Below are 56,494 nucleotides of genomic sequence, written 5' to 3' on the forward strand. Positions count from 1 at the left end.
CTGCTGACTGCTGACTGCCATTGACGCTCATGGGCCGAACGGCACCCCCCGGCTCCGGACACAGTGCGGTTGTTTCGGGCCAAAGGGTGTCGATTGGCACTGTTCCGGAGGGTCGCGTCCGGTTGATCCTGGTGATCCGACAGCCACAGTTCCGGTTGGGGAGACCGGCGAGTACAAGGAGGCCGAAGTGGCGATGGTGTGGTCGCCGTCGTGGGCGCGGTCGCTCGTGGAGGGTGGCCCGTCCCAGCGCGGGCCGGCCGGTCCGCTCGGACTGGTGGTGCGGGTGCACCGGGGCTTCCGGCCCGTCCCGTGGCGGGCGCGGACGTGGCTGGACGCCGTCGCGGCGGTCCTCGCGCTGGCGGTCTGTCTGGCGCTCGACGAATGGTGGCCCGCGCCCATGGTGGCGGCCGTGGCGGTGGTGCTCGTGAGCGGGTACGGGCTGCTGCGGCCCGCCCCCGGGCTGCGCTCCGTCCGGGTCCATGAGGGTGGGCTGGCGCTGGTCGGGGCCGACGGCGGCGAGCAGCTGCTCCCGTGGGAGCGGATCGAGGCCACCGAGTACTCCCCCGGCGGGCGGCGCGGTGAGCCCGAGCGGGGTCGAATATGGCCCGCCGGTGCGGACGAGCCGCTGGTGCTAGCCCAGTTGCACGGGCTGGAGGGGCTGTTCCGGGAGGTGGACGAGCGTCTCTCCCCCGGTCTACGAGCCGCGCTGCACGAGGCGCTGCGCACCGAGGGGAGCGTCCGGTTCGCCCGAGGGCGGCTGACGGTGACGGCCGGCGGGCTGGTCCACCGGCCACCGCACCCACCGGGCACGACGGAGACCTACCGATGGGCGGAGGTGCATTCGGCACGGGCCTCCGGCCTCGGTGAGTTGGAGATCCGGACGTGTTCGGCCGGGCTGCCGCTCACCCTCCCGGTGCTCAACGCCCGTGCGGCGGCGGAGTTCCTGGAGGGAATCCGGTCCCGGAGCGCCCGGATCTGCCCGTAGTCGGCCCGGCTCTGGTCGACGGCGTGATCGGCGGCTGCGTCGACCAGGTCGCGGAGAGTGTGGGTGATGAACACCTCCCCTCCCGCTACGTCTGGCGCCGGCGGCCGGGTTCCCGGGTCTGTTCCGGCCATCACCGTCGACCGGCAGTGCGGCTCCTCCCAGCAGGCCGTGCACTTCGCGGCCCAGGGAGGCGATCGACTGATTCCGCTCACCCCCTAGGGGCCGAGACCGGTACCTCCCGGAAGGGACGAGTACGCCGCTGAGCCGACGTCAACTCCCCTGTCCGCGACCTACCGTCGCCCACATGAGCCGACACTCGAGCCGACTTCGCACCACCGCCGCCGCGGCAGCGCTGCTGCTCGCCCTGCCCCTGTCCGTCGCCGCCGCCGCACCGGCCCTGGCCGCGCCCGCCGCCACGCCCGCCGCCTCGGCCACCACCACGGCCGGTGCCTCCACCGGGACCGCTGCGAGCGCCCTCCACGTCGAACTCCCGCGCCCGACCGGGCCGTACGCCGTCGGGCAGGAGGTGCTGCACCTGGTCGACGGGAACCGTCCGGACCCGTGGGTCCCCTCCGCCGGACCGCGTCAGCTGATGGTCACGATGTACTACCCCGCGCACGCCGGAACCGGCAGCCCGGCTCCGTACATGACCGCCGCGGCCGCCCGGATGCTGCTGGACAGCAAGCTCCCGGGCAACACCATCCCGACCGAGTCGCTGACCAACACCCGGACCTGGTCCAGGACCGACGCCCGCCCCCAGGGCGGCCACTACCCGCTGGTGGTCCTCTCCCCCGGCTTCACCATGCAACGCAGCTCGCTCAGCAGCCTCGCCGAGGACCTGACCAGCCGCGGGTACGTGGTCGCGCTGGTCGACCACACCTACGAGAACGCCGGCACCACCTTCCCCGACGGGCAGACCCTCCCCTGCGCGGAGTGCGGACAACTCAGGACCCCCGAGGCCTGGAAGGGCCTGGACGAGAGCCGGGCGAAGGACGTCTCCTTCGTCATCGACCAGCTGACCGGCCGCCCCCACCCGGCCTGGCAGTACGCCCGCATGATCGACCGCGACCGGATCGGCATGGCCGGGCACTCCGCCGGCGGCGCGGCCAGCGTTCCGGCGCTGCTGACCGACGACCGGATCCGGGCGGGGGTCGACCTGGACGGCACCATGGACTACGAGGTGCCCGAGTCCGGCATCGGCGGCAAGCCCTACCTGATGATCGGCCACCCGCTGCCCGGCGCCGAGGACGGCAGTTGGACCGACAGCTGGCCCCGGCTCGACGGCTGGAAGCGGTGGCTGACCTTCGACGGCACCGACCACGGCAGCTTCACCGACTACCCGCTCTTCCTCAAGGGGCTCGGCGTCCCCCAGCCCCCGGCGACCACCATGACCGGCCAGCGCGCCATCGAGCTCACCCGCCAGTACGTCGCGGCGTTCTTCGACCTCCAGCTGAAGGGCATCGACCAGCCGCTGCTCGACGGGCCGACGGCCGCCAACCCGGAGGTCCGGTTCAACTCCTGACACGTCAGTCAGCGGGTTCGTCAGTGGGGCCGTCGGCGACCTGCCGGCGGCCCCGCCCTGCCGGCGGCCCCGTCGGCGTGCCCGCCCCCGGCGACGCCCGGCGGCCCTCCCGCTACGCCGCCGCGGCCGAGGCGATCGGTTCGAGCAGCAGGTGCGGGCGGACCAGGGCGCGGGAGACCGGATCCTCGCGCTGACCCTCGGCGTGGGCGGGGTTGGGGCGCATCGCGACCTCGGCCGGGGGAACGGGTCCGCCGCCGCAGGTGGGGCAGGCGCCGATGACGTCCAGATCGGTGCCGCAGACGACGTGCGCGAACAGGTGGTGCGGGCCGCCCGGGGTGGCGTGCCGCCCGCCCCAGCGGCTCAACTGGTAGAGCGGCCCCCAGAGTTCGAGGCCGATGTCGGTGAGCAGGTAGCCGTGGCGCAGCGGCGCCTGCTGGTACGGCTCCTTGCGCAGCACCCCGGCCGCGACCAGGGCGTTGAGGCGCGCGGTGAGGACGGCGCGCGGGATGCCGAGGTGGGCGAGGAAGTCGTTGAAGCGCTGCACTCCGTAGAACGCGTCGCGGAGGATCAGCAGGCTCCAGCGTTCGCCGACCACCTCCAGGGCGCGGGCGAGTGCGCAGTCCTGCAGTTCGTAGTCGGTTCCCAGCGCCATGCGGGCCAGCGTAGTCCACGCCCGCCATGGGTTCAATGAACAGACTTGCAGTGGTAGCGTGCTGCCCGAGACGAAGGTTCATTCACCAGACCCATCGGTCCGTCCTCCGGAGGCACCCCCATGTCCCCCGCACCACCCGGCTCCGCCACCCCGGTGCGTCCCCGCGCCACACTGGCCGTCACCGCGGCCGCGACCGCCCTGGTCACCGTCGCCTACACCGCCCCCACCGCCTCGCTCGCCGCCACCGCCCAGGCCGCCCACCTCGGCGCCTCGGGCCGCACCTGGATCCTCACCGGCACCCTGGTCGGCATCTCGGCCCTCCTGCTCACCGCCGGCAGCGCCGCCGACGACCACGGCCGCAAGCGGGTCTTCACCGTCGGCGTGCTGCTGTTCGCCACCGCCGAGGCCCTGGCCGCCCTCGCCCCCGGCGCCACCGTCTACCTGGCCGCCCGGGTCCTGCTCGGCGTCGCCTCCGCCGCGATCCTGGCGCCCGCGCTCGGCCTGATCAGCCACGCCCACCCGGCCGGGCCCGAACGGATCCGGGCGCTCGGGATCTGGGGCGCGGCCGTCGGCCTCGGCATCGCGGTCGGGCCGGTCTACGGCGCCCTCGTCCAGCAGTGGGCCGACTGGCGCGCGGTCGGCGGCGGACTCGCCGTCCTCTCGGCCGCCGTCGCCGCCTGCGCCGCCGTCTGCCTCACCGAATCCCGGGCCGAGCGGCCCCGCGCGCTCGACCCGTACGGCGTGCTCACCCTCGCCGCCGGAACCACCCTGCTCATCGCCGGACTCGCCGAGGGCCGCAGCGGGTGGGGGCGACCCGTGGTGGTGACGCTGCTGGTGGGCGGGGTGGTGCTGCTCGCCGCCTTCGTGGCGGTCGAGGCGACGGTCCGCGAGCCGATGCTCGACCTGGCGCTCTTCCGCAGCCCCGGCTTCATCGCCGCGACCGGCGGCGCCCTGTTCACCGGGCTCTCACTGGTCGGCTTCATGAGCTACCTGCCCACTCTGCTCCAGGGCGTGCTCGGCCTCTCCGGCCTGGCCGCGGGCGGCGTGCTCGCCCTGTGGTCCGGCCTGTCCGTGGTCGCCGCCCTCCAGGCCCGACGACTGGCCACCCACCTCTCGGCCGCCGCCCAGGTCGCCCTCGGCCTGCTGATCTGCGGCCTCGGCGAGGCCGGACTGTACGGGCTCACCCCCGGCTCCTCCTGGCTCCGACTGGCCCCAGGCCTGGCCGTGGCCGGTCTCGGCAGCGGCGTCCTCAACGCGGCCCTCGCCCGGCTCGCGGTCAGCAGCGTCCCCGCCCACCGGGCCGCCATGGGCTCGGGCGCCAACAACACCTCCCGCTACCTCGGCTCGGCCCTGGGCGTAGCCGTGACGGTCGCCGTCGCCGGCTCCGCCCACCCCGCCACCGCCGGCCCCGAGGCCGCCGCCCACGCCCTGGCGACCGGCACCGACCGCGCCGTCCTGGTCGCCGCCGTCCTCTGCCTCATCGGGGCCGCCCTGACCCTCGCCGCCCGCCGCGCCGACCCGACCCCACAGCCCACACCACCCACCCGCGAACCCGCCACCACCCGCTGACCCGGAACGGGCCCCGCGCACCGGAAGTCGAACCGGCCGACTTCCTGCGCACAGCGAACCCCCGAACCCGCACAGCCACAGCTGACCGGCCAGGCGGTGTGGACCGGCCGGCGACACCGCGCTCTCCCGCTGCACCGCCCGTGGGAAGTCGACGGGCCCGACTACCCACGCGCGGTGCAGCCCCCGCACACACAAAGCCCGAACGGCGAGCGGGAAAGCCTCCGGGGCACGGCGGAGCTGCCGCCAGGCAGGCACGGGAGGTCGGCCCTGCCGACTTCCCATGCGCGGCCGGGCCGCCGCCCGGTGGGGGCACGCGCCGGCGGGCGGTGGTCCGGTGGGGAGTGCGGTGGTTATTCGTCGGGGGTGTCCTCGGTGGGGTCGTCGGGGAGTTCCTCGCGTTGGTCGGGGTCGGGGTCGGGCTCGTCGGGGTCGGTCGAGACAGGGTCGGTGAATCCTCCACCGAAGTCGGGCATGGGGCCTCCTTGAGCGGGGTGCGGCCGTGCCGGCTTCGAGGATCGCAGCGGCCGGTGCCCGTGCGACAGCCGTCCGGGCCGACTTCCCGTACACGAAGGAGAGTTGCCGCCGGGCTGCGGCGGTGGGTGGTGCCAGGGCCACGAGGGGCGGGGCGTGGGGGCCGCGTGCGAGGATGGCAGGGCTGGTGGCAACGAGCTCCGGGCGGTTCTCTGGCCATGGTGGACGACGACGCGCAGCGCCGGGGGGAGCCTCAGCAGGACGCCCTGCTGCTGGTGCCGATCGCCACGGCGCTGATCGAGGCCGACGGGCGGATCCTGCACTGGAGCGGAGACGCGGAGGCACTGCTCGGTTACCGTGCGGACGAGGCGGTGGGGGCCAAGGCGGCCCGGCTGCTGACCTCCGACGAGCAGCGGCCCGAGGTGCTGGAGCTGTTCCGGGAGATCCTGGCGGGCCGGGAGTGGTCCGGGGTGTTCCCGGTGCGGCACCGGGACGGGCACCTGGTGAATCTGGAGTTCCGCACCCATCCGGTTCGCGGGCCCGGTGGGGTGCCGCTGGTGCTGGCGGTGGCGTCCGAGGTGACGACGCTGCGCCGGATCCAGTCGGACTTGGCCGTGCTGGACGGTTTCTTCACCCAGTCCCCGGTCGGCATGGCCGTGTTCGACGCGGAGTTGCGGTACGTCCGGCTGAACGAGGCGCTTGCCCTGTCCGACGGCCTGGCCGTCGGGGAGCATCTGGGCCGCCGGCTGACCGAGGTGCTGCCGGGGATCAACGCCGCCGATGCCGAGGCGGTGATGCGGCAGGTGCTGGCGAGCGGCCGGCCGGTGGTGGACTTCCGCTCGCACGGCCGTACGCCGGGGGATCCGCAGCGGGAGCACGCCTGGTCCGCCTCGTACTTCCGGCTGGCGGACCGGGGCGGGCGGGTGCTCGGGGTGAGCGCGACCGTCATCGACGTCACGGAGCGCTACCGCGCCGACGCGAGGGCGGCCCGGGCGCAGGAGCGACTGTCGCTGCTGGTCGACGCGACCGCCTCGATCGGCACCACGCTGGACCTGCGGCAGACCGCCCGGGAGTTGGCCGATGCGATGGTGCCCCGGGTCGCGGACCTCAGCGGGGTGTTCGCCCTGGAGGCGCTGATCGCCGGGCGCAACGTCGAGCCGCCCGTGCCGGACGCCCCGCAGTCGGTCCGCCGGCTGGCGCTGACCTCCGCCGATCCGCTGTATCCGGCGGAGGCGCTGCCGGTGGATTCGGTGTACGAGCTGCCGCCGGACTCCCCGTACGCCCGGGCGCTGATCACCGGGCGGACGGTGGTGGTGCCGTCCTGGGACCTGTCGCCGCTGGCCGACACCCTGAGCGAGAGCCGCCGCCGGGCGTTCCTGGGCGACCGGCCGCGTTCGGTGCGGATCACGCCGCTGGTGGCGCGCGGCACCACGCTGGGCATGGTGGTGTATTCGCGGCGCGGCGAGCGCGAGTCCTTCGCGGAGGCCGACATCACCCTGGGCGACGAGCTGGCCTCGCGCGCGGCCGTCGCGATCGACAACGCCCGGCTGTACCTGCGCCAGCACCAGACCGTGCTGGCCCGGCAGCAGGCGTTGCGCGAGGCAAAGGCCGCGCAGGAGCGGCTGGCACTGGTCAACGCGGCGTCCGCCCGGATCGGCACCACGCTCGATCTCGACCGCACCGCCCACGAGTTGGCCGAGGTGGCGACGCCCAGGCTGGCCGACACGGTGGTGGTGGAGGTGCTGGAGGAGCTGGTGCGCGGTGAGCGGGAGGTCCGCGCCCCGGAGGACGGTTCGGCGTTGTTGCGGCGGATGGCGTTCCACTCGGTGCGCGGCTCCACCCTGGCGCCGATCGCCCGGACGGGCGGGGTGCACCGCTTCCTGCCCGGTTCGCCGTACGCGTGGAGCCTGGCACACCGGCGGCCGGTGCTGGTGCCGCGGATGGACGAGGAGGGGATGGCCTGGTTCGCCGACGATCCGGTGCGCACCGCCGCGGTGCGGGAGCAGAACGTGCGCTCGTTCATGGTCGTGCCGCTGATCGCGCGCGGCAGCGCGGTCGGTGTGGCGGGCTTCTACCGGACCCTGGTCGAGCGCCCGTACGAGGACGAGGACCTGGCGCTGGCCGGGGAGTTGGCGGTGCGGGCGGCGGTGTCGATCGACAACGCGCTGCTGTTCACCCGGGAGCGCGACGCGGCCGCCGCCCGGCAGCGGGCGCTGGACGAGGCCTGGGCCGCCCAGCAGCGGCTGGGTCTGCTGAACGAGGCCAGCAACCGGATCGGCACCACGCTGGATCTGCACCGTACGGCACGGGAGTTGGTGGAGGTGGTGCTGCCACGCTTCGCCGACTTCGTCACGGTGGATCTGCGCGACGCGGTGCTCGGCGGCGAGGAGCCGGGGCCGGTGCCGAAGGCCGGACCGGTGCTGATGCGGGCGGTGGCGGTCGGCGAGGCGGCGGCCGACGGCACCATGACGGCGGCGGCGGACCAGGTCGGCGAGACCTCGCAGTCGGCCGAGGTGTACGCGCAGAGCCTGCGCACCCGGCGGTCGATCCTGGTCTCCGAGGTGACCGAGAAGGAGTTGCGACGGATCGTGGCCTCCCCCGACCGGGTGCAGCCGGGCCTGGCCGCCGGGCTGCACTCGTACCTGATGGTGCCGCTGGTGGCGCGCGGACTGGTGCTGGGCGGCGCGGAGTTCATCCGTACCCACAATCCGGTGCCGTTCGGCCCGGCGGACCGTTCGCTGGCCGAGGAGTTGGCCGCGCGCACCGCGCTGGCGATCGACAACGGCCGGCTCTACCGCCGGGAGCGGGACACCGCGCTGACCCTCCAACGCAGCCTGCTGCCGCAGGAGATCCACCGCACCCTCGGCCTGGAACTCGCCTACCGCTACCTGCCCAGCAGCGTGGTCAGCGAGGTCGGCGGCGACTGGTTCGACGTGGTGCCGCTGTCCTCCGGGCGGGTCGCGCTGATCGTCGGGGACGTGATGGGCCACGGCATCCGGGCCGCCGCCACCATGGGCCAACTACGGACGGTGGCCAGGACGTTGATCACCCTTGAGTTGGACCCGGTCCGGGTCCTGCACCGGCTGGACGAGGCCACCGCGGCGCTCGGCGAGGGCCAGTTCGCCACCTGTGTCTGCGTGGTCTACGACCCGGCGGACCGCGGCTGCACCGCCGCCTGCGCCGGCCACCTGCCGCCCGTGGTCGCCGACACCGAGGGCAACGCCCGGCTGGTCGAGCTGCCGCCCGGCGCACCGCTCGGCGTGGGCGGAGTCCCGTTCGAGAGCGTCGAGTTCACCCTCCCCGAGCAGGCCATCCTGACCCTCTACACCGACGGACTGGTCGAGCACCGCGGCCACGACCTGGACGAGGGCCTGGACCTGCTCCGCCGTACGGTCGCCGACCGGCGCCGCTCACTGGAACAGACCTGCGACGCCGTCCTGACCCAACTCACCGGGCGCGCCGTCGAGGACGACATCGCCGTCATCATGGCGCAGGTCCGCCCGGCGGGCGCCGACCGGATCGCCGCCCTGCCGCTCACCGGCGACCGCGCGATGGTCGCCCACTCGCGCCGCTTCACCCGTGAGACGCTCTCCGCCTGGGGCCTGACCGAACTCGCCGACTGGGCCGAGTTGCTCACCAGCGAGCTGATCACCAACGCCCTGGTGCACGCCGGATCGCCCACCCAGCTACGGCTGTTCTGCGACCAGGTGCTCACCGTGGAGGTCGCCGACCGGGAGAGCGGGACGCCCCGGATGCGCGAGGCCCGCACCGAGGACGAGGGCGGGCGCGGCATCCACCTGGTCAACGAGCTGGCGCACCGCTGGGGCAGCCGTCGGACCGCGGACGGCAAGGTGGTCTGGTTCGAGCTGGAGCTGCCACCGGACTTCCCACCTGGATGAACAACGGACGGCTGTCGGTCGGCACCCGGGGTTGTTGGCCGCCCGGACGGCCCCCGGGCTTTGCTGGTGCCACGGCGGGAGAGCCCCGACCGGACGGAGCACAGGAGCCCCCCATGCAGCAGACCGACGCCCGCACCGTCGTCACCGAGTACGTCACCCGGCTCGCCGCCGGGGAACGCGACGCCGCCATCGCCCTGTTCGCCGAGGACGCCACCTGGGCCTACCCGGGCAGCCTGGAACTCTCCCGCACCTGGCGCGGCAAGCAGGAGATCTTCGGCGACTTCCTCGGCCGGGTCGGCACCCTGTTCGCCTCCGACGGCCTGCCGACCCTCACCCTCACCCGCGTCCTCGCCGACGGCCCGCTGGCGGTGGCCGAGTGGACCGCCGTCGGGAAGGCGGCCAACGGCGCCGCGTACGAGAACCACTGCCTGGGCGTGTTCACCGTGGAGAACGGCCTGATCACCGCCGTCCGCGAGTACCTGGACACCGAGCTGGTCGCGCGGACCCTGCTGGCCTGAGCGGCGCCGCATGGCCCGTCCGGCGCTCGGTCGGCGCGCCCGCTCGGCCCGGCCTCAGTCCGGCAGCAGCAGGTTGACGTCACCGAACTCGTGCCACAGGTAGCGCCGTTGCACCGCCTCGCGGTAGCAGGACGCCAGCAGCGGGCGGCCCGCGACGGCGGCGAGCATCAGCAGGTGGGAGGCGCGCGGTTCGTGCCAGCCGGTGAGCAGGCCGTCCACCGCGCGGACCCCGCGTTCCGGGGTGATGACCAACTCCGTCCAGCCGTCCGCCTCCTGGAGGGTGCCGTCCGGCCCGACGGCCGACTCCAGGGCGCGGACGACGGTGGTGCCGACGGCGATCACCCGGCCGCCGCCGGAGCGGACATGGCCGACCAGCCGGGCGGTGGCCGCCGGGACGTGGAAGCGCTCGGTGTACGGGGCCTCATGGGCCTCCGGCGAGGCCACCCCGGTGTGCAGGGTGATCGGCGCGACCAGGACGCCCCGACCGGCCAGCCGCGCCACCGTTCCGGGCGTGAACGGACGGGCCGCGCTGGGCATTTCGCTGCTGCCGGGGACGGTTGCGAAGACCGTCTGATAGGCCTCGATCGGCCAGTCGCGGTCCACGTAGCCGTACCGGATCGCCCGCCCGTGCAGCTCCAGGTACCGCACCAGGGGTGCGGGCAGGTCGAGTTCGGCGTACCAGAGGCGGGCGGTGAAGGGCTGCACCAGCTCCGCGGCGCCACCGGCCGGCAGCGCGACGCCCAGGCCCGGGCGGGCCGGGGACTCCCCCGGCGGGTAGTAGGCCGCCGCCCGGCCCGGCTCCACTCGGCGCAACTCGACCAGGTAGGCGCCCTGTTGGTCCGGCTGGGCGGAGGACAGGTGCAGCGCGACCGGGGTGCCGTCGGGCAGCAGACCCGGCAGTGCGGCCGGGAGGGTCGCCGAGTTGTTGACCACCAGGAGGTCCCCCGGGTGCAGCACCTCGGGCAGTTCGGTGAAGCGGCGGTGTTCCACGGTGCCGGCGGCCCGACGGCCGACCAGCATCCGTACGCCGTCCCGGGCCCCACCGCGCGCCTCCGCCGGTGCGCGGGCGGAGAGTTCGGGCGGGACGGTCACCTCGGGGCCCAGCTCGTCCAGGGTGGTCATCGCCCGCCCCGGTCGGCGGCCGGCGCCGCGGCCAGCTCCTCCGCGCGGTAGCGGCCGGAGGGGGTGCGGTCGCGCAGCAGGCCCAGCAGGACGGGCGCGATCTGCTCGGGCAGCGGCTCGCCGGAGATGTCCTCGCCGGGGCTGGCCTCCTGCAGCATCCGGGTGTTCATCCCGCCCGGGTCGACCGCCCAGACGCTCAACTGCGGCTCCTCCCTGGCGAGTACGGCGGTGGCCAGGTCGAGGGCTGCCTTGCTGGCGCCGTAGCCGCCCCAGCCGAGGTAGGGCACCACGGCGGCGTCCGAGCTGATGTTGAGCACGGCACCGGAGTGAGCGCGCAGTTGGGGCAGGACGAGCTGGGTGAGCGCGATCGGGGCGAGCGCGTTGACCTCGAAGACCTCCAGCAGGTCCGGCAGCGGGAAGTCGGCCAGCCGGGGCAGCGGTTCGCCGCCGGGGGCGGCGGCGCCGTTGAGCGTACCGGCGTTGTTGACCAGGAGGCTCGCGCCGCCGAGGCGCTCGGCGGCCTCGGCCAGGTGGGCCCGGTGGTCGTCGTCGACGATGGAGCCCGGCAGGGCGACCACCTCGGTGACGGCGGCCAGGCCGGCCGCGGCCTCGGCGAGTTCGTCCGCGCCGCGGGCGGTGATCACCAGCCGCCAGCCCTCGGCGGCGAGGGCCTGGGAGAGGGCCAGCCCGAGGCCGCGGGAGGCGCCGGTGACCAGGGCGATGGGGGCGGGTGCGGTGTGCGCTGCTGCGTTCATGGCCCAACGATCGCGCCGCCGGGCGGCCGGCGGATCGGCCGTCGGAACCGGGACCAGGTCCTCCGTTCGCCCTAGATCGCCGGCCGGACCTAGGACCAGGCCGGACCAGGCCGGACCGGGTTCCCGCCCGGCCCGGCGGGAGTCGGCCGGCGGGAACTGGCCCGGCGGGAGGCGGCCCGGCGGCGAGGGGCGCGGCGGGAGGCGACGGGCGCGGCGGGAGGCGGCCCGGGACCCAGGTCAGGCCCCGGACTCCCAGCCGGCCGGGTCGCTCCAGGCGGCGAGCGCGCGGCGGCTCTCGAAGCGGCGCTCCCGGCCGGTCAGCGGGTCGGTGAACCCGATCGCCGAGGCGAGCAGTTGCAGCGGCCGGCGGAAGTCGTCCGGGGCCGGTTCGGGCAGGACCACCGGGTACACCGGGTCGCCGAGGATCGGCAGCCCGAGGCCGCTCATGTGCAGCCGCAGCTGATGGGTGCGCCCGCTGAGCGGCCGCAGCCGGTAGCGGGCGAGGCCGTCCCGGTGCTCCAGCAGGTCGATCCGGCTCTCGCTGTTCGGCGGCGCGTCCAGCTCCCGGGCGGCGATCACCCCGCGTTCCTTGACGATGTGGCTGCGCACCGTGCGCGGCAGGCTCAGCTCCGGGTCGTACGGGGCGACCGCCCGGTACTCCTTGCGGACCTGGCGGTCCCGGAACAGCGTCTGGTAGGCACCGCGCTCCTCGGGCCGGACCACGAACATGGCCAGGCCCGCGGTGAGCCGGTCGAGCCGGTGCGCGGGGCTGAGCGCGGGCAGGTCGAGGTCGTGCCGCAGCCGGGAGAGCGCCGTCTCCACGACGTGCCGGCCGCGCGGGGTGGTGGCCAGGAAGTGCGGCTTGTCGACGACCACCAGGTGCTCGTCGCGGTGCAGCACCACCAGTTCGAACGGGACCGGCACCTCCGCCGGGTGGTCCCGGTGGAACCACAGGTGCGCGCCGGGGCGAAACGGTTCGTCGAAGGCGATCGGGCCCTGCTCGCCGACGATCTCGCCGTCGCGCAGCGCCGCCTCGATCCGCGCCGCGGCCACCACGGGCAGCCGCTCGACCAGGTGGTCCCGCACCGTCGGCCAGTCGCCCTCCGGCGGCAGCCGCAGGTGCACCGGGTCCACGCCGCGGCGCTGCGGGAGGGGGGAGGTCGGGCGGTGGCTCTTGCGTCTCATCTCCCGGCCCAGCCTACGGCCTGCCTTCACACCCCCGTCGTCCGCCCGGAGAGCGGGCAGGGCGGCGTCGGGGGCGTGCATCGCCCGGCGGAGGTGGAGGCACCTCCCGGCCGGAGGCCGGGGGCGGAGTCCATGCGGTGGGGCGCCTCCCGGCCGCCGGGCCGGGGGCCGTCGGCGACCGACGACAACGCGGCGAGGTGCGTGCACTGAGGGGACCTCCCGGCCGGAGGCTGGGGGAGCGTCGCCCCGCGGCGTGAGTTCGAAGGCAGGCGCCGGTGCGCGGCCCCGGCGGGCCCGCGCCGAGGTGCTGACCCGGGGCGGGGCGGGGAAAGTGGGTCGAAGGCCTTCGGGCCCGGAGCACTTCGACCCCTGGAGGAGTTCGCGTGAGAGCCGACGGCCCGGACGGGCTTCCGCCGCTGCACCTGCCACGGCGGACCCGGCTGCTGCTGTACGGCGCTCTCGTGCTGCTGGTCGCCGCCGTGGTGTCCGCCCTGGCGATCGGCCCGGGGGCGACCCTGTCGCCGCTGCTCGCGGTGGCCCCGGTGCTCGCCGGGGCCACCACCCGCAAGGCCCGGGTGCCGCTGCTGGTCGGCGCGGCGGCGCTGCTGGCGGTCGGTGTGCTGGAGTCGACGAACACCGTGCTGCCGCTCTCGGTGCGGATCAGCGTGCCGGTCACCGTGCTGGCCGCGACCCTGGCCAGCGCGGCCAGCGTGGTGCTGGTGGCGGCCCGGGAGCGGGAGCTGTACCAGGTCCGGACGGTGGCGGAGGCGGCCCAGCGGGCCCTGCTGCGACCGCCCGCCGAGCGGATCGGGCCGCTGCGCCTGGCCGTGCGGTACGTCGCGGCGGCCGCCGAGGCGCGGATCGGCGGGGACCTGTACGCCGTGGTGGAGACCCGCTTCGGGGTGCGGATCCTGCTGGGGGACGTGCAGGGGCACGGGCTTCCGGCCGTGGAGACGGCGGCGGACGTCCTGGGGGTGTTCCGGGAGGCGGCGCGGACCGAGCCCGATCCCGGGCGGCTGGCGGAGCGGCTGGACGCGGCGCTCACGGCCCGGCCCGGCGACGGGCGCTTCGCCACCGCGCTGCTGCTGGACGTCCCGGCCGGGCGGGAGCCGGTGCGGGTGGTGAACTGCGGCCATCCGCCCCCGCTGCTGCGCCGCGCGGGTGGGGTGGGCGAGCTGGCGCCGGCCGTGCCGGCGCCGCCGCTGGGTCTGCGTGAGCTGACCGGGCAGGACTACTCGGCGAGCCGCTTCGACCCGAGCCCGGGAGACCTGCTGCTGCTCCACACCGACGGCGTGTCCGAGGCCCGGGACCCCGACGGCCGGTTCTACCCGCTGGCGGAGCGGCTGCCCGGACTGCACGGCAGCAGCCCGGCGGACCTGCTGGACGCCGTGCTGGCGGACGTCCGGGGCTGGGTCGGGGACCCGGGGCTGGCCGACGACGCGGCGCTGCTGGCGCTGCGCTGGGACCACTGAGGAGGCTGTTGAGGGGGCGCTCCAGGGGGTCGTGGAAGCGGCCGTAGAGGGGCCGCCGAGGAGACCGCTGCGGCGCGCGGTCCGCTCCTTCGGATCCGGCCGGGAGCGCGGGCGCGATTGTCACTGGCGTGTGCGAGGCTCCCCACACGGTCGATCAGACATCGGCCGGGCGTGTCGGCCGGGCGTTCGGCTCGAGCGCCGGCGGGACCGACGAGGGGAGCGTGCCATGGCGGAGGCGAGCGGGTCGTTCGTGGTGACGGCGTTCGAGCCGGTGGAGACGGAGCAGCAGGAGGGCTCCGTCCTCGGCCGGGCGCGGATCGCCAAGACCTTCACCGGCGGGCTGAGCGGGCGCGGCGAGGTGCGGATGCTGTCCGTCGGCGACGCGGCGGGCGGGCCGGCCTCCTACGTCGCGGTGGAGCACGTGACGGGCGAACTGGACGGGCGCGCGGGCTCGTTCGTGCTCCAGCACGCCGCCTGGGACACCACCGGGGTGACGATACGCGTGGTGCCGGGCACCGGGTCGGGCGAACTGGCCGGGATCACCGGCGAGTTCCGGCTGGCCGTCGACGAGTCCGGCACCCACACCTACGTGCTGGCGTACGAGCTGGGCTGACGCCCGCCGCTCCCACCGGTACGCGGGCCTGGCCCGGCGGCCGGGGTCGGAGCGAGGCCGGCCGGGTGGTAGCCGGCGACGGCCAGGCACGGTTCGGAGGCGCCGCCCTCGATGCCACCGCCGTGCGGCGCGATGACGGTAATCCGGATGCCGTACGGCCCTGCGGGCTCTGGTCGTCGATCAGGTGGCGGCGGCGGTGGCGGCGGCCGTAGGCCACGCCCTCGGTCAGGGCCGGGTCGGCGTGGAGCGCCGTGGTGGAGGGGTAGCTGTCGCGGCGCTCGCGGGGGTGCCGAGGGCCGGGGCCGCGGCGAAGGCGGCGATCAGGGTACGACGGTTGATCATGATCGGGATCATGGCAGGAGGTGCGGGAAGGTAAAGGAACGCCAGAGTCACGGCCAAGTCCGCGCCGGATGCGACGGGGTCGGCCTGATCGTGTGACACCGGCCCGACGGGCGCGCGCCGTGAGCACCGGGCAGCCCTCCACACTGCCACGATGATGCGATCAGTGCACGATCGGCATCGGAGGGTGGCGCATGCCCGGAACAGCAACTGCCCCTACGGTTGCGGCCCGTACGCCGGCGACGGTCGAGGAGGTGGTCGGCCGACTGCGGGAGATCGCGACGGCCCTTCCCCTGGCCGACGGGGTGGCGGTCTTCAACCGGCTCTACCTCACCGTCACCGAGGCGGTCCGCGACCGGCTCGCGGACGGGTACTTCGCCGACCCGTCGGCGATGGCCGAGCTGGACGCGGTGTTCGCCGGGCGGTACCTGCTGGCCGTGGACAGCGACGCCGCGGGGCAGGAGCCGCCCGCCTGCTGGCGGCCGCTGTTCGCGCTGCGCGCCCACCCGGGCGTGCACCCGTTGCAGTTCGCGCTGGCCGGGATGAACGCCCACATCCAGCACGACCTGCCGCTGGCGGTGGTGGACCTCTGCCGTCGCCGGGGCTGCGTGCCCGCCGAGGTCGAGAGGGACTACCACCGGATCAACGGGGTGCTGGCCGAGGTCGAGGCGGTCGCCCGGGAGCAGCTGCTGCCCGGGGCCGAGCTGCCGGAGTGCGCGGGGCCGCTCACTCACGCCGGGCCGCTCGCTCACGCCGGGTCACCCGCCCACGCCGGCCCGCTCACCCACCTGCTCGGCACCTGGTCGGTCGAGGCCGCCCGGGAGGGGGCCTGGTCCGCCGTCCAGGCGCTCTGGGAGCTGCGCGCGCTCCCGTCCGCCGCCCGGGCCTTCGGCGCGGCGCTGGACGGCTCGGTCGGGCTGCTCGGCCACGCCCTGCTGCTCCCGCTGGTGCCGTACGAGGGCCACCACAGCGGCTGCGGTGGGAACCACGGTGGCTGCGGCGGGACCCACGGCGCCGCCCCGCGAACCGCCCCCGTCACCGCCCCCGCCACGGCTCCCGACACGGCCGCGGCCGCCCGGCCCCCCGCGACGGGGAACCGGACGGCCGACGGCACGAGCCGGAACAGGACCTGATCAGGCCCAGCTGGAGTGCAGCGGCTTGCCCTCGGCGTAGCCGGCCGCGCTCTGGATGCCCACGATCGCCTTCTCGTGGAACTCCTCCAGGGTGTTGGCGCCCGCGTAGGTGCAGGAGCTGCGCACGCCGGCCACGATCGAGTCGATCAGGTCCTCGACGCCCGGGCGGGCCGGGTCGAGGAACATCCGGGAGTGCGAGATGCCCTCCTCGAACAGCGCCTTGCGGGCCCGGTCGTAGGAGGAGTCCTGGGCGGTGCGGTTGCTCACGGCCCGGGCCGAGGCCATGCCGAAGCTCTCCTTGTACTGGCGGCCGTCGGCAGCGGTCTGGAGGTCGCCCGGGGACTCGTAGGTGCCGGCGAACCAGGAGCCGATCATCACGTTGGAGGCGCCGGCGGCCAGCGCCATGGCGACGTCGCGCGGGTGGCGCACGCCGCCGTCGGCCCAGACGTGCTTGCCGAGCCGGCGGGCCTCGGCGGCGCACTCCAGGACGGCGGAGAACTGGGGGCGGCCGACGCCGGTCATCATCCGGGTGGTGCACATGGCGCCGGGGCCGACGCCGACCTTGAGGATGTCCGCGCCCGCCTCGACCAGGTCGCGCACGCCGGCGGCGGAGACCACGTTGCCGGCCACGATCGGGATCCGCGGGTCCAGGCCGCGCACCGCGCGCAGCGCGCTGATCATGCTCTCCTGGTGGCCGTGCGCGGTGTCGACGACGAGCACGTCGGCGCCGGCCTTGATCAGCGCCTCGGCCTTGCCCGCGACGTCGCCGTTGATGCCGACGGTGGCGGCGATCCGCAGCTTGCCGTCGGCGTCCACGGCCGGGGTGTACAGGGTGGCGCGCAGCGCGTTCTTGCGGGTGAGCAGGCCGACGAGCCTGCCCTCGCGGTCGACGACCGGGGCGAGCTTGCGGTGGGCCTCGGTGAGCTTGTCGAAGGCGGTGCGCGGGTCGGTGCCCTCGTCCAGCAGCAGCAGGTCGCGGGACATGACGTCGGCGAGGCTGGTGAAGCGGTCCACGCTCTGGCAGTCGGACTCGGTGACGACGCCGACGGGCTTGCCGTCCTCGACCACCACGAGGGCGCCGTGGGCGCGCTTGGGCAGCAGCGAGAGGGCCTCGGCGACGGTGGCGCCGGGGTCCAGGGTGATCGCGGTGTCGACCACCAGGTGGCGCTGCTTGACCCAGGAGATGACGTCGGTGATGACCTCGGTGGGGATGTCCTGGGGGATGGCGACCAGGCCGCCGCGGCGGGCGACGGTCTCGGCCATCCGGCGGCCGGCGATGGCGGTCATGTTGGCGACGACCAGCGGGATGGTGGTGCCGGTGCCGTCGTTCGAGGAGAGGTCGACACCCTGCCGGGAGCCCACGGCGGAACGGCTGGGGACCATGAAGACGTCGTCGTACGTCAGGTCGTACGAGGGCTTGAGGTCGTTCAGGAAACGCATGAATGGGCTCTCTGGCTGGGAGAAATTACACCTCGGGTGCGGTTGCGGCGATGCCGCCGGGGCGCACTCGGGCGCCCGGCACCCAGCATTCGATTCTCCGTGAGAGCCGAGGCAAATGCCAGTTCGAGCGGCTTTGCTGGGCGTGTGCACAAACCATGATCAATGCTCCGCGCGTAGACATAGACGATCCTCCAAGGGCTGCCCTCAGCTCCGGCTTTCGCTACGGCCGGGGCCACTCCCGTAGCATTCACGCGGTAACGGCGAGGCGAGTGGGAAAGCGGCAGCGGGCGTGAGCATCGAGCAGACGGACATCGGGCAGGACCAGGGCGAGGAGGAGATCGACTACGGTCCGGGTCTCGACCCCGAGCGGCTGAGGCTCTGCCTGGAGGTGCTCGCCGAGTTGGACGAGCTGCACGTCGACCACCCGGACGCGATCACCGTCCGCCAGGCCGTCGGCGGCATATTCCGGACCCTCAAGCAGCGTCGCCGCCAGGAGACCCGGGCCCGCAAGACGGCCAACGACCGCGAGGTCACCGCCCGCACGGCCACCGGCGCCCCGACCCGGATCGACGACGAGACGGCCGGCGCCTTCGGCCTGACCACCGTCACCACCACCGAGATCGCCGGGATCCTGGAGCGGCCGCGCTCCTGCTACACCTGCAAGACCCGGTACATCGAGGTCGACGCCTTCTACCACAACCTGTGCCAGAAGTGCGCCGTCCTGAACCGGTCCCGCCGGGACGCCCGGGCCGACCTCACCGGCAAGCGCGCGCTGCTGACCGGCGGCCGGGCCAAGATCGGGATGTACATCGCGCTGATGCTGCTGCGCGACGGCGCCCACACCACCATCACCACCCGCTTCCCCAACGACGCGATCCGCCGCTTCACCGCGATGCCGGACAGCGCCCAGTGGATCCACCGCCTCAAGATCATCGGCATCGACCTGCGCGACCCGGCCCAGGTGATGGCCCTCGCGGACGAGGTCGCCGCCGACGGCCCGCTGGACATCCTGATCAACAACGCCGCGCAGACCGTCCGCCGCCCGGCGGAGTCCTACCGCGAGCTGGTCAACGCCGAGTCCGCCCCGCTGCCGGCCGGCGAACTGCCCCAGGCCACCACCATCGGCCGGTTCAACAGCGGCAGCGTCGACCTGCCCGCCCTCCCCCACCAGGCGAGCGACAGCGGGCAGCGGCTCGCCGCCGAGGACGTCACCTCGCTCGCCCTGGTCACCGGCTCGGCCACCCCGGCCCGGATCGAGGCCGGCACCGCGATCGACGCCGGCGGCCTGGTGCCCGACCTCGCGCCCACCAACAGCTGGGTGCAGACCGTCAGCGAGGTCGGCCCGGTGGAGCTGCTGGAGGTCCAGCTCTGCAACTCCACCGCGCCGTTCATCCTGATCAGCCGACTGCGCCCGGCGATGGCCGCGTCCGCCTCCCGCCGCAAGTACGTGGTCAACGTCTCCGCCATGGAGGGCGTGTTCCAGCGCGGCTACAAGGGCGCCGGCCACCCGCACACCAACATGGCCAAGGCCGCGCTGAACATGCTCACCCGCACCAGCGCGCAGGAGATGTTCGAGTCCGACGGCATCCTGATGACCGCCGTCGACACCGGCTGGATCACCGACGAGCGGCCGCACCCGGACAAGATGCGGCTCGCCGACGAGGGCTTCCACGCCCCGCTCGACCTGGTCGACGGCGCGGCCCGGGTGTACGACCCGATCGTGCGCGGCGAGGCCGGCGAGGACCTCTTCGGCTGCTTCCTCAAGGACTACGAGCGCGCCAACTGGTAAGCGGCGAACAGCAGTCGGCCACGGCCACACCAGCCCGAAGGAGAACCCGAGTTGACCACCGCACCGCTGCTCGGCGCCGGGATCGTCGTGCCCACCGGGGACGGCCGGGTGCTGCTCGGCCGCCGCATCACGGCCGGCGAGCCGCCGACCTGGAGCCTGCCCGGCGGCAAGGTCGACCCGGGTGAGTCCTTCGAGCGGACCGCGGCCCGCGAACTCGCCGAGGAGACCGGGATCGTGCTGCCGGCCGAGCGGATGCGGGTGCTCGCCCTGCACCTGGACCACGAGCTCGGCCGGCCCCGGCTGACCGCCGCCGTGCTGGCACCGCCGAGCCTGGCCGAGGCGCTGGTCACCGAGCCGCACGCCTGCGCCGGCTGGGAGCGCTTCCCGGTGGACGCGCTGCCGGAGCCGATGTTCTACCCGTCCGCGCTGGTGCTCGGCAGCTGGCTGCCCGGCCTGGCCGACGTCCGGCGGGCCGGGACACACGGCTACCCCGTCGCCCGCTGATCCGCTCACCCAACGGATCAACGAGCGGCGGGGCCGTCGACTCACGTACCGCGCTCAGCCGTTGCGGGCGGCCTCCGGTCCGGTGATCCGCCGCAGCAGCGGCAGGGTGGAGGCGATGATGCCGAGCGAGGCGGCCAGCCCGAAACCGGTCAGCCCGTAGTAGGTGAGGTCGGGCGAGACCAGGTCGTAGCCCATCTGCGACGTGAGGAACATCGCCGCCGCGGCGAAGCCCGTCCCGATCGCGAGCGCCGAGACCACCAGCAGCGGCAGCGCGCTCTCCAGTCCGACCACCCGGTGCAGCAGCCGCAGCGGTGCGCCCGTCAGCCGCAGCATCGCGAACGGCCGGCGGCGGTCGGAGAGTCCGGCCACCACGCTGACGGCGAGGCTGCACCCGGCGATCGGCAGGGTGGTCAGCAGCACCACGTTCGCCAGTTGTCGCCAGCTCTGGAGCTTCCGCTGCCCCTCGGAGGCCCAGTCCTCGGCCAGCCGCGGCTCGTAGGTCGGGAACTCCTTCGTGAACAGGGTCCGCAACTGCTCCTTGGCCGCCTCGGAGCCGTCGGTGGTCGCGTAGAGCATCCGTACCGGGAGCGTGGCCACCTCCGCCGGGGAGACCGACGCGGTGGGCCACTCGTGCTGGGAGGCGTCCAGCAGGTCGAGGAACTGGTACGGGTCGACCGCCGCGACGGCGGCGCCGGGGGCGCAGTGGCCGACCACCGGGATCCGGGCGAGTTCCGCGCAGCTCACCAGGTCGGGTACCAGCCGGCGCTCGCCCACCTGGTACGCGCCGACGCCGGCCGGGTTGTCGTGCACCAGGGCGATCCCCCGGAATCCGGGGACGGCCCGGGCCCGCGCCAGCACGCCGTCGGGCACCGAGGGCAGTGCGGCGGCGGCGTCCCGGTTGCCGAACGGGGTGGCCACGATCGCCTTGCGGACCTCGGGAGCGCCGTCCAGCGTGCTCTGGTTGGCGTTGATGGTGCTCATGATGCCCAGGGTGCCGGTGGTCACGAACAGCGCCAGCACCAGTCCGGCGACCGAGCGGAAGCCCGCCCGGGGGTCGTCCGCGAGGCGGCGCATGGCGATCAGCGAGGCCGGCCGGCTGGTCCGCCGGGCCACCGCCCGGGCGGTCGCCAGGGTGAGCCAGGGACCGGCGATCACCAGACCGAGCATCACCAGCACGAAGCCGCTCAGGTACCCCGCGGACTGCCCGTCGGTGGTCTTCGGGTGGTTGCCGACGAAGTAGCCGAGCTCGGCCAGCCCGGCCACCAGCGGCGCCAGCCGCCAGGGGCTCGGCGGCTTCGGGGTGACCCGGCGGGAGACCCCGAGCGGCGAGATGGTGACCCGGCGCAGCGCGAACCGGGCGGCGAGCGCGGCCGCCACCGGCACGCCCAGCCCCACCCCGGCCACCTGCGGCAGGGTCAGGCTGAGGTCACCGGCGAAGAACCGGTCACCGGTGAACGGCACGTCGGCCACCAGCGGCTTCAGCGCGACGTACAGACCGAAGCCGACGACCGTGCCGACCACCGCGGCCACGGTGGACTCCACCGCCGACATCACCGACACCTGGCCGGGCGTGGCACCGACCAGGCGCATCGCGGCGTAGCGCTGCTCCCGGGTGGCGGCGGACAGCCGGGTCGCGGTGCCGATGAAGATCAGCACCGGGAAGATCAGCGCGGCGGCCACCACGGTGAGCACCAGGACCAGGGCGTCCCCGTGCACGCCCGCGCCGTAGCAGTCGTACTCGCAGTTGTCGGGCAGCGCGGTGGCGATGCTGGTGACGGTGTGGGCTCTCGGCAGCGCCTTGACCTCCTCGGCGGTGCGGCCCACGACCACCGCGAGGGTGTCCGGGGAGGGCAGCGCGTCCTCGCCGAGGGTGCCGACCAGCCGGCCCGGGAAGCGGTCGGCCAGTTCGACGGCGGGGGTGTCGCGCAGCAGCTTCTCCAGCGCGGGCGAGGCGTAGTACTCGCCGGGCGCGGGCAGTCGGCTCAGCCCGGGTACGACGGGCGAGGTGGGCCCGGTCGGGGCGAGGTCGGCCCGGAAGACGCTCTTCCCCCGGTAGTAGCCCATGCGGGCGCCCCACCAGAGCGGCTCCGCCGAGGTGGCGCCCGCGGTCGCGTCCACGGCGCCGGTGTTCCTCCAGAGCTGCCGCGCGTTGGCGCGGTCGATCGCGTTGACGCTGGAGAGGGTCGACAGCAGCAGGCCGACCCCGATCGCGACCGCCGCCGCGATCATCAGCAGCCGGGCCACGGCCTCCCGGCCGCCGCTGACGGCCAGTCGGAGCGAGAAGGGGATCACGGGGCCACCGATCCGGCGGGGAGGGTACGGGCCCGGCCGTCGCGGACGATCGCCTCGCGGTCGGCGTAGGCGGCGACCCTCGGCTCGTGGGTGACCAGGATGACGGTGGTGCCCTGCTCCTTGGCCGAGCTGACCATCAGCTCCATCACCTGCTCGCCGGTCAGCGAGTCCAGCGCACCGGTCGGCTCGTCGGCGAACAGCACCTGCGGACGGGCCACCAACCCGCGGGCCAGCGCCACGCGTTGCGCCTGGCCGCCGGACAACTCGCCGGAGCGGCGCTGCTCCAGGCCCTCCAGGCCGAGTCGGGCGAACCAGGGGCGGGCCTGGGCCAGCGCGGCGCCCCGGCGGACGCCGTTCAGCAGCAGCGGCAGGGCCACGTTCTCCTCGGCCGTCAACTCCGGCACCAGCTGGCCGAACTGGAAGACGAAGCCGAACTTGTCGCGGCGCAGCGCGCTGCGCTGGGACTCGCTCATCCGGTCCAGGCGCTGCCCGTCGAACAGCACCTCGCCCGCGTCGGGCACCAGGATGCCTGCCAGGCAGTGCAGTAACGTCGACTTGCCCGAGCCGCTGGGGCCCATGACGGCGAGCACCTCGCCGGCCTGGACGGACAGGTTGGCCCCGCGCAGCGCGGGCGTCTCACCGAAGGCGAGCGCGACGTCCCGGGCCTCGATCACGGCGGTCATGCGCGCACCTCCGCGGCGAGTGCGTCGAGCCGGGCGACGGTCAGGTCGATCCAGCGCAGGTCGGCCTCCAGGTGGAACAGGCCGTGGTCGGCGAGCAGGGCGTCCACCAGGGGGCCGCTGCGGCGCAGTTCGGTGAGTTCGCGCATCCGGCGCAGGTGGGCGGAGCGCTGGGTGTCCAGGTACAGCTCCGCGTCGCGGCCCAGCAGCAGGGCCAGCACCACCTTGGTGAACAGGACGGACTGCAGGGTGGGTTCGGGCGCGACCGGCTCCTGGAGCCAGGTCTCGAACTCGGTCGCCCCGGTCTCGGTGATGACGTAGCGCTTGCGCTCGGGCCCGTCGCCGGGCTCGGCCTCACCGGCCATCACCTTGCCGTCGCGGGCCAGTCGGCCGAGGGTCGCGTAGACCTGGCCGTACGGAAGGGGCTTGCCCCGGCCGAAGAAGGAGTCGTAGTCGCGCTTGAGGTCGTAGCCGTGACTCGGCTCCCGCTCCAGCAGCCCGAGAAGGGTCAAAGGAACACTCATGGGCAGGACCATACACCAGGGATATACACCGAGTGTATAGCTGGCGAGAACACGCCGCTGACCTGGTGAAACGTCAACTCGCCGACAGGGGCGGGCAGGAGACGGCCACACGACCGCCCCCTGCTCCGCACCCCGGGCCGGCACCCCCACGGTCGCCGGCTCGGGGCCGCGCCCAGGCACGGAGGGCGCGGCCGGACTCCAGCCTGCCCGGCCCGGGCTCCGCTGCCGAGGGCCGAACGTCCCGGGTGGTCAGGACCGGTCGCCAGAAACGGTCGTCAGAAGCGGTGTGCGGGACCGGTGGGCGGGACCGGCGGGCGGGACCGGTGGTCAGCGCCGGCGGCACCGCAGGTGTGACCCACTCTTGTGCGAGGGGGGCGGTCGGGTGGAAATTGGGTGACGAAACCCCGTACGCGTCCGCGTCCTTGAGGAGGCCCCCGCGTGTCCAGCACACCCCGCCCGGCCCGGCCCGCGTCGCACCCGCGGCGAACCGGCCGTCAGCTGCGGCGGGCCTTCGGTGCCCGGCACGAACCGTTGGCCCGCCCCCTCGACCGCTCCCGCGCCCGCGCCTGGCTGCTCACCGTCGTCGGCGGACTGCTGGCCGCCGCCCTCTCCGCCGGCGGCGCGCTGCTGCTCTTCCGCGCCACCGCACCGCAGGCCGACACCGACCACGCGCGGCTGCACCAGGTCGACGCCGTGGTGACCGCCGGCGCCGATCACGGCAGTTCCTCCGGCAGCCGGTTCTCCGGCGGCTACGGCAGCCGGGTCGACGTCCGGGCCACCTGGAGCTACCCCGGCGACACCCCGCACGCCGGCACCGTCGAAGCCCCGCGCTCGGCCGTCGCCGGCACCGTCGTCCCGGTCTGGGTCGACCCCGCCGGCAACGCCACCGCTCCCCCGGTCAACCGCGCCGCCCTCGCCGTCTCCGCCGCCTGCACCGGCGCCGGCGCCCTGCTCACCCTGTCCGCCCTGCTCACCCTCGCCCTGCGGCTGCGCCTCCAGGCCCTCGACCGCCGGGCCGAGGCCGACTGGACCGCCGGCTGGGCCCGTCTGGAGCCGCTCTGGAGCGGCCGCGCCGGGCACCGCCGGGAGGAGTGACGCGCACGGCGAACGCACCAGGGCCAGGGCCGCGCCGCCGTCCCCCGTCCCCGGCCTCAGCGGCGTTCCGTCCAGGCCGGGGCCGGAACGGGCTTGGCGGCGTGGTGGGTGAGGGCCGCGACGGCGGCCACCAGCGCGAGGGCCACGGCCAGCGCGACCGGGACGGCGGTGTGGAGGACCAGCACGGCACCGAGGAGGGCGCCCGCGAACATCCAGACCGCCGAGGCGAGTCGGCGGGTCCCGGTGCGGTCGGCGGCGAGCGCGGTGAGGGTCATGGTGAGCACGGTGGTGGTGAGGTCGGGGACCTTCAGCGAGCGGACCACCGCGTTCTGGCCGCCCATGGCGAGGGCGAGCAGGCCGATCAGGGTGTAGCGGGCGGGATCGGAGCTGTGGCCGGCCGCCGCCGCCAGGACGGTGCTCACCGCGAGGAGCCCCGCCTGGGCGGCGACGGCGACGGTCAGCAGCCGGCCCCGGTGGCCGGGCAGGTGCCGGGCCAGGTGGCCGCCGGCCAGGGCGCCGAGCAGGAAGGCGGCGAGGGCGGCCAGCGAGGCGGTGGCGGACAGCCCGGGCGCGCCGGCCAGGGCGAAGCCGAGGAAGACGACGTTGCCGGTCATATTGGCGACGAAGACGTGCCCGAGCTCCAGGTAGCTGACCGCGTCCACCACGCCCGTGATCAGGGTCAGCACCAGCAGCATCGGCACCAGCGGCCCGTGCTCGGGGTCGGCTTTCAGCATCGGGCGGCCTCCGGAGGGTTCGTCTGACGGTCCTTCCGTTCTACTCCCCCGGTGGGCTCAGGCGAGCGCCGGGCTGCCCGGGTCGTCCGACTCGTCGTCCAGGTGCCAGTGCAGGTCCCGTACGCCCGGCTCCAGCGAGAGCCGGGTGACGACCTGCTCCAGCGCGGTGGCCACCTGGCCGGTGACCGCCACGGTGGCCCGCAGGCTGGTGGCGTCGCCCTGTTCGGTGCGACGGGCCCGCAGGCCGGTCGGGGCGAGGCCGGAGGCGCTCAGGGCCTGCAGCAGCAGGGCCCGGATGTGGGTCTCGGACTTGCGGTCGCACTCCAGGTGGATGGTCGCCCGGATGGTGGAGTCCGGGTCGCTGCCGGACCGCGGGGAGCGGTCGAGCAGTCGGCCGGCCGGGCGCAGCACCAGGTGGACGGCGAGCACGGCGAGGGTGCCGAGGGCGGCCAGTTCCAGCTTGCCGGAGGCGGCCAGCACTCCGACGGCGGCCGAACACCACAGTGTGGCGGCGGTGTTGAGGCCGCGTACGCCGGCGCCGTCGCGCAGGATCACGCCACCGCCGAGGAAGCCGATGCCGGAGACGACGTAGGAGGCGACCCGGGTGGGGCTGCCGGTGTCTCCGACCGCCTCGCTGTACAGGACGAACAGGGTGGCGCCGGCGGCGACCAGGGCGTTGGTGCGCAGGCCCGCCATCCGGGCCCGCCACTGGCGCTCGACGCCGATCAGCGCGCCGCAGGCGACGCCGGTGGCGAGCCGGACCAGGAACTCGACGGTGGTCAGGGTGTGCACGACGGCACCTCCTCCAGAGGTTCAGGGGGGGAACGCGGGCCAAAGGAACGGACGGGTGGCGAGCCGCTGCCCGCCACCCGTCCGTACGGGCTCCGCTCGGCGGCTCAGTGGTTCAGCGCGGTCTGGACGACCTTGATGATGACCATGACCATCGCGATCAGCAGGTAGGCGCGCAGGGCCCCCATGCCGGCCTTGCGGGCGGTGGACATGACCGGTCGGCCCAGGGTCTCCAGCGGGGGCATCCGCCAGTTCTCCCGGCCGGTGCGGTCGACGGGGTCCTCCTTGGTGCCCTGGCGGCCGGCGAGGAAGAAGTATCCGGCGACCAGCACCCCCAGCACGCCGCAGCCCGCCATGATCCACAGGATCGCGCCGGAGCTGATGTCCGGCCAGACCACCGAGGCGGTCAGGATCAGCGAGAGCATCACCAGCACGCCGACCACCGTCGAGGTGAAGGCGTTGGTCCTCGGCCCGTTGGCCCAGGGGCCGAGCACGGCCTTGTCGTTGCAGAGCAGCAGCAGGAAGACGGTGGCGGAGGGCAGCAGCACCCCGGCCAGCACCTGGACGAACTGGGTGATCAGCCCCTGGGTGTAGCCGTTGGAGAGCAGGGTGATCGTCGCCGCGACCGCCACCAGGCCGGCGTAGACGGCGTAGAAGCCCTTGGCGCCCTTGACGCCCCGGTGCAGCGAGTGCTTGATGCCGAAGACGTCGCCGATCGCGTAGGCCGTGGAGAGGGAGACCGCGAAGGCGCCGATGATCGAGGCGTCCAGCAGCGCGATGGCGAACAGCACGCCCGCCAGGTGGCCGGCCTTGGCCTCGATGCCCTTGGCGACGGCGGCCGTGTCGGAGAACTGGCCGAAGCCGTCGGTGCCGGCGAAGGCCGCCGCCGTGAGGCCGATCAGCGCGGCCGCGCCGATGATCACGATCGCGATGCCGATCCACAGGTCGACCTTCTCGTACTTCATGAAACGCGGGGTGATCCGCTTGTCGATGACGTACGACTGCTGGAAGAACAGCTGCCAGGGGGCGACGGTGGTGCCGACGATCGAGATGATGACCATCATGACGGCCGCGAGCTGGCCGGCGCCGCCGGGCATGCTCGGGGTCACGAAGTCGTGGGCCATCTGCGAGGTCTTGGGGTGGACCAGGAAGTAGACCGGGACCAGCAGCAACGAGCCGACGCACAGCGTGATGGCGACCCGCTCGAAGCGCTGGAAGGAGCCGGTGAAGGCCGAGGCGATGATGATCGCCGCCGCCAGCACCACCGAGGCGACCTTGGGCAGGCCCAGGTAGCCGGCGGCCATCGTGACGCCGATGAACTCGGTGACCAGGGTGAGGGCGTTGAGCAGGAACAGGTCGATGACGCTGAACGCGCCCCAGAACCTGCCGAACCGCTCCAGGATCAGCCGGGCGTGGCCCACGCCGGTGACGGCGCCCAGGCGCAGCACCATCTCCTGGTTGACGTACAGCACCGGGACGAGCAGCAGCAGCGTCCACAGCAGCTGGGTGCCGTAGTTCTGCCCGGCCTGGCCGTAGGTGGAGAAGGCGCCGGCGTCGTTGTCGCCGACCATCACGATCAGGCCGGGGCCGACGATCGCCAGCAGGGTCTTGAGACGGGCGGAGAGCCCGTGGCGGGGGGTGGTGTCGTCGAGCCGGATGGTGCCGAGCGCGCCCTTGATGTCGCCGACGTGGGCGTCGTCCAGGACGGCGGACCGGGCGGCGGCGGGAGCGGTGGGGACCGTGGAAACCTTCGGGTCCAGCATCACGTTGGTCATGGCGGGGCCTCCCTCCCCCCTACCTTGAGGGGGTGTCAGGGGGCACGCAGCAGCGATCCTCCCTGCGGGCGCACGACATTCGCTCCGTACGGCGACGCTGAGCGGCGGCGGCCGTGCGGGCATGACGATGCGTCAGGCGGCTTGCGTCGAGGCATGGTCGAGCGCACGACGAAGTGCCGGATGAACGCGCAGGGAAGGTGGTTACCGCGTGCCGGAGGTGTTCGAGAGCATGCGGGGGTAGGGGCTACTGTGGCCCGGACTATCGCAGTCCATGTCTCTCGCCTCCTCCCGGTCGGGGGCGCACCGTCTGTGCGCCGCATCACGACACGGCAAGGAGCACACCGGCCTTCGAGGACCGGTACACCCCAACTCGTCAGAGCTTTGGCACTCCACGGCGTGTCCAGCCGGATCGGCCGGAAGCCACTTGGGGTCAACCCTTAACTCGGGAAGACCTGTCCTGAACCTGGGCGTCTCTCGACGTCGTCGGGTCAGTGGCCTGTGTCCGTGAAGACGCCTCACCGAACGAGGTGCCTTTTCAAACCTCCCAAAGCATAGACCCGGCCCGGTTGCCCGGTGTCACCTTTTCGGCCGACCTTCGACAGCTTTGTAGAACCTTGACCAAACCCGTGACGGCTTGTGCATCTCCGCTCGGCATATATAGTTCACCGACATATGCAGCTGAACAGCTCACGAGGGGGAACTGTGTCCCACACCGATCCGAGCCGGCCCGCGCCCGTCCTGCAGTTGGCCGGGGTCTCCCGGGTGCACGGGCGCGGCAACGCCGAGGTCCACGCCCTGCGCGCGATCGACCTGACCGTCCACGCGGGCGAGTTCGTCGCCGTGATGGGGCCCTCCGGCTCCGGGAAGTCGACCCTGCTCACCCTGGCCGGAGGGCTGGACCTGCCCAGCGAGGGCCAGGTACTGGTCGAGGGCGTGACCCTCGGCGGCCTCAGCCGGGGCAAGCTCGCCGACCTGCGGCGGCGCTCCGTCGGGTACGTCTTCCAGGACTACAACCTGATCCCGGCGCTCACCGCCGCCGAGAACATCGCCCTGCCGCGCGAACTCGACGGCGTCTCCGGCCGCACCGCCCGCCGGGAGGCCCTGGCCGCCCTGGAGGAACTGGGCATCGGCGAACTCGCCGACCGCTTCCCCGACGACATGTCCGGCGGCCAGCAGCAGCGCGTCGCCATCGCCCGCGCCCTGATCGGCGAACGACGGCTCGTCCTCGCCGACGAACCCACCGGGGCGCTGGACTCCGCCACCGGCGACGCCGTGCTTGCCGTCCTGCGTGCCCGCTGCGACGCCGGCGCCGCCGCCATGATGGTCACCCACGAGGCCTCCCACGCCAGTTGGGCGGACCGGGTGGTCCACCTGCGGGACGGCGCGGTCGCCTCCGAGAGCACCGGACGCCGCTCCGGCGGCTGCCAGGCGGCCATCCACCGCGAGGTGGCGCGATGAAGCTCGGAGCATGGAAGGTCGCCCTGCGGATCGCCCGGCGCGACGCCCTGCGGGCCAAGGGGCGCAGCGCCCTGATCCTGGCGATGATCGCGCTGCCCGTCCTCGGCGTCACCGGCGCCGACGTGGTCCACCGCAGCGGCCGGCTGTCCCCGGCCGAACGGGTCGAGCGGGTGGTGGGCGGCGCGGACGCGCTGGTCACCGCGCTCAACCCGGGCCAGGCCGTCGAACAGGCCCCGGTCGCCGAGGACGGCGCCTTCGCCGTCCAGCCCCGCCCGGGGCAGCAGCCGACACCCGAACAGCTGAAGGCCGCGAGCACCGATCCGGCGACCCTGGTCAGCTCACTGCTGCCGCCCGGCAGCGCGCTCACCCCGGCCCGGCCGGGCCCGGAGACCGGCGCCACCTCGCCCGAGGGCCTGGTCCGCACCCTCACCACCGAGGCCGACCTGGGCGACCCGGTCTGGCGCGGCCGGCTCGACCTGGTCAAGGGCCGCACCCCCGGCGCGCCGCACGAACTGGCCGCCACCCAGGCCTTCCTGGACAACTCCGGACTCCCGCTCGGCGGCACCACCACCATCCAGGGGCTGGAGGGGACCACCTTCACCATCACCGGTGTGGTGGAACACCCGGACGAGCTCGGCCGGGTCGAACTCGTCGCCAGGCCGGGCGAGTTGATCGACCCGCTGGCCAACGCGACGGACCCCGCGCGCCCCGGCGCCGAACGGCCGCAGAACGGGCGCAGTGCCTGGCTGGTGCACCTCCCGGGCGGGGCCACCCTCGACTGGGCCACGGTCCAGAAGTTCAACGCCCACGGCTACACCCTCACCGCGCGCTCCGTCGCGCTCGACCCGCCGCCGTACGGGTCCGTCCCCTACTACCGGGACTCCATCACCTCCCACGACCTCGCCTGCGGCAACAGCACCAAGGTCGTGATCGCCACCGTGACCGGGATGGCGCTGCTGGAGGTCGCCCTGCTCGCCGGGCCCGCCTTCGCGGTCGGCGCCCGCCGCTCCCGCCGCCAGCTCGCCCTGCTCGGCGCCGCCGGCGGCCGGCGCACCCACATCGGCGCGGTGGTGCTCGGCGGCGCCGTGGTGCTCGGCCTGGCCGGAGCGGCGGTCGGGGTGGCCGTCGGCACCGCGCTGGTCGCCTGGCTGCGGCCGGTGATCGAGGAGGTCGGCGGCACGCGCTTCGGGCACTTCGCCCTGCCCCCGCTGGACCTGCTGGCGATCGCCGGGATCGGCCTGGTCACCGCGCTGCTCGCGGCCGCGCTGCCGGCCTGGCAGGCCGCCCGGCGCAGCGTCACCGCCGGCCTCACCGGTCGGGACACCGTCCGGGCGCCCAACCGCCTGGTCACCGTGCTCGGCGTGGTGCTGATCCTCGGCGGCGGCGCGATCGCGATGTACGGTGCGGGCGCGGTGCAGCGCGGCCGGGCGGTGGTGAGCACCTACGACCTCCGCACCCTCACCGTGCTGGGCGGCTCGGTCACCGCCGAACTCGGCCTGCTCGCCTGCACCCCGGTACTGATCGCCCTGTTCGGCCGGTTCGCCGGACGCCTCCCGCTCGGCCCCCGACTGGCCCTGCGGGACTCCGCCCGCAACCGCTCCCGCACCGCACCGGCCGTCGCAGCGGTGATGGCCGCCGTCGCCGGAGCCGTCGCCATCGGGGTGTACAGCACCAGCACCGACGCCGAGAACCAGCGCGACTACCGGCCGCAGGCCCCGTACGGCGCCGTCCAGCTGATCAGCTACAGCGACGGGCCGCAGAGCGCCCAGACCCCGGCCGAGGTGGAGAAGCAGCTGACCGGGCTCGGACCGCGCGCCGACGTCGGCCAGGTGGTCTACCGCTTCTGCGACAACTGCTCCAGCACCGTCCAGCTCAAGGGCACGCCGAACTGGCGCACGCTCAGCGCCCCGCCGCACCTGGCCACCGGTGATGCCCCCCTGCTGCACAACCTCTTCGACGTGCGGGACCAGACGGCCGAACAGGCCCTGGCCGCCGGGAAGCTGCTGGTCTTCGACCCGACGCTGATCGGCGCCGACGGCAAGGCCGTGCTGCAGCTGCGCGGAGGCGGCGGCGGCCCAGTGCAGCCGGGGCAGATCCCCAAGCCCGACCTCCAGGAGATCCCGGTGGACGCGGTGCTGGTCGACAACCCGGACGCCGCCCGCTACGCCCAGGGACTGATGCCGACCACCGCGCTGGCCAAGCTCGGCCTCTCCTCGGCGTCCCAGGGTGCGGTCTGGCGCCCGGCCACCCCGCCCGACCGCAAGGCCCAGCAGCGGGCCGCGGCCGCCGCCGCCCGGCTGAACCACTACGCCCAGCTGGACGTCGAACGCGGCTACCAGCCGAAGAGCGACGCCCTCACCCTGGCGCTCACCGGCTTCGCCGGACTGGTGGTGCTCGGCGCCGCCGGGATCGCCACCGGACTCGCCGCCGCCGACTCCCGGCAGGACCAGGCCACCCTGGCCGCCGTCGGCGCCCCGCCGCGGATCCGCCGGACCATGGCGGGCCTGCAGTGCGCGCTGATCGCCCTGCTCGGGGCGCTGCTCGGGGCGGCCAACGGCTTCGTCCCGGCGGTGGGACTGCTCAAGTCCCGGGCCAGCGGCTTCGGTTCGAAGCCGATGCTGCTCGCCGCACCCTGGGCGGAACTGCTGCTGGTGGTGCTGGTGCTGCCGGTGGTGGCAGGGCTGCTCGCGGCGCTGTTCACCCGCTCCAAGGTGCCGCTGGGGCGGCGGCTGTCCTGAGCCCTCCGCTCCGGTTCGAGCACGCCGAACACTCCACGGCCACCGACTGAGCACCACCCGAACACCGCCCGGGCAGCGCCCGGACTCCGTGGGCGCCCGTCCCTTCGACCAGGGGGCGGGCGCCCGGCGCTCGCCGTACGATGGGCCGCGTTCCAGCGGGCGACGGGCGCCGGCGGTCGGTTCGGCGAGGGAGACGAGGGCGGTGCTACGGGGTTTCGGCGATCTCGAGGCCGAGATCATGGACCGGCTGTGGTCCTGGGGCCGGCCGGCCACGGTGCGCGAGGTGGTGGACGACCTCCAGCGGCAACGGCCCGTCGCCTACACCACCGTGACCACCGTCGCCGACATCCTGCACACCAAGGGCTGGCTGCGCCGCGACAAGGTCGGCCGCGCCTGGGTGTACGAGCCGACCTGCACCCGCGAGGCGTACACCGCCCAGCTGATGCACCAGGCGCTGGAGACCACCCCCGACCGGGCCGGGGCGCTGTTGCAGTTCGTCGACCGGATCAGCGGGGACGAGGCCTCCGCGCTGATCGCCGCCCTCGAACAGGTGAAGACCCGGGACTCCGAGTGACGCTCGCCCTGCTCGGCCTCCACCTGGCCGTGACCGGCGTACTGCTGCCCCGCCGCCTGGCCGGCTCACCCCGGCTGCAAGCCCGGCTCCAGGCCAGGCCGCTCCTCGGCGCGGCGCTGTGGCTGGCGCTGATGGCCTCCTTCACCGTCGCCCTGGTGCTCGCGGCGCACCACGCCCTGGAGCCCGCCGCACGCGAGCCGGCCGGGCTGATCGGCCTGCTCCCCCACCTCGGGCTGCTCCCCCACGGCACGCTGCTTCCCCCCCTCGAACCGAGCGGGCCGGTGCTGCCGCACACCCACGGCTGGTGGCTGCCGGCCGGGGCCGGGGCGGTGCTCACCGTGCTGCTGGCCGCCGTCGGCGCCCGGGCCGCACGGGCCCGGCGGCGGCACCGGGCGGTGCTGGACGTGGTCGCCGTCCGGGACCGGCGCTGGGGCGCCCTGGTGCTGGAGCACGCCCACCCGACCGTCTACTGCCTGCCCGGGCGGCGCTCCCGGGTCGTGCTGTCGCGCGGGGCGCTGCGGCTGCTGGACGAACGGCAGCTGACCGCGGCCGTCGCCCACGAGCACGGGCACATCCGCGGCCGCCACCATCTGTTCCGGCTGCCCGCCGACACCTTCGCGCTGCTGCTGGGGCCGCTGCCGCTGGCCCGGCTGGGGCGCTCGGAGGTGGCGCTGCTGCTGGAGATGGCGGCGGACGACGCGGCGCTGGCGAAGGTCTCCCGGGGTGAACTGGCCTCGGCGCTCTGCGCGTTGGCCACCTCCGGGGCGACTCCGGGCGACGCGCTCGCAGTCGCCTCCACCGGGGTGCTGGCCAGGGTCCGCCGGCTGGCCCGGCCGGACGGCGGCGGGCGGCGCCAACTGGCCTGGCGGCTCGCGGTGTTGACGCTGCCGGCACTCCCGTACCTGCTGGCCTGCGCGCCGCATCCGTAGCCCGGCCGCAGCCGGCGATGCCGCGGGCACACCGCCCCACCCGGCGGTCCGCCCTCGCGGACGCGACCGGAAACGCGACCGGACGGGTCGCCGAGGACCCGTCCGGAGGTGTGCCGCGCGACGCCGTTACGGGCGGACGGCGCCCTTGTAGGGCATCGCGGAGATCGGCAGGACCTCGACGTTCTTGCCGGTGCGCGGGGCGTGGATCATCTTGCCGTCGCCGATGTAGATGCCGACGTGGTGGATGTCGTCGTAGAAGAAGACCAGGTCGCCGGGCTGCAGGGCGTCGCGGGCGACGTGCGGGCCGTCGTTCCACTGGTCCTGGGAGATCCGGGAGAGCTTGACGTTCGCCGCGCGGTAGGCGGCGCCGGTGAGCCCGGAGCAGTCGAAGCTGTTGGGGCCGGTGGAACTCCACTGGTAGGGCTTGCCGAGCTGGGCGTAGGCGAACTGGACGATGGCGGCGGCGCGGCCGCCGGCCGGCGGGGCCGGGGCGTTCATGTCCGGGCGCGCGGCGGAGCGGGAGGCGCGGTCGGCGGCCGCGGCCTGCTGGGCCTCGGCCTTGGCCTTGTCGGCGGCCTGCTGGGCGTTGACCTTGGCACGGTCCTCGGCGCTCAGCTTGTTGAGCGTGGCCTGGGCCTCGGCGAGCTTGGTCTGGATCTGCTGCTTCTTGGCGGCCAGCTCGGTGCCGACCGAGTCGAGCTGGGCGAGCGTGGCGGTGGCCTCGGTGCGGTCCTGGTCGAGCTTGCGCTGCTCGTCCTGGGCCTGCTTGAGCAGGGCGGTCTGGGTGTCGGCGACCTGGTTCTGCGCCGAGGCGCGCTCCAGGAAGCCGGCCGGGTCGGAGTCGAGCATCAGCTGGACGGACGGGTCGATGCCTCCGGTGCGGTACTGGTCGGCGGCGACCGCGCCGAGCCGGGTGCGCAGCTCGTTCATCGACTCCTGGCCGCGGGCGACCTTCTCCTGGAGCTTGTTGGCGTCGCCCTGCAGCTTCTGCTGCTTGGCCTGGAAGCCGTTGTACTGCTCGATGGACTGCTCGGCCTCCTCGTTGAGCTTGTCCACCTGCTCCTTGACGGAGGCGAGGCTCGGGGCCGGCTCGGCGTGGGCGGTGCCGGCGGCGAGCACCGCGCCGCCGGCCATCGCCGTGGTGAGGACCGCCATGCGGGCCCGGCTCGGGGGGCTGGGCTTGCGGCGCTTTCCCATCGCGGTGGGCTCTCCTTCGGGGGACGGACACACGGTCGGGGGACGCACTGTCGGGGGGACGGACAGTCGGGAGACGTCCGTCGGGGACAGGCGGTCGGGGGCAGGCGGTCAGGGGGGACGGGCAGTCGGGAGACGTCCGCCGGGAGACGTGCCGGAGACGGCGAAGGCGGGCGGGGGCGTACGGGGGATGCCGTCCCCGCCCACCTTCTTCGAAGTAACTTAATAGATGAGTGGTGAGGTTCCGCAATCCCCTTGGTCGGGACACTTCCGGGCGAACGATCGCGCGCCACGACACGGGCGTCGCGGCGCTCTTCGATCCATGGAGCCCAGGCGGCGCCCGAAAGGTTGCCTAAATCGAGAACAAGGTCACACGCGACGCCCCTCCTTCCGGTCCGCTAACGGGCGCTAACCTGCGCACATGAAGGTCCCGCCCGAAAGGCTCCCCCTCGCCGCCGAGTTCCCGGCCGCGCACCGTGAGCAGTGGCAGCAGCTCGTCGAGGGTGTGCTGCGCAAGTCCGGTGCCCAGCCCGAGGACGGCGCCGCCGCCGAGCAGGCGCTCACCACCGCGCTCCCGGACGGGCTGCGCGCCCGCCCGCTGTACACCGCCGAGAACACCTCCGCCGAGCCCGGCTACCCCGGCTTCCCGCCGTTCGTCCGCGGCGGCCGGCCGCAGGGCTCCGCCGTCGCCGGCTGGGACGTCCGCCAGCGGCACGCCGACCCGGACCGGCGGCGCGCCAACGAGGCCGTACTCGCCGACCTGGAGCACGGCGTGACCTCGCTCTGGCTGGAACTGGGCGGCGAGGGCCTGCCGGTCACCGCCCTGCCCGAGGCGCTCGCCGGGGTGTACCTGGACCTCGCCTCCGTGGCACTCGACGCGGGACCCGAATTCACCGCCGCCGCCGAGCGGTTGTTCACGCTGTACGCGGAGCGCGCGGTCTCCCCCGACGCCGCCGCCGGCAACCTCGGCGCCGACCCGCTCGGTCTCCAGGCCCGCACCGGCTCCGCCGCCGAGACCGACGTCCTGCTCACCGAGGCCGCCGCGCTGGCCGCCCGCTGCGCCACCGCGTACCCGAACGTCCGGGCGCTCACCGTCGACGCCCTGCCGTACCACGAGGCCGGCGCCTCCCCCGCCCAGGAGCTGGGCTGCGCGCTGGCCACCGGCGTCGCCTACCTGCGCGCGCTGACCGCCGCCGGCCTGCCCGTCGACACCGCGCTCGGCCAGCTGGAGTTCCGCTTCGCCGCGGACGCCGACCAGTTCCTGACCATCGCCAAGTTCCGTGCCGCGCGCCGCCTCTGGGCCCGCGTCGCGGAGGTGTCCGGCGCCTCGGCCGAGGCCTCGGCGCAGCGTCAGCACGCCGTCACCTCCCAGGTGATGATGACCGCCCGCGACCCGTGGGTGAACATGCTGCGCACCACCGTGGCCTGCCTGGCCGCCGGGGTCGGCGGCGCCGACGCCGTCACCGTGCTGCCCTTCGACAGCGCGCTCGGCCGGCCCGACGCCTTCGCCCGCCGGATCGCCCGCAACACCCAGTCGATCCTGCTGGAGGAGTCCCACCTGGCCCGGGTGATCGACCCGGCCGGCGGCTCCTGGTACGTCGAGCAGCTGGGCGAGGAGCTGGCGCAGGCCGCCTGGGCCTGGTTCCAGGAGATCGAGCGGGCCGGCGGCCAGTTCGCCGCCCTGAGCTCCGGCCTGGTCGGCGAGCGGATCGCCGCGACCTGGGCGGAGCGGTCCGGGAAGCTCGCCAAGCGGCGCGAACCCGTCACCGGCGTCAGCGAGTTCCCGCACCTGGACGAGCAGCCGCTGGTCCGCGAGCCGGCCCCGGCGCGTCATGAGGGCGGGCTGCCGCGGGTGCGCCGCGCCGAGGCGTACGAGGCGCTGCGGGACCGCTCGGACGCCCACCTCGCCGCCACCGGCGCCCGTCCGACGCTGTTCCTGGCCTCGATCGGCACCGCCGCCGCGCACACCGGGCGCACCACCTTCGCGGCCAACCTGTTCCAGGCCGGCGGCATCGCGACGACCGCCGTCGAGGGCGTCGACCCGGCCGCCTTCGCCGACGCGTTCCGGTCCTCGGGGGCGACCGTCGCCTGCCTGTGCTCCAGCGACGCCCTGTACGGCGAGCACGCCCCGTCCGTCGCCGAGGCTCTGAAGGCGGCCGGCGCCCAGCGGGTGCTGCTGGCCGGGCGTCCGGCCGAAGCGCCCGCCGGAGTGGACGAGTTCATCTACGCGGGCGGGGACGCGATCGCCGTCCTCACCTCCCTGCTGGACCTCATTGGAGTGGCGCGATGATCCCCGACTTCACCGGAATCGGGCTGACCGGCGACGGCGCCCGCCCGGACGTCACCGACGACCAGTGGCAGGCCGCCTGGCGCCGGTCCACCGGCAAGACCGCCGACGAGCTGCTCTGGGACACCCCCGAGGGCATCGGCGTCAAGCCGCTGTACACCGCGGCCGACCTGGCCGACGTGGACTTCCTGGAGACGTACCCCGGCATCGCCCCGTACCTGCGCGGGCCGTACCCGACCATGTACGTCAACCAGCCGTGGACCGTCCGCCAGTACGCGGGCTTCTCCACCGCCGAGGAGTCCAACGCCTTCTACCGCCGCAACCTCGCCGCCGGCCAGAAGGGCCTCTCGGTCGCCTTCGACCTGCCGACCCACCGCGGCTACGACAGCGACCACCCGCGCGTCACCGGCGACGTCGGCATGGCGGGCGTCGCCATCGACTCCATCTACGACATGCGCCAGCTCTTCGACGGCATCCCGCTGGACAAGATGTCGGTGTCGATGACCATGAACGGCGCGGTGCTCCCGGTGCTCGCGCTGTACATCGTCGCGGCCGAGGAGCAGGGCGTACCGCCGGAGAAGCTCGCCGGGACCATCCAGAACGACATCCTCAAGGAGTTCATGGTCCGCAACACCTACATCTACCCGCCGCAGCCGTCGATGCGGATCATCTCGGACATCTTCGCGTACACCTCGCAGAAGATGCCCCGGTACAACTCGATCTCCATCTCCGGCTACCACATCCAGGAGGCCGGAGCCACCGCCGACCTGGAGCTGGCCTACACCCTGGCCGACGGGGTCGAGTACCTGCGCGCGGGCCTGGACGTGGGCCTGGACGTGGACGCCTTCGCGCCACGGCTGTCGTTCTTCTGGGCGATCGGCATGAACTTCTTCATGGAGGTCGCCAAGCTGCGCGCGGCCCGGCTGCTGTGGGCCAAGCTGGTCAAGCAGTTCGACCCGAAGAACGCCAAGTCCCTCTCGCTGCGCACCCATTCGCAGACCTCGGGCTGGTCGCTCACCGCCCAGGACGTGTTCAACAACGTGACGCGCACCTGCGTCGAGGCGATGGCCGCCACCCAGGGCCACACCCAGTCGCTGCACACCAACGCCCTCGACGAGGCGCTGGCCCTGCCCACCGACTTCTCCGCCCGCATCGCCCGCAACACCCAGCTGCTGCTGCAGCAGGAGTCGGGCACCTGCCGGGTGATCGACCCGTGGGGCGGCTCGGCGTACGTCGAGAAGCTCACCCACGACCTCGCCTCCCGGGCCTGGCAGCACATCCAGGAGGTCGAGGCGGCCGGCGGCATGGCCAAGGCCATCGACGCGGGCATCCCCAAGATGCGCGTGGAGGAGGCCGCCGCCCGGACCCAGGCGCGCATCGACTCCGGCCGCCAGCCGGTGATCGGCGTCAACAAGTACCGGGTGGAGAACGACGAGCAGATCGACGTGCTCAAGGTCGACAACTCGGCGGTGCGGGCCCGGCAGATCGAGAAGCTGCGGCGGCTGCGCGAGGAGCGCGACGAGGCCGCCTGCCAGGACGCGCTGAACGCGCTCACCCGCTCCGCGGAGGCCGGTGCCCAGCGCGGCGGCTCGCTGGACGGCAACCTGCTGCACCTGGCCGTCAACGCGGCCCGGGCCAAGGCCACCGTCGGCGAGATCTCGGACGCCCTGGAGAAGGTGTACGGCCGCCACTCCGGCCAGATCCGTACCATCTCCGGTGTGTACCGAGACGAAGCGGGCCCCTCCGCCCCCCTCCAGCGCACCCGTGACCTGGTCGAGCGGTTCGAGCGGGCCGAGGGCCGGCGGCCGCGCATCCTGGTCGCCAAGATGGGCCAGGACGGCCACGACCGCGGCCAGAAGGTGATCGCCACCGCCTTCGCGGACCTGGGCTTCACCGTCGACGTCGGCCCGCTGTTCCAGACCCCGGCCGAGGTCGCCCGCCAGGCCGTCGAGGCGGACGTCCACATCGTGGGCGTGTCGTCGCTCGCCGCCGGCCACCTCACCCTGGTGCCCGCGCTGCGCGCCGAACTCGCCGCGGCGGGCCGGGAGGACATCACCATCGTGGTCGGCGGAGTGATCCCGCCGCAGGACTTCGACGCGCTGTACGAGGCGGGCGCGGCAGCCGTGTTCGGCCCGGGCACGGTGATCCCGGACGCCGCCTTCGACCTGCTGACGGCACTGGCGGCCGACCTCGGCCACGAGCTGTGACCGCCTGATCGCATGCCTCCGCGGACGATCGACCTCGACAGCTACACGACGGGTGTCCTCGACGGCTCGCGCGCCTGGATCGCGCGCGCCGTCACCCTCGTCGAGTCCACCCGGCCCGACCACCGCGCGCTCGCGCAGCAGCTGCTCCAGCGGCTGCTGCCGCACGCCGGCGGGGCGGTCCGGGTGGGCATCACCGGCGTACCCGGTGTCGGCAAGTCGACCTTCATCGACTCCTTCGGGACGATGCTGACCGGGCTGGGCCACCGGGTCGCGGTCCTGGCCGTCGACCCCACCTCCAGCCGGACGGGCGGCTCCATCCTGGGCGACAAGACCCGGATGGAACGCCTGGCGGTGGATCCCGCCGCGTTCGTCCGGCCTTCGCCCACCTCCGGGACGCTGGGCGGCGTCGCCAAGGCCACCCGGGAGTCGATGGTGGTCATGGAGGCCGCCGGGTACGACGTGGTGCTGATCGAGACGGTGGGCGTCGGGCAGTCGGAGACGACGGTGGCGGGGATGGTCGACACCTTCCTGCTGCTCAGCCTGGCGCGGACCGGTGACCAGTTGCAGGGCATCAAGAAGGGCGTGCTGGAGCTCGCGGACGTCATCGCCGTCAACAAGGCGGACGGACCGCACGAGCGGGACGCGAAAGCTGCCGCGCGTGAACTCGCTGGCGCGCTGAGGCTGTTGCAGCCGCCGGACGCGGCGTGGACGCCGCCGGTGCTGACCTGTAGCGGGCTCGACGGGGCCGGGCTCGACGTGCTGTGGGAGCGGCTGCAGCAGCACCGCAAGGTGCTGGACGCGACCGGCGCGCTGGCGGCGAAGCGGCGGGAGCAGCAGGTCGAGTGGACCTGGTCGATGGTCCACGACCAGCTGTACGCGCGGCTGCACGAACACCCGGAGGTGCGGCGACTCGCCCCGGAGCTGGAGGCCCGGGTGCGGGCCGGTACGCTGCCGGCGGGGCTGGCCGCCCAGCAGATCCTGGACGGCTTCTTCGGTCACTCCTGAGCGGAGCCGGGGACCATCGCCACCATCGTCGAAGCCGTTCTGACCGGGGCCGGCGCGCAGTCCGTCCGGGCCGCCGTACGGGATGTGGGCGCCGTGCACCGGCGCCCGCATCCCGGGGTACGTCCTCGGCACCCGCATCGACGGCGACGTCCGCCGGACCAGGTCCGCCTGCGGATCAGCGGGCTCGCCCAGGTCATGCAAGGAAACCCTGGAAGCCCCCGAGCGACCCGAGTGGGGCGACGCGCCGAAGGGCGCCACCCACCGGTCGACCGGGCTGCCTGACGCCCGCCACCGGATTGCCGAATTCCGCATTTCGCATTCCGCATTCCCGGAGCCGCCCATGGAGCGGCCCGAGCCGCTGAGCACGCCTTCGAGTCGCGCTTCAGAATTATTGATATTCATACGACCCAAGGGACCGTCGGCACGTCGCCCTTCCTGCCGCACGCCCCGGACGCCCACCATGTGACCCCTGCCACAGTTGTGCGGACGGCTTCGTTCGCCGTCGACCGACTGCATGGCCGAAACGTTCCGCCATGGCCAGATATTGCATGATCATTCGTCAAACATTCATATCCGGTGGCAGTGTGTGCGTAGCCGTACCACCCTTCTGCACCAGGTTCACATGATCGTGTACACGCTGACGAATGGCTGAACTGTGCGCACCATCCCTTCGGATCGCATTGCCGCAACCACCCGACCCCGTCTCGCCGACGGAAGGCTCGACCTCCGGGAGTTCTCCCGGCTGGCCGGGGCCGTCGGGGGGTATCCCTACGTGAAGGTCGTGTTCGACCGCGAGGAGTCGGTGCTCCACTTCATCGACAGTGCCGACGGCACCCTGCACGTGCGGTACATCGCCGGTCAGATCCTCGGCCTGCCGCTCGACGAACTGGCCCGTGGGCTCGACGCGTTCAACGACGACGTCTACCGGAATCCGGAGCGCCGCTTCTACCTCGGCACGCTCGCCCGGCACGGCCGGGAGGCCGGCGGGGACTTCCTGTCCCTGGAGACGGTCGACGTCGACACCATGTCGCAGGACATGCTGCGGTTCTTCTACCACCGGGTCCGCGCGCACATAGACCCGGCCGTGCCACTGGTCCTCAAGCCGGCCAACCACCGGCAGGAGGGCTACATCGCCCGCATACCCGAGGCGGAGATCCCGCGCGTCCTGTCCCACGAGCTGTACTCCACGGCCGCGTTCGTGCCGCTGGCGGCCGGGGAGGCGCGCGGGCGGCTGCGGGTGTTCCGGTCCGAGGAGGAGTACCGGGCCGACCCCGAGCCGCTGGAGTGGCAGGACATCGTGGTGATGCCCCGGGTGCCCGAGGACATCCCCCGGGTGTCCGGCATCATCCACGCCGAGCACACCACACCGCTCTCCCACATCAACGTGATGGCCACAGGGTGGCGGATCCCCAACGCCGTCGGCATCGGGGCCCTCGACCGGATCGAGCGCGCCGGACTGGCCGGCCGGTGGGTGCGCTACCGCGTCGACGCCGACGGCGAGGACCTCGTCCTCGAAGCCGCCGAGCCGGGCACCGGCGGCCGCGAGAGCGCCCGGCCGGCCACCCCGGACGAGCGCGTCGCCGTGGAACTGCCCGACCTCGCGCCCACCCCGATCACCCCGCTGTCGGAGCTGCGCACGGGCGACGGCGCCCGGTTCGGCACCAAGGCGGCCGGTCTCGGCGAACTCACCCACCTGCTGGAGCACGGCTCGCCCCGTTGGCTCGGCTTCTACCGCGTGCCCCGGCCGCCCCGGGAGAACCTGCTGCGCTACCTGGCCCGGCAGCTCGACCTCCCCGAGGACGCGGACGAGACCGAACTGGGCTCCGCCGCACAGCGCCTGGTCAAGGAACACGTCCAGGTGCCGCGCGGGATCGTGCTGCCGTTCTCCCTCCAGCAGCGCTTCCTCGACTCCTCGCCCAGGCTCCGGGACGCCCTCGCCCGGCTCGACCGCACGCTCCGGGACGGCGCTGCGGACGGCGCTGCGGACGGCACCTCCGAGGCGGACCGGATCCGGGAACACTGCCTCGACGTCCAGCGGCTGGTCCGCACCACCCCGGTGCCCGCTCCGGTCCGCACCGAGATCGAGCGAGCGGTCGACCGGCACCTGTACGGCTCCCCCGCCCAGGTCGTCCGCAGTTCCTCCAACGCCGAGGACCTGCCCGGCTTCTCCGCCGCGGGGCTCTACGAGTCGGTGGCGGACGTCAGCGGCACCGAAGCCGTCCTGGACGCCGTCCGGGAGGTCTGGGCCTCGCTGTTCTCGCCTCGGGCGGTGCTGCTGCGGAGCCAGGCGGGCATCCCGCTGGAGCACTGCCGCATGGGGGTGATCGTCCAGGAGCAGGTCGGCGCCACCGTGGGCGGTGTCCTGGTCAGCTGCAACCCGCTGAGCCCGCAGGACTTCCGCAACGTCTACCTCAACATCTCGCCGCGCTCGGTGACCGACGTCGTCACCGGCCGGGGCGCCCCGATCCAGTACCTGTGCAACACCCTGGAGGGCGGCAGCCGCACGGTCTCGCTGGGCACCACCGGCACCGACCTGGACGCCGGGACCAAGGAACTCCTGCGCCGGCTCGCCCTGATCAGCCGCCTGGTGCAGGCGCACTTCGCGCCCGACGAGACGTACGGCGCACCGGTCGACATCGAGTGGGCGATCGCGGGCGACCGGGTCGACCTGCTCCAGGTGCGCCCCTTCCGGACCACTGGCTGAGGCCGGCGCACGGACACCTTCTCGCAGTGAACTCCTCTCGGAAGAAAACACGTTGAACAAGATCCTGTACGTCTACGTCAAGGGCGGGGCTCCGCTCGAATACGCCTTCCCGCGCATCGCCGCCTGCGGGGAACTGCACGTCCTCGCGCTGGCGCCGCTGCCGGCGACCGCGGAGGACGTGTGGCGACCCAGTTGTACCGGCATCGAGCTGGTGCCCGACGCGCCGCGCGGGGACGACCTGGTCGAGCTGATCGTCGAGCACGCGAAGGCCATCGGAGCCGACGCGATGCTGACGCTCTCGGAGTTCGCGGTGCTGGCCGTCGCGCGCGCCGCCGAGCGGCTCGGCCTGGCCGGGGCCGGCCCGGGGATCGTCCGCGCCCGGGACAAGCGGCTGATGCGGGAGGCGTGGGCCGCCGCCGGTGTGCCCGTACCCGGCTTCCGCCGGGTCGACAGCCTCGCGGACCTGGACGCCGCGCTGGCCGCGTTCACCCCGCCGCTGCTGCTCAAGCCGGCCTGGGGCGCCGGGTCCGTCGCCCAGATCGTGCTGCACGGGCCCGAGGACGCCGCCCCCGCCTGGGCTGACATCGAGGCCGGGCTGCAGGCCGGCAGCCGGGTCGGCATGAACGAGCTCTACGCGGCGGACACCGACCGGGACCGCCTGGTCGAGGAGATCGCCGAGGGCTCCACCGAAGGCTGGTACGACGAGCCCGGCTACGGCGACTACGTGAGCGTGGAGGGGATCGTCGCGGACGGCGTCCACCACGCGCTGGCCATCACCGCCAAGCTGCCGACCCTGCCGTCCTTCGTCGAGGTGGCCAGCACCTCGCCCGCCGTCCTGCCGGTGCCGTTGCAGCGCCGGATCGAGGAGGTGACGCGGCAGGCCGTCGACGCGCTCGGGCTGGAGAACTGCGGCACCCACACCGAGCTGAAGCTGATGCGGGACGGCGGGCTGGTGGTCATCGAGACGGCCGCCAGGTTCGGCGGCCTCCTGACGACCAGGCAGGTCCACGAGGTCTTCGGACTCGACCCGATCGGCATGCTGGTGCGACAACTGCTCGGCGAGCACGTCGACTACCCGGCGGCCATGCTCACCGACGGGGTCAGGGCCGCCGCGTCGGTGGCCGTCGTCCCGGCCGACGCCGCCGGGGTGCCCTGGCGGACCAGCCCGGTCTGGAACCCGGAGGCCGTCGACTGGCAGGGCCTGCTGTCCCCGGGCAGCACCATCGAGGCCGTGCCCGCCTTCGCCATGCCGACGGGCCGGCCCGTCCCGGCCTTCGACCCCGCCGCGGGGTCGCGCAACTGGCTCGGGGTCTACCTGCTGACCGCCACCGACGCCGCCACCCTGCACCGGGACTGCACCGCCGTGCTGAACGGCCTGGAGGCAGCCCTCAACCGGGCCGCCTCCTGATCGCCCTCCCGTTCGCACCGACTCCGACCACCGAGGTTCCTTCCATGCGTGTACTGTTCGCCGGCGCCCCCGGCCTCGGCCACCTCTTCCCGCTGGTCCCGCTGGCCCGGGCGATGCGCGGGCTCGGCCACGAGGTCGCGGTGGTCTCGATGGACGGCGGCGAGCCGGTCGCCGCGTCCGGGCTGCCGTACCTGCCGCTCGCCCCGGGCGTCGACTGGCGCAAGGAGATCAGGGAGGCCGGCCGCACCCGGCGGCCCGACCTGATGCACCGGGTGGTCGAGAGCAACTCGGCCGACCGCGAGGCGTTCGTCCCGCTGGCCGCCCACGTCAACAGCGGGGTGGCCGACGCGATGACCGGGCTCACGGAGCAGTGGCGGCCGGACCTGGTGGTGTACGAGTACCTGTTCCCGGTGGCACTGCTCGCGGCGGAGCGCCTCGGCGTACCCGCCGTCCAGCACGACCTGGGGTTCGTCCGCACCCCGAAGCTGCGCGCGCTGATGCTCGCCGAGATGGCGGAGACCTTCGCCCGGCACGGGATCGACCGGCTGCCCGAGCCCGCGGAGACCGTCGACCTCGCCCCGCCGAGCACCGCCGGGGGCGAGCGCTACGGCTACTCGCTGCGGCCCGTCGCCTACAACGGCGAGGGCGGCGTCCCCGACGAGCTGGCCGCGCCCGGCCGCCGCCCGCGGGTGGCGGTGACGCTGGGCACGGTGCCGCCCAAGACCGACGGCCTGACCAGGCTCGAACGGGTGATAGCCGCCGCGGCCGAGGTCGACGCGGAGTTCGTGCTGGCCACCGGCGACCTCGACCTCGACACGCTCGGCACCCTGCCGGACAACGTCCGAGCGTACGGCTGGGTGCCGTGGCGTGCGTTGCTCGACACCTGCGCGGCCGCGATCCACCACGGCGGCAGCAGCAGCGCGCTCGGCGCGCTGGACGCGGGCGTGCCGCAACTCGTCCTGCCCGACGGCTCCGACCGCTTCATCACCGCGGACGCCGTCCACGCACGCGGCGCCGGCCTCCGGGCGCGCGCCGAGGACATCGGCCCGGCACTGCTGAACCGGCTGTTCGACGACGAGGCGCTGATCCGCGCCGCCCGCGAGGTCAGCGCCGAGATCGCGACGATGCCGAGCCCGACGGCGGTGGCGGAACACCTCACCGGCCTCACCCGCACCGCCGGCTGACGCCCGGGCGCCCGGCCCGCGGGTCAGCACGGGTGCCCAGGTCATGAACGAAGACCCTGGAAGCCGTCCAACGGCCACACCCGGAGACGAACCCCGCCCCCACGGCCGCCGAGAACAGCACCCACCACACAAGGCGCGCCGTGGTCGCCACTACGCCACCTCGTAGAGCGGATCGAGGCCGCGCGCCGTGCCCCACCCATGCGTGGGGCACGGCGCTTCGCCGGTTTCCAGGCACTCGAACCAGACCGCCTTGCCCACGCCTGCCGGGCGCCACCCCCACGCGTGAGCCAGCGCCTCCACCAGCAACAACCCACGCCCACCCGTCGCTTCGGGATCCCGCTCCCGAAGCGGAAGCTCCGGACACCGATCGGCAACCTCCACCCGCACCCGGCCGCTACACCAGCGAACGGACACGACACACCGCTCCCGGGTGTGCACCAGCGCATTCGCGATCACCTCGCTCGCGCACAACTCCACGTCCTGAAGCGCGTCTTCCGTCAGCGGCACCTCCCACTCCCGCAGGATCGCCACCACCAGCCGCCGAGCCGCCGGCACGGCATCGCCGCACGGCGGCACCCCCCACTCCAGTGGAACCGGAAACCGGGCGGTATTGAGTGGACTGACAATCAGGTCCGACCCCATTGCTCCTCCTTCACCACAGATGGACGGGCAGCCGAACTCCTGCACTCAGGTCCACCCACAGGCAACGGCCGCCGATCGGCGGCAAGTGAAAGGGACTCCTGCATAGCTCTCCGCTATGCAAGCACCACCGACAGTAGTCGCAGAGATTCTGCGAGTCAAGAGATACTCCTACTCGCAGGACTTCATCGAGTCGTGCGAGACTCGACCAATCCAGGAAGGGGAGAACCATGGGATTCGGTCTGGTTGTGCGCTTCGTCGCCCGCGATGCGGCAGCGGCTCAAGCCTTCGACGCTCTGGCGGAGGAAGCACTCGAAGGCATCCGCTCCAAGGAGCCCGGCACTCTCGTCTACGTCAACCACGCCGTGCCGAACGAGCCGCACGTCCGAGTCTTCTACGAGCTGTACTCGGACCGTGAGGCGTTCGAGGAACACGAGCGCCAGCCCCACGTCCGCCAGTTCCTGGCCGAACGCGGCCAGTACCTCGAATCGTTCGACGTCACGTTCCTTGAGGAGATCTCCGGCAAGGGTGCATCCAGTGGCCAGGCCTCCCAATGAGCCCAGAGGAGCGGCAGGCGTTCGGCGCCAGGGTCGCCCAGCTCCGCAAGAGCCGCGGCATGAGGCAGGATCAACTCGCCGCAGCCATCAACCGGACTGCCAGCTGGGTATCGCAGGTCGAACGAGGCGTTCAGCCGGTGGTCCGCCTCGACGTACTCCAGTTGCTGGCGAACGGACTTGGAGTGTCCGTTCAGACCCTGCAGCCTGATGCTCCGCCGTCCGCCCACTCATCCGTGGCCACGGATCGGCCCAATGACCTTGACCTCGCGCGCCTGTCACTCTCAGGACATCCCGCTCTCGATGCGCTGCTCGGCGAACAGCGCCGAACAGGTACGCCCGATTCGGCCGAGCTGGCCGCCGCCGTCGATCGGCTCTGGCACCTGACCCACAGCGCGCAATTCACTGAGCTGAGCACAGAAATCGCCAACGCCCTGCCGCAACTGGAGCGAGCGGCACGGACCGCCCGTGAAGGGAAGCGCGCCCAGATCCAGCTGCTACTCAGCCAGGCCTATCAAGCCGTTGCGGCGGCATTCGTCCGCCAGGACGAGGCTGACGCGGCCTGGGTGGCTGCGGATCGAGCCATCCGAGCCGCCGAACAGTCCGGCGAGCCTTTGCACGTCTTTGCCGGCATCTACCGGATGGCCCATGCATTCGTACGGCTACAGCGCCTGGATCAGGCAGAACACGCAGCCGGCAGCGCTGAGACCGCCCTGCGGACGTACACGTCGTCCTCGACCAGCCCACCACCAGAGGCTCTCTCGGTTCTCGGATCGCTCCATCTGGTACTCGCGTTGGCCGCCGCCCGCGCCGGCCAACGCGAGCGGGCATGGAACCAGATCACAAGTGCCCGAGAAGTAGCAGCGCAACTTGGCGAGGACCGCAACGACTTCAATCTGGAGTTCGGCCCGACGAACGTGGAGATCCAGGCAGTCTCCACCGCCGTCGAACTCGGCGATGCGGGCGAGGCTCTGGACCTTGGCCATCGGATCGACGCCGGACTGCTTTCGGCTGAGCGGAGGTCCAGGCTCCTGATCGACCTTGGCCGAGCCCATGCTCAACGACGTCACCCCGGAGAAGCCCTCGAATGCCTCCTCCGCGCCGAGGAGGTGGCTCCGGAGAGTGTCCGGACCCACGCGGCCGCTCGGATGGCGATCCGCGAACTCATCCTCATCGCCGGTCGGAGCGCTCCATCAGAGCTGGTGAAACTCGCCAAACGCGCGAATGCGATGGAGTGATCGAGCAGCAGACGTGGTCCCGCACGCCCAACAGCGCGGTATGCCGGTCTTGGTTCTGTGACCGGAGGGGCACTCCGCTAGCGGCCCCGGGCTCCCGGGGCCGCTAGCGCACGATCAAGCCGCCCGCGCCGCCGCGACCGCATCCGTGTACAACTCGGTGGTCAAATCGTCTTCACAGATGCCGAGTCCGGCCAGCACGACACCGATCACGGCGAGAACCGAGGCCAGCTCGACCTCGGTCGCGGCCACCGTCTCGACCTCGATGAACGTGGCGTCGTCCAGCTCCGGCACGCGTACGAGTGTGGCGAGCAGCCGGTGACCATCCCGCTCGAACGTATAGTTGCGGCAGCGTTTCTCGAATGCGATACGCGGACTGAAGCCCAGGCCCCGAACGATCTCGTGCATCGCCTCGGCGTCCTCGACCCGGGTCTCCGCCTCCGGCTTCGAGCCGGAGGCCTCGTCCACCCGAGCACCCTTGTACGTGAGCACGGTGCGGGTGTCATCCGGACTGTGCACGGTCCGGATCCGCAACTCACGGTCGGTGCCCATCAGGCTGCCGTCCACCGCGTCGTAGTACGTGTCGCGGTAGACCTCGGCTCGACCGGCACCGTACTGCTGCTCCAACTGCCTGAGCACGCCTTCCGGATCACGCACGACCGCCTTGAGTTCCGCTTCGATCGCCATCCTCGTCCCTCCGTCAGATCACGCGCTCAGCGCTCTCCACCATCACGTCGAACTGCCGACGCCAGCCCCGGTACAGAGGGCCGTGTGGGGTGGGCAGCACCTTATAGGTTGCCGACTCGTGTCCTTCCCAATCCGTGTCGAAGGACCCGACGAAGAGGGTGCGGTCCGATCTGATCATCCGCCACACCGGCACCGTCCTGTACCGATAGACCTCAACCTCCCCGTACTCGGCGAGTTCCCGCAGCCGGGCCTCAGCAAGCCGGATGCCGCCTGCCAACGATTCCGTCGACTCTCCGATCTCGGCGGCGCGCCGCTCAACAGCCGGCGAGTTCGGATCGAGGAGCAATACACGCAGGTGCGGGGCAGGATCTCCATCCCGGTCCATGTGCCGGCGCAGCAATGAGTCGCGCAGAGCCAGGAGTCCGAGCCCGCGTACGGCGAGGATGTCCAGCTCTGCCGCCGACCTCGCTGCCCGTTGGATCTCGGTGGCTGCCGACGCCTGGTCACTGTAGACCCGTACGATCTCGGGAAACGCCGCCAGGTCGAAGGCCGATCCAGGCGCGCGACCGTCTCGCCTTGATGCCAGCCCGAGAAGACGCCGCGCTCCGTCGGGAAGATTGAGCCCGTCCGCGATGCGTTCGAAGACGTCGAGCTTCGTGACGAGCCGACGTCCGTTGATGATCTCGTTCACGCGCCCCTGGGTCATTCCCACCTGTACAGCGAGCCGGGCTTGGCTGGCGCCGCTGTGGTGCTGCACAAATCGGAAGACGGCAGCCATGTCGCGCTCGCTCAGCGCACGGCACACCTCCTCCTTCTGCCACGCGAGGTCGGGCAGCTTGATCGGCTCGAGTGCGGTACCCATGAGACACGGCCCCTTGTCGGTCGGTCGATCCCATCGTGATATCACCCACTGGGTATCGGCATTGACTGCGCGTCACATCATCCTGGATTCACGACCGTGGTCCGAGTCCGCTCGGCTGCCCGGTCTCCACTCGACCAGAGGACCACCTGACGGGAGTTAGATCATGGGATGGGGTACCGGCAAGGGCGGAAGCTCCGGCGGCGGTAGCGGCCCCAACGACGGGGGCCAGGGCAAGCACGCCGGCGACAAGGACTTCAACACCGGCAAGTCGACCCAGGACACCTCGTCCGGACAGAAGACCGGCAAGCACAGCAAGGGCGGAGACCAGGACAAGTGACAACCCCACAGCACTCCCCGGAGCAGACCGCCCTTCTCGGTCTGCTCCGGGCCGTCTCCGGCTTCCTCGGCCACGAGGTGGCACCCGAGTGGCGCACGGCCGCCGAAGCGGCCCCGCGCCATCGCTTCCTGCCCGAACGAATCTGGCTGAGCGGCGACGACGCCCTCGTGCACTGCGACCGGGGGCTCGAGCCTGGGCGCTGGTTCGCCGCCGCCTACTCGGACGTACCGGTGGTGACGCAGATCAACGATGGGAAGGGACAGGAGGACACGGCTGACGCCCTACCCTCCTCCTCGGCCTCGGCGCCGTCGATCGTCTTCCGGATGCTCGAACTCCTCGACCTCGCACCAGGGATGAGAGTGCTGGAGGTCGGCACTGGCACCGGATTCAACGCCGCGCTGCTTTCGCACCGGCTCGGCGACGTGAACGTGACCAGCATCGAAATCGACCCGGACCTCGCCGAGCGCGCTCGGGCCGACCTCAAGGCCACCGGCTACGCGCCTACCGTCGTCTGCGGTGATGGAAGCGTGGGTTGGGCCCCTGAGGCACCGTACGACCGGGTGATGGCCACCTGCTCGGTCCAGCGCGTTCCCTACGCCTGGGTCAGCCAGACCAGGCCTGGTGGAGCCGTGCTCATCCCCTGGGAAACCCTCTGGATCGGCGGCGGGCTGCTCCGCCTCACCGTCGGCGACGACGGAACCGCCACCGGCCGCTTCTCCGCCGACAGCGCCTTCATGCTGATGCGGACCCAGCGCCGGGACCTCCGGCTGTTCCGGGACGTGGTCATGGACGACCACGTCCCCGCCGAGTCCACCACCGCCCTCGACCCCTGGGCCGTCGCCGACTCCTCCTTCGAGACGCAGTTCGCGCTCGGCCTCCGCCTCGGCGACCTCTGGTACGCCTGGCATCACGACCCCGACGTCGACGGCGTGGAAACCCGGCTCTGGGTCGCCACGGCCGACGGCGACTCCTGGGCCGCCGTCGACTGGGACGGCACTCGCGCCCCCGGGCGCTACACCGTGTGGCAGCACGGGCCCCGCCGGCTCTGGGGCGAGGTCGAGGCCGCGCACCGGTGGTGGCTGGACAACGGCCGCCCGGGGCCCGACCGCCTCGGGCTCACCGTCACACCCGACGGCCAGTGGGTGTGGCTCGACGACCCGGTCGATGCCTGGCCCCTGGGATAGCACGGTGGCCCCCGAGCATGCCGGATTCGCCGGGCGGGCGGCTCTCTAGGACACTGAACACCGTGACTGATGTGCGAGAGATCCTGGACTACCAGACCTTCGGCCGAGCGGTGCGCGAACTGGCGCAGACGATCGCCGACGACGGCTTCGAACCCGACCTCGTCCTGAGCATCGCCCGCGGCGGCGTGTTCGTGGCGGGCGGTCTGGCGTATGCGCTGGACTGCAAGAACATCCACCTGGTGAACGTCGAGTTCTACACGGGCGTGGGCACCACTCTCGACATGCCCGTCATGCTGGCGCCCGTCCCCGCGGCGATCGACTTCACCGACAAGAAGGTCCTGATCGCCGACGACGTCGCCGACACGGGCAAGACGCTGAAGCTGGTGCACGACTTCTGCCTCAGCCATGTCGCCGAGGTCCGGTCCGCCGTCATCTACGAGAAGTCGCACTCCCTGGTGAAGTGCGAGTACGTGTGGAAGCGGACCGACGACTGGATCGAGTTCCCGTGGTCGGCGCAGGATCCGGTCGTCAAGCGCCCCGGCCAGGTGCTCGACGCCTGATCCGCTGGTCCGGTGGGGCGGCCTCAGTGGGTCGCCCCCTCCGGGACGCGGAGGTCGGCGGTGCGGGTCGCGGCGGCGGTGAGGAGGGCGCGCAGGCCGTGGGCGACGGAGGCGGCCGGCAGCGAGGGCCCGGAGCCGTCGAGGACCTGTTCGGGCAGGGCGGGTATGTGGACGAACCCGCCGCGGGCGGTGGGGCGTTCGGTGGCGAGCAGGTGCATCAGGGCGTAGAAGACGTGGTTGCAGACGAACGTCCCGGCGGTCTGCGACAGGGAGGCGGGCACGCCGGCTTCCCGGACGGCGGCCACGCAGGCCTTGACGGGCAGGGTGGCGAAGTAGGCTGCGGGGCCGCCGGGGACGACGGGCCGGTCGACCGGTCGCCGGCCCGCGTTGTCGGGGATGCGGGCGTCGTCGACGTTGACGGCGACGCGCTCGACGGTGACGTCCGGCCGGCCGGCTGCCTGGCCGAGGCAGACGACCAGGTCCGGGGCGCACGCCTCGATCGCCGTGCGCAGTTCCTCGGCCGCCTGCCCGAAGACGCAGCTCAGCCGGGTGGCGGTGACCAGGAGTCCCTCGGGCGGGTTGTCGGCTACCAGCCGGGCGACCTCCCAGGACGGGTTGACGTCGGCGCCGTCGAACGGTTCGAAGCCGGTGAGCAGGACCCTGGTCATGGGACGGCCTTTCTGGCGGAAGGGAAGAAGGCTGGTCAGAACGCGAAGAGCGACATGATGGCGATGTTGCAGACCAGCAGCGCGCCGGCGGTGGGGAGTTGGGCCTTGATCGGCCCGTACTGGTCCTTGAGTTCGAGCAGCGCCGCCGGGACGAGGTTGAAGTTGGCCGCCATCGGCGTGACCAGCGTGCCGCAGAAGCCGGCCAGCATGCCCACGGCCAGGACCACGCCCGGGCTGCCGTGCAGTTGGGTGATCAGGACCGGCCAGCCGATCGCGGCGGTCATCACCGGGAAGGCCGCGAAGGCGTTGCCCATGATGATCGTGAACAGGGCCATGCCCACGCAGTAGAGCGCCACCGCCGCGTACTTGCTGCCGTCCGGCAGGAAGTGGGTGGTGATCCTGCCGACTTGGGCGCCGACCCCGGCGCTCTGGAAGATCGAGCCCAGTACGGCGAGGAGTTGGGGCAGCAGCAGTGCCCAGCCCATGGACTCCAGCAGTCCGCGGCCGGAGTGGAGGGCGACGGCGGGGTTGCGCTCGCGGGTGAGCAGCAGCGCCAGGCCCAGGGCGACGAGTGAGCCGATGCCGAGCCCGAGGAGCGTCTCGCTGCCGGTCTGCAGCAGCAGGCCGCCGCCCAGGTGCACGCCCTTGAGGAGCGTTCCGCAGGCCAGCGCGACCAGCGGCAGCGCCAGTGCCGGGATGAACAGCCGGCTGCCGAGGCGCGCGGCGGAGGCGGCCCGGCGCTCGGGGGCGGCGGTGGTCGAGGTGCCGCGGCCGGTGAAGCCGAAGCCGGCCAGACAGATCATCGCCAGGACGGCGACGCCCAGCGGCGCGGCGGGCGCGCTCTTGTCGGCGACCCACGTGCCGTAGCAGAAGCTGGCACCGAGCAGGCCCCAGAAGGCGGCGCTGCCGTAGCGCCTGGGGTTGCCGCGGTCCACGGCCATCTGCGCTGCCATCGCGAGGAAGACGGCTCCGACCAGCCAGTACAGCCACTCGACCTTGATCACTTGCTCGTCTCCTCGATGCGGTCGGCGGTGGTCGCCCGGTCGGCTGTCGTGGGCAGGTCGCGGGCCAGGGCGCGGTCCAGGCGCAGCAGGCGGGCGCCGTGGATGAGGGTGGCGCAGACGGCGGTGGGGATGGCCCACAGCGCGAGTTGCACCGGCTCCAGGTCGGTGTGGTAGGTCGCGTCGACGAAGCCGGTGATCAGGAGGATCGAGCCGACGGCGAGGAAGCAGTCCTCGCCGAAGAACAGGCCGACGTTGTCGGCGCTCGCGGCGAAGGACCGCACGCGTTCCCGGGCCTTGTCGGTCAGGGTGCCGTGGTGGCGTTCGGCGGCGGCCTCGGCCATCGGCGCGACCATCGGGCGCACCGCCTGGGCCGGTCCGCCGAGGCTGGTGAGGCCGAAGGCGGCGGTGAGCTGGCGGACCACCAGGTAGACCGCGAGCACGCGTCCGGCACTGGCCTTGGCGAGCCTGTTCATCAGGGTGCGGGCCTGCTCCTGCAGGCCGTGGCGCTCCAGCAGGCCGATCACCGGCAGGGTGATCGCGAAGAGGGTCACCGAGCGGCTGGAGGCGAAGCCCGTGCCGAAGGCCTCCAGGACCTTCAACGGGCTCATCCCGCCCAGCAGTCCGGTGAGGACGCCGGCGGCGCCGACGACGAGGAGCGGATTTCGCCGGGTGGCGAACCCGGCCACCACGACGAGGATGCCGACAAGAACGATCATGTTCCTGGCCGCCTTTCGGACGGGCCTCCGCCGTGTGGGTGACCGTCTGGGGCGCCACGGGCGGAGGAGGTCGGAGCCTGGGTGGGCCACGACCGTGCGGGGGTTGCCGCGAGGCTAGGGGATTGTGGAACAATCCGACAAGAGTTCAGGAGGTGGAACGTGACCGGAGTTTTCGACGCGCTCGCGGCCGACCGGGGCCGGCTCGACCGCGCCAGCGCCGCCCAACGCGTGGCCGAGGTGCTGCGCGACCACATCACCGAGGGCCTGCTCGCCCCCGGCACCCGGCTGTCGGAGGAGGCCCTCGGAGAAGCGCTCACCGTCTCGCGCAACACACTCCGCGAGGCGTTCCGACTGCTGGCCGACCAGCGGCTGGTCGTACACGAGCTGAACCGGGGCGTCTTCGTCCGGATTCTCGAACCGGACGACGTCGCCGACATCTACACGCTGCGCCTCGCCCTGGAGACCGCCGGCGTACGCGCCCTGCACAGCGCCGCACCCGAGCGCCTGGCCGCGGTGCGCACCGCCCTGAACTGCGCGGAGGCCGCCGAGGCGGTCGGCGACTGGGTCACCGTCGGCACCGCCGACCTGCACTTCCACCAGGCCGTCGCGGGGATCGCCGGCAGCCGGCGGATAGACGAGTGCATGGCCCGCCTGATGGCCGAACTGCGCCTGGCCTTCGCCGCCGTCCCGTCGGCGCGCGGGCTCCACGCACCGTTCCTGCGCCGCAACCAGACGCTCACCGGACTGCTGGAGACGGGCGAGATCGACGACGCCGTGGTGGAGCTGACGAGGTACCTGGACGACGCGCGCGCCGTGATCGTCCGTGCGATGACGGACGGTCCGATGTCGGCCGGCCCGATGGCGGGCGGTGCCACGCCGGACGGTCCGATGCCGGGCGGCCCGATGACGAACGGCCCGACGGCGGGCGGTGCCACGCCGGGCGGCCCGATGACGGGCAGCGCGAGATGACCCCGCCCGGGGGCGCTCCCGTACCGGTGGTCGACCTCAACGCCGACCTCGGCGAGGGATTCGGCCGCTGGACGCTCACCGACGACGACGCCCTGCTGTCGGTGGTCACCAGCGCCAACGTCGCCTGCGGCTTCCACGCCGGGGACCCGACCACCATGCGACGGGTGTGCGAGGCGGCCGCAGAGCGGGGCGTGCGGATCGGCGCGCACGTCTCCTACCGGGACCTCACCGGGTTCGGGCGGCGGGCGATGGACGTCCCGCCGGACGAGCTGGCGGACGAAGTCGCCTACCAGATCGGGGCGTTGCAGGTGTTCGCGCGGGCAGCCGGAGCACACGTGGCGTACGTCAAACCGCACGGCGCGCTGTACAACCGGGCGGTGCACGACGAGGAGCAGGCGGAGGCGGTGGTCCGCGGCGTCCGACTGGCCATGGGGGCGCAGGAGCGGGCCCTGCCCGTCCTCGGGCTGCCCGGTTCACGGCTGCACGAGGCGGCCGGGCGGGCCGGGCTGCCGGTGGTCGCCGAGGCCTTCGCCGACCGCGCGTACACCCCGCACGGCACGCTCGTCCCCCGCCGCGAACCCGACGCCGTCGTCCACGACCCGGACGCGGTCGTCCACCGCTCGGTCGCCATCGCCCGGGACGGCGAGGTCACCGCGCGCACCGGCGACCGGATCCGGCTGCGGGCCCGTTCCCTGTGTGTGCACGGCGACACCCCGGGGGCCGCGGACCTGGCCCGACGGGTGCGAACGGCCCTGTGGACGGCCGGAGTCCGCGTCGAGGCGTTCGCGTGAGCGCCGAACGGACGGCGCGGACGGCGCAGATCGCGCGGGCCGGGACGAACAGGACCGACGGGATGAGCCTGCGCGTCCTGCGGGTCGGCCTGGACGCGCTCCTGGTCGAGCTGGACGGCGCCGACGAGACGACCGCCTTCCACGCCGAACTCCGGCGCCGACGCGCGGCCTCCGAACTCCCGGCCGTCACCGAGGTGGTACCCGCCGAACGGAGCGTGCTGCTCGACGGCGTGGCCGATCCCGACGCCCTGGCCGCCGAACTGGCCGGCTGGCGCATCCCGCCGCTACGGGCGGGCGCCGACCAGACCGTGACCATCCCGGTGCGCTACGACGGTGCCGACGTGGCGGAGGTCGCCGCACTGTGGGGTGTCGCCGAGGACGAGGTCGCGCGCATCCACTCCGGGACCGAGTTCCGCGTCGCCTTCAGCGGCTTCGCCCCCGGCTTCGGCTATCTGACCGGCCTGCCCGAGCACTACCGGGTGCCCCGCCGGGCCGTCCCCCGCCCCGCCGTCCCGGCCGGGGCGATCGCCCTCGCCGGGCCGTACACCGGCGTCTACCCGCGCTCGTCCCCGGGCGGGTGGCAGCTGATCGGGCGCACCGACGCCGTGCTGTGGGACCCGTCCCGGGAACCCGCGGCCCTGTTCAGCCCGGGGACCCGGGTCCGGTTCGTGATCGAGGAAGCCTGACCGCTGAACCCGACCGCCCAAGCCCGAACGAGGAAGCCCGACCGGGAAAACCCGACG

Annotated in this window: 48 protein-coding genes and 1 riboswitch; of the genes, 29 read left to right on the forward strand and 19 right to left on the reverse strand. The window is 73.3% G+C overall.

All coding sequences use genetic code 11. The features are described from left to right. Positions 1–187: 187 nt before the first annotated feature. Positions 188–985 (forward strand): hypothetical protein, encoded by a 798-nt coding sequence (locus ACZ3YL_RS30075; protein WP_465660461.1) that lies wholly within the window; start codon positions 188–190, stop codon positions 983–985. A gap of 304 nt (positions 986–1,289) precedes the next feature. After that, on the forward strand, positions 1,290–2,507 hold the full coding sequence (locus ACZ3YL_RS30080) for an alpha/beta hydrolase family protein (RefSeq protein ID WP_465660462.1): 1,218 nt from the start codon (positions 1,290–1,292) through the stop codon (positions 2,505–2,507). Positions 2,508–2,619: 112 nt separating this feature from the next. On the opposite strand, the gene ACZ3YL_RS30085 is transcribed toward ACZ3YL_RS30080, so the two are convergent. Beyond that, a complete protein-coding gene (locus tag ACZ3YL_RS30085; protein ID WP_188302736.1) occupies positions 2,620–3,159 on the reverse strand; it encodes a winged helix-turn-helix transcriptional regulator in 540 nt (179 codons plus the stop codon). A 120-nt stretch (positions 3,160–3,279) separates the two neighbouring features. Between ACZ3YL_RS30085 and ACZ3YL_RS30090 the strand changes: the two genes are divergently transcribed. After that, positions 3,280–4,728, forward strand: a complete 1,449-nt coding sequence (locus ACZ3YL_RS30090) for an MFS transporter (protein ID WP_188302735.1) — start codon at positions 3,280–3,282, stop codon at positions 4,726–4,728. A 350-nt stretch (positions 4,729–5,078) separates the two neighbouring features. Here the strand turns inward: ACZ3YL_RS30090 and ACZ3YL_RS30095 are convergent, their stop codons facing one another. Then, positions 5,079–5,201 carry a hypothetical protein gene (locus tag ACZ3YL_RS30095; protein ID WP_465660463.1) on the reverse strand — a complete coding sequence of 41 codons (123 nt, stop codon included), beginning with the start codon at positions 5,199–5,201 and terminating at the stop codon, positions 5,079–5,081. Between the two features lie 216 nt (positions 5,202–5,417). On the opposite strand from ACZ3YL_RS30095, the gene ACZ3YL_RS30100 reads away from it, so the two are divergent. Together ACZ3YL_RS30100 and ACZ3YL_RS30105 are read left to right on the forward strand one after the other, a co-directional pair. Continuing rightward, positions 5,418–9,098, forward strand: a complete 3,681-nt coding sequence (locus tag ACZ3YL_RS30100; protein ID WP_465660464.1) for a SpoIIE family protein phosphatase — start codon at positions 5,418–5,420, stop codon at positions 9,096–9,098. A 113-nt stretch (positions 9,099–9,211) separates the two neighbouring features. Continuing rightward, entirely contained in the window at positions 9,212–9,616 is a 405-nt protein-coding gene (locus ACZ3YL_RS30105; protein ID WP_465660465.1) for a nuclear transport factor 2 family protein, read from the forward strand. A gap of 54 nt (positions 9,617–9,670) precedes the next feature. Here ACZ3YL_RS30105 and ACZ3YL_RS30110 read toward each other — a convergent pair whose 3' ends face one another. The 3 genes from ACZ3YL_RS30110 to ACZ3YL_RS30120 form a co-directional block, all read right to left on the reverse strand. Beyond that, the gene (locus ACZ3YL_RS30110; RefSeq protein WP_188302732.1) at positions 9,671–10,738 is read right to left on the reverse strand and encodes an S-adenosylmethionine:tRNA ribosyltransferase-isomerase; all 1,068 of its coding nucleotides are present in this window, start codon (positions 10,736–10,738) and stop codon (positions 9,671–9,673) included. Next, positions 10,735–11,493 carry an SDR family oxidoreductase gene (locus ACZ3YL_RS30115; RefSeq protein ID WP_188302731.1) on the reverse strand — a complete coding sequence of 253 codons (759 nt, stop codon included), beginning with the start codon at positions 11,491–11,493 and terminating at the stop codon, positions 10,735–10,737. Before ACZ3YL_RS30115 ends, ACZ3YL_RS30110 begins: the two co-directional genes overlap by 4 nt. Before the next feature lie 237 nt (positions 11,494–11,730). After that, positions 11,731–12,678, reverse strand: a complete 948-nt coding sequence (locus tag ACZ3YL_RS30120; RefSeq protein ID WP_465660466.1) for a pseudouridine synthase — start codon at positions 12,676–12,678, stop codon at positions 11,731–11,733. Positions 12,679–13,061: 383 nt separating this feature from the next. On the opposite strand from ACZ3YL_RS30120, the gene ACZ3YL_RS30125 reads away from it, so the two are divergent. The 3 genes from ACZ3YL_RS30125 to ACZ3YL_RS30135 all read left to right on the forward strand — a co-directional run bounded on the left by ACZ3YL_RS30125 (position 13,062) and on the right by ACZ3YL_RS30135 (position 16,235). Continuing rightward, positions 13,062–14,150: a PP2C family protein-serine/threonine phosphatase gene (locus ACZ3YL_RS30125; protein ID WP_465660467.1), complete on the forward strand. Its 1,089-nt coding sequence runs from the start codon at positions 13,062–13,064 to the stop codon at positions 14,148–14,150. Positions 14,151–14,376: 226 nt separating this feature from the next. Next, on the forward strand, positions 14,377–14,763 hold the full coding sequence (locus ACZ3YL_RS30130; RefSeq protein WP_188305517.1) for a DUF3224 domain-containing protein: 387 nt from the start codon (positions 14,377–14,379) through the stop codon (positions 14,761–14,763). Positions 14,764–15,296: 533 nt separating this feature from the next. Then, positions 15,297–16,235, forward strand: coding sequence for a DUF5995 family protein (locus ACZ3YL_RS30135; RefSeq protein WP_317621121.1), 939 nt, complete (start codon positions 15,297–15,299; stop codon positions 16,233–16,235). Here the strand turns inward: ACZ3YL_RS30135 and ACZ3YL_RS30140 are convergent, their stop codons facing one another. After that, entirely contained in the window at positions 16,236–17,675 is a 1,440-nt protein-coding gene (locus tag ACZ3YL_RS30140) for a GuaB1 family IMP dehydrogenase-related protein (RefSeq protein ID WP_188305518.1), read from the reverse strand. A gap of 295 nt (positions 17,676–17,970) precedes the next feature. On the opposite strand from ACZ3YL_RS30140, the gene ACZ3YL_RS30145 reads away from it, so the two are divergent. Continuing rightward, a complete protein-coding gene (locus tag ACZ3YL_RS30145) occupies positions 17,971–19,464 on the forward strand; it encodes an SDR family NAD(P)-dependent oxidoreductase (protein ID WP_411292972.1) in 1,494 nt (497 codons plus the stop codon). 51 nt (positions 19,465–19,515) lie between these two features. Continuing rightward, on the forward strand, positions 19,516–19,968 hold the full coding sequence (locus ACZ3YL_RS30150; protein WP_465660468.1) for a nucleotide triphosphate diphosphatase NUDT15: 453 nt from the start codon (positions 19,516–19,518) through the stop codon (positions 19,966–19,968). Between the two features lie 54 nt (positions 19,969–20,022). On the opposite strand, the gene ACZ3YL_RS30155 is transcribed toward ACZ3YL_RS30150, so the two are convergent. Genes ACZ3YL_RS30155 through ACZ3YL_RS30165 form a run of 3 tightly spaced genes read right to left on the reverse strand, consistent with a single transcriptional unit; the run spans position 20,023 to position 23,464 of the window. Beyond that, the gene (locus ACZ3YL_RS30155) at positions 20,023–22,260 is read right to left on the reverse strand and encodes an FtsX-like permease family protein (RefSeq protein ID WP_465660469.1); all 2,238 of its coding nucleotides are present in this window, start codon (positions 22,258–22,260) and stop codon (positions 20,023–20,025) included. Continuing rightward, a complete protein-coding gene (locus tag ACZ3YL_RS30160) occupies positions 22,257–22,943 on the reverse strand; it encodes an ABC transporter ATP-binding protein (RefSeq protein WP_188305521.1) in 687 nt (228 codons plus the stop codon). The genes ACZ3YL_RS30155 and ACZ3YL_RS30160 overlap by 4 nt, the downstream gene beginning before the upstream one ends. After that, positions 22,940–23,464, reverse strand: a complete 525-nt coding sequence (locus tag ACZ3YL_RS30165) for a PadR family transcriptional regulator (RefSeq protein ID WP_188305522.1) — start codon at positions 23,462–23,464, stop codon at positions 22,940–22,942. The genes ACZ3YL_RS30160 and ACZ3YL_RS30165 overlap by 4 nt, the downstream gene beginning before the upstream one ends. 438 nt (positions 23,465–23,902) lie before the next feature. Between ACZ3YL_RS30165 and ACZ3YL_RS30170 the strand changes: the two genes are divergently transcribed. Further along, positions 23,903–24,559, forward strand: a complete 657-nt coding sequence (locus tag ACZ3YL_RS30170) for an Rv1733c family protein (protein ID WP_188305523.1) — start codon at positions 23,903–23,905, stop codon at positions 24,557–24,559. Between the two features lie 56 nt (positions 24,560–24,615). Here the strand turns inward: ACZ3YL_RS30170 and ACZ3YL_RS30175 are convergent, their stop codons facing one another. The 3 genes from ACZ3YL_RS30175 to ACZ3YL_RS30185 all read right to left on the reverse strand — a co-directional run bounded on the left by ACZ3YL_RS30175 (position 24,616) and on the right by ACZ3YL_RS30185 (position 27,845). Continuing rightward, positions 24,616–25,293, reverse strand: coding sequence for a YoaK family protein (locus ACZ3YL_RS30175; RefSeq protein ID WP_465660470.1), 678 nt, complete (start codon positions 25,291–25,293; stop codon positions 24,616–24,618). Positions 25,294–25,350: 57 nt separating this feature from the next. Further along, positions 25,351–26,085 carry an MgtC/SapB family protein gene (locus tag ACZ3YL_RS30180; protein WP_188305525.1) on the reverse strand — a complete coding sequence of 245 codons (735 nt, stop codon included), beginning with the start codon at positions 26,083–26,085 and terminating at the stop codon, positions 25,351–25,353. 104 nt (positions 26,086–26,189) lie between these two features. Continuing rightward, entirely contained in the window at positions 26,190–27,845 is a 1,656-nt protein-coding gene (locus ACZ3YL_RS30185; protein WP_465660500.1) for an NRAMP family divalent metal transporter, read from the reverse strand. A gap of 369 nt (positions 27,846–28,214) precedes the next feature. After that, positions 28,215–28,391: riboswitch (M-box (ykoK) riboswitch) on the reverse strand. A gap of 168 nt (positions 28,392–28,559) precedes the next feature. On the opposite strand from ACZ3YL_RS30185, the gene ACZ3YL_RS30190 reads away from it, so the two are divergent. The 4 genes from ACZ3YL_RS30190 to ACZ3YL_RS30205 all read left to right on the forward strand — a co-directional run bounded on the left by ACZ3YL_RS30190 (position 28,560) and on the right by ACZ3YL_RS30205 (position 33,556). Next, positions 28,560–29,315 (forward strand): ABC transporter ATP-binding protein, encoded by a 756-nt coding sequence (locus tag ACZ3YL_RS30190; RefSeq protein WP_317621123.1) that lies wholly within the window; start codon positions 28,560–28,562, stop codon positions 29,313–29,315. Then, positions 29,312–32,053 (forward strand): FtsX-like permease family protein, encoded by a 2,742-nt coding sequence (locus ACZ3YL_RS30195; protein ID WP_465660471.1) that lies wholly within the window; start codon positions 29,312–29,314, stop codon positions 32,051–32,053. Before ACZ3YL_RS30190 ends, ACZ3YL_RS30195 begins: the two co-directional genes overlap by 4 nt. 202 nt (positions 32,054–32,255) lie before the next feature. After that, on the forward strand, positions 32,256–32,627 hold the full coding sequence (locus ACZ3YL_RS30200; protein WP_188305529.1) for a BlaI/MecI/CopY family transcriptional regulator: 372 nt from the start codon (positions 32,256–32,258) through the stop codon (positions 32,625–32,627). Beyond that, the gene (locus ACZ3YL_RS30205; RefSeq protein ID WP_188305530.1) at positions 32,624–33,556 is read left to right on the forward strand and encodes a M56 family metallopeptidase; all 933 of its coding nucleotides are present in this window, start codon (positions 32,624–32,626) and stop codon (positions 33,554–33,556) included. The genes ACZ3YL_RS30200 and ACZ3YL_RS30205 overlap by 4 nt, the downstream gene beginning before the upstream one ends. A gap of 126 nt (positions 33,557–33,682) precedes the next feature. Here the strand turns inward: ACZ3YL_RS30205 and ACZ3YL_RS30210 are convergent, their stop codons facing one another. Next, positions 33,683–34,753, reverse strand: a complete 1,071-nt coding sequence (locus ACZ3YL_RS30210; protein WP_188305531.1) for a C40 family peptidase — start codon at positions 34,751–34,753, stop codon at positions 33,683–33,685. A gap of 418 nt (positions 34,754–35,171) precedes the next feature. Between ACZ3YL_RS30210 and ACZ3YL_RS30215 the strand changes: the two genes are divergently transcribed. From ACZ3YL_RS30215 to ACZ3YL_RS30240, 6 genes are all read left to right on the forward strand, one after another. After that, entirely contained in the window at positions 35,172–37,040 is a 1,869-nt protein-coding gene (locus ACZ3YL_RS30215; protein ID WP_465660472.1) for a methylmalonyl-CoA mutase family protein, read from the forward strand. After that, on the forward strand, positions 37,037–39,244 hold the full coding sequence (gene scpA / locus ACZ3YL_RS30220) for a methylmalonyl-CoA mutase (RefSeq protein ID WP_188305533.1): 2,208 nt from the start codon (positions 37,037–37,039) through the stop codon (positions 39,242–39,244). The genes ACZ3YL_RS30215 and scpA overlap by 4 nt, the downstream gene beginning before the upstream one ends. 12 nt (positions 39,245–39,256) lie before the next feature. After that, positions 39,257–40,249: a methylmalonyl Co-A mutase-associated GTPase MeaB gene (gene meaB / locus ACZ3YL_RS30225; protein ID WP_465660473.1), complete on the forward strand. Its 993-nt coding sequence runs from the start codon at positions 39,257–39,259 to the stop codon at positions 40,247–40,249. Between the two features lie 772 nt (positions 40,250–41,021). After that, positions 41,022–42,953 carry a PEP/pyruvate-binding domain-containing protein gene (locus ACZ3YL_RS30230; RefSeq protein ID WP_465660474.1) on the forward strand — a complete coding sequence of 644 codons (1,932 nt, stop codon included), beginning with the start codon at positions 41,022–41,024 and terminating at the stop codon, positions 42,951–42,953. A gap of 52 nt (positions 42,954–43,005) precedes the next feature. Beyond that, positions 43,006–44,361: an ATP-grasp domain-containing protein gene (locus ACZ3YL_RS30235; RefSeq protein WP_188305535.1), complete on the forward strand. Its 1,356-nt coding sequence runs from the start codon at positions 43,006–43,008 to the stop codon at positions 44,359–44,361. 44 nt (positions 44,362–44,405) lie between these two features. After that, positions 44,406–45,545 (forward strand): nucleotide disphospho-sugar-binding domain-containing protein, encoded by a 1,140-nt coding sequence (locus ACZ3YL_RS30240; protein WP_465660475.1) that lies wholly within the window; start codon positions 44,406–44,408, stop codon positions 45,543–45,545. A gap of 150 nt (positions 45,546–45,695) precedes the next feature. Here the strand turns inward: ACZ3YL_RS30240 and ACZ3YL_RS30245 are convergent, their stop codons facing one another. Next, positions 45,696–46,187 (reverse strand): ATP-binding protein, encoded by a 492-nt coding sequence (locus ACZ3YL_RS30245; protein WP_465660476.1) that lies wholly within the window; start codon positions 46,185–46,187, stop codon positions 45,696–45,698. A gap of 227 nt (positions 46,188–46,414) precedes the next feature. Here ACZ3YL_RS30245 and ACZ3YL_RS30250 point away from each other — a divergent pair, with 227 nt between their 5' ends. Both ACZ3YL_RS30250 and ACZ3YL_RS30255 read left to right on the forward strand, forming a co-directional pair. Beyond that, positions 46,415–46,741 carry a putative quinol monooxygenase gene (locus ACZ3YL_RS30250; protein ID WP_465660477.1) on the forward strand — a complete coding sequence of 109 codons (327 nt, stop codon included), beginning with the start codon at positions 46,415–46,417 and terminating at the stop codon, positions 46,739–46,741. Beyond that, a complete protein-coding gene (locus tag ACZ3YL_RS30255; protein ID WP_465660478.1) occupies positions 46,738–47,976 on the forward strand; it encodes a helix-turn-helix domain-containing protein in 1,239 nt (412 codons plus the stop codon). The genes ACZ3YL_RS30250 and ACZ3YL_RS30255 overlap by 4 nt, the downstream gene beginning before the upstream one ends. Before the next feature lie 114 nt (positions 47,977–48,090). Here ACZ3YL_RS30255 and cyaB read toward each other — a convergent pair whose 3' ends face one another. Beyond that, complete coding sequence (gene cyaB, locus ACZ3YL_RS30260; protein ID WP_465660479.1) at positions 48,091–48,660, reverse strand: class IV adenylate cyclase; 570 nt, start codon at positions 48,658–48,660, stop codon at positions 48,091–48,093. A 13-nt stretch (positions 48,661–48,673) separates the two neighbouring features. After that, positions 48,674–49,522: a helix-turn-helix domain-containing protein gene (locus ACZ3YL_RS30265; protein ID WP_465660480.1), complete on the reverse strand. Its 849-nt coding sequence runs from the start codon at positions 49,520–49,522 to the stop codon at positions 48,674–48,676. A gap of 163 nt (positions 49,523–49,685) precedes the next feature. On the opposite strand from ACZ3YL_RS30265, the gene ACZ3YL_RS30270 reads away from it, so the two are divergent. The 3 genes from ACZ3YL_RS30270 to ACZ3YL_RS30280 all read left to right on the forward strand — a co-directional run bounded on the left by ACZ3YL_RS30270 (position 49,686) and on the right by ACZ3YL_RS30280 (position 51,603). Continuing rightward, entirely contained in the window at positions 49,686–49,859 is a 174-nt protein-coding gene (locus ACZ3YL_RS30270; protein WP_465660481.1) for a hypothetical protein, read from the forward strand. Beyond that, complete coding sequence (locus ACZ3YL_RS30275) at positions 49,856–51,043, forward strand: methyltransferase domain-containing protein (protein WP_465660482.1); 1,188 nt, start codon at positions 49,856–49,858, stop codon at positions 51,041–51,043. The genes ACZ3YL_RS30270 and ACZ3YL_RS30275 overlap by 4 nt, the downstream gene beginning before the upstream one ends. A gap of 62 nt (positions 51,044–51,105) precedes the next feature. Beyond that, positions 51,106–51,603, forward strand: a complete 498-nt coding sequence (locus ACZ3YL_RS30280) for a phosphoribosyltransferase (protein WP_188305542.1) — start codon at positions 51,106–51,108, stop codon at positions 51,601–51,603. A 23-nt stretch (positions 51,604–51,626) separates the two neighbouring features. Here the strand turns inward: ACZ3YL_RS30280 and pcp are convergent, their stop codons facing one another. From pcp to ACZ3YL_RS30295, 3 genes are read right to left on the reverse strand one after another with little or no spacing between them, the layout of a single operon-like run. After that, positions 51,627–52,271 (reverse strand): pyroglutamyl-peptidase I, encoded by a 645-nt coding sequence (gene pcp / locus ACZ3YL_RS30285; protein ID WP_465660483.1) that lies wholly within the window; start codon positions 52,269–52,271, stop codon positions 51,627–51,629. Between the two features lie 35 nt (positions 52,272–52,306). Then, complete coding sequence (locus tag ACZ3YL_RS30290; protein ID WP_188305544.1) at positions 52,307–53,275, reverse strand: DUF979 domain-containing protein; 969 nt, start codon at positions 53,273–53,275, stop codon at positions 52,307–52,309. Continuing rightward, on the reverse strand, positions 53,272–53,991 hold the full coding sequence (locus ACZ3YL_RS30295; RefSeq protein WP_188305545.1) for a DUF969 domain-containing protein: 720 nt from the start codon (positions 53,989–53,991) through the stop codon (positions 53,272–53,274). Before ACZ3YL_RS30295 ends, ACZ3YL_RS30290 begins: the two co-directional genes overlap by 4 nt. 159 nt (positions 53,992–54,150) lie before the next feature. On the opposite strand from ACZ3YL_RS30295, the gene ACZ3YL_RS30300 reads away from it, so the two are divergent. From ACZ3YL_RS30300 to ACZ3YL_RS30310, 3 genes are all read left to right on the forward strand, one after another. Then, positions 54,151–54,960, forward strand: coding sequence for a GntR family transcriptional regulator (locus tag ACZ3YL_RS30300; protein ID WP_465660484.1), 810 nt, complete (start codon positions 54,151–54,153; stop codon positions 54,958–54,960). Then, entirely contained in the window at positions 54,957–55,751 is a 795-nt protein-coding gene (locus tag ACZ3YL_RS30305; protein WP_188305547.1) for a LamB/YcsF family protein, read from the forward strand. Before ACZ3YL_RS30300 ends, ACZ3YL_RS30305 begins: the two co-directional genes overlap by 4 nt. 62 nt (positions 55,752–55,813) lie before the next feature. Beyond that, positions 55,814–56,437: a 5-oxoprolinase subunit B family protein gene (locus ACZ3YL_RS30310; protein WP_188305566.1), complete on the forward strand. Its 624-nt coding sequence runs from the start codon at positions 55,814–55,816 to the stop codon at positions 56,435–56,437. The last annotated feature ends 57 nt before the right edge of the window (positions 56,438–56,494 follow it).

The sequence above is a fragment of the Kitasatospora sp. NPDC023176 genome, from assembly GCF_055560495.1.

Excerpts from the sequence above, each read along its gene's own strand:
- ACZ3YL_RS30080 (WP_465660462.1), top strand. The coding sequence starts at position 1,290 with ATGAGCCGACACTCGAGCCGACTTCGCACCACCGCCGCCGCGGCAGCG.
- ACZ3YL_RS30085 (WP_188302736.1), bottom strand. The coding sequence starts at position 3,159 with ATGGCGCTGGGAACCGACTACGAACTGCAGGACTGCGCACTCGCCCGC.
- ACZ3YL_RS30090 (WP_188302735.1), top strand. The coding sequence starts at position 3,280 with ATGTCCCCCGCACCACCCGGCTCCGCCACCCCGGTGCGTCCCCGCGCC.
- ACZ3YL_RS30095 (WP_465660463.1), bottom strand. The coding sequence starts at position 5,201 with ATGCCCGACTTCGGTGGAGGATTCACCGACCCTGTCTCGACCGACCCC.
- ACZ3YL_RS30100 (WP_465660464.1), top strand. The coding sequence starts at position 5,418 with ATGGTGGACGACGACGCGCAGCGCCGGGGGGAGCCTCAGCAGGACGCC.
- ACZ3YL_RS30105 (WP_465660465.1), top strand. The coding sequence starts at position 9,212 with ATGCAGCAGACCGACGCCCGCACCGTCGTCACCGAGTACGTCACCCGG.
- ACZ3YL_RS30110 (WP_188302732.1), bottom strand. The coding sequence starts at position 10,738 with ATGACCACCCTGGACGAGCTGGGCCCCGAGGTGACCGTCCCGCCCGAA.
- ACZ3YL_RS30115 (WP_188302731.1), bottom strand. The coding sequence starts at position 11,493 with ATGAACGCAGCAGCGCACACCGCACCCGCCCCCATCGCCCTGGTCACC.
- ACZ3YL_RS30120 (WP_465660466.1), bottom strand. The coding sequence starts at position 12,678 with ATGAGACGCAAGAGCCACCGCCCGACCTCCCCCCTCCCGCAGCGCCGC.
- ACZ3YL_RS30130 (WP_188305517.1), top strand. The coding sequence starts at position 14,377 with ATGGCGGAGGCGAGCGGGTCGTTCGTGGTGACGGCGTTCGAGCCGGTG.
- ACZ3YL_RS30135 (WP_317621121.1), top strand. The coding sequence starts at position 15,297 with ATGCCCGGAACAGCAACTGCCCCTACGGTTGCGGCCCGTACGCCGGCG.
- ACZ3YL_RS30140 (WP_188305518.1), bottom strand. The coding sequence starts at position 17,675 with ATGCGTTTCCTGAACGACCTCAAGCCCTCGTACGACCTGACGTACGAC.
- ACZ3YL_RS30160 (WP_188305521.1), bottom strand. The coding sequence starts at position 22,943 with ATGACCGCCGTGATCGAGGCCCGGGACGTCGCGCTCGCCTTCGGTGAG.
- ACZ3YL_RS30165 (WP_188305522.1), bottom strand. The coding sequence starts at position 23,464 with ATGAGTGTTCCTTTGACCCTTCTCGGGCTGCTGGAGCGGGAGCCGAGT.
- ACZ3YL_RS30175 (WP_465660470.1), bottom strand. The coding sequence starts at position 25,293 with ATGCTGAAAGCCGACCCCGAGCACGGGCCGCTGGTGCCGATGCTGCTG.
- ACZ3YL_RS30185 (WP_465660500.1), bottom strand. The coding sequence starts at position 27,845 with ATGCTGGACCCGAAGGTTTCCACGGTCCCCACCGCTCCCGCCGCCGCC.
- ACZ3YL_RS30195 (WP_465660471.1), top strand. The coding sequence starts at position 29,312 with ATGAAGCTCGGAGCATGGAAGGTCGCCCTGCGGATCGCCCGGCGCGAC.
- ACZ3YL_RS30210 (WP_188305531.1), bottom strand. The coding sequence starts at position 34,753 with ATGGGAAAGCGCCGCAAGCCCAGCCCCCCGAGCCGGGCCCGCATGGCG.
- ACZ3YL_RS30215 (WP_465660472.1), top strand. The coding sequence starts at position 35,172 with ATGAAGGTCCCGCCCGAAAGGCTCCCCCTCGCCGCCGAGTTCCCGGCC.
- scpA (WP_188305533.1), top strand. The coding sequence starts at position 37,037 with ATGATCCCCGACTTCACCGGAATCGGGCTGACCGGCGACGGCGCCCGC.
- meaB (WP_465660473.1), top strand. The coding sequence starts at position 39,257 with ATGCCTCCGCGGACGATCGACCTCGACAGCTACACGACGGGTGTCCTC.
- ACZ3YL_RS30240 (WP_465660475.1), top strand. The coding sequence starts at position 44,406 with ATGCGTGTACTGTTCGCCGGCGCCCCCGGCCTCGGCCACCTCTTCCCG.
- ACZ3YL_RS30245 (WP_465660476.1), bottom strand. The coding sequence starts at position 46,187 with ATGGGGTCGGACCTGATTGTCAGTCCACTCAATACCGCCCGGTTTCCG.
- ACZ3YL_RS30250 (WP_465660477.1), top strand. The coding sequence starts at position 46,415 with ATGGGATTCGGTCTGGTTGTGCGCTTCGTCGCCCGCGATGCGGCAGCG.
- ACZ3YL_RS30255 (WP_465660478.1), top strand. The coding sequence starts at position 46,738 with ATGAGCCCAGAGGAGCGGCAGGCGTTCGGCGCCAGGGTCGCCCAGCTC.
- cyaB (WP_465660479.1), bottom strand. The coding sequence starts at position 48,660 with ATGGCGATCGAAGCGGAACTCAAGGCGGTCGTGCGTGATCCGGAAGGC.
- ACZ3YL_RS30265 (WP_465660480.1), bottom strand. The coding sequence starts at position 49,522 with ATGGGTACCGCACTCGAGCCGATCAAGCTGCCCGACCTCGCGTGGCAG.
- ACZ3YL_RS30270 (WP_465660481.1), top strand. The coding sequence starts at position 49,686 with ATGGGATGGGGTACCGGCAAGGGCGGAAGCTCCGGCGGCGGTAGCGGC.
- pcp (WP_465660483.1), bottom strand. The coding sequence starts at position 52,271 with ATGACCAGGGTCCTGCTCACCGGCTTCGAACCGTTCGACGGCGCCGAC.
- ACZ3YL_RS30295 (WP_188305545.1), bottom strand. The coding sequence starts at position 53,991 with ATGATCGTTCTTGTCGGCATCCTCGTCGTGGTGGCCGGGTTCGCCACC.
- ACZ3YL_RS30305 (WP_188305547.1), top strand. The coding sequence starts at position 54,957 with ATGACCCCGCCCGGGGGCGCTCCCGTACCGGTGGTCGACCTCAACGCC.
- ACZ3YL_RS30310 (WP_188305566.1), top strand. The coding sequence starts at position 55,814 with ATGAGCCTGCGCGTCCTGCGGGTCGGCCTGGACGCGCTCCTGGTCGAG.